We start from the raw sequence: 41,196 nt of genomic DNA, 5'->3' as shown, positions 1-41,196 counted from the left end.
CGGATCAGCATCCAGAAGGGCGACATCCACATCACCGAAGCCCTGCACGGCACCGTCGACCTGCGCACCGAGGCCGGTCGCATCACGGTCGGCGCCGCCCGCGGCGTCTCCGCCTCCCTGGACGCCGGCACCAGCCACGGCCGGATCCACAACGCCCTCAAGAACACCGACGGCGCCGACTCCGCCCTGACCATCCACGCCACCACCGCCTACGGCGACATCACCGCCCGCAGCCTCTAAAAGGAGCCCCTCATGACCAACCTGGCCATCGCGGCAACCGGGCTGCGCAAGTCCTACGCCGACAAGACCGTCCTCGACGGCATCGACCTGACCGTCCCCGAAGGAACGGTCTTCTCCCTGCTCGGCCCGAACGGCGCCGGCAAGACCACCGCCGTCAAGATCCTCTCCACCCTCATCACCGCCGACGCCGGCGACATCCGCATCGGCGGTCACCACCTGGCCACCGACCCGCAGGCGGTCCGCGCCGCGATCGGCGTCACCGGCCAGTTCTCCGCCGTCGACGGCCTGATCACCGGCGAGGAGAACATGCTCCTCATGGCCGACCTCCACCACCTGTCCAAGCAGGAGGGGCGCCGGGTCGCCGCCGAGCTCCTGGAGCGCTTCGACCTCACCGAGGCTGCGAAGAAGCCCGCCTCCACCTACTCCGGCGGCATGAAGCGCCGCCTCGACATCGCCATGACGCTGGTCGGCAACCCGCGGATCATCTTCCTCGACGAACCGACCACCGGCCTCGACCCGCGCAGCCGCCACAACATGTGGCAGATCATCCGCGAACTGGTCTCCGACGGCGTCACCGTCTTCCTCACCACCCAGTACCTGGAAGAGGCCGACGAACTCGCCGACCGCATCGCCGTGCTGAACGACGGCAAGATCGCCGCCCAGGGCACCGCCGAGGAGCTCAAGCGGCTCATCCCCGGCGGCCACGTCCGCCTCCGCTTCACCGACCCGGCCGCCTACCAGTCCGCTGCCTCAGCTCTCCTCGAGGTCACCCGGGACGACGAGGCACTCGCGCTTCAGATCTCCAGCGGCGGCAGCCAGCGCGAACTGCGTTCCCTCCTCGACCGGCTGGACGCGGCCGGCATCGAGGCCGACGAGCTGACCGTGCACACCCCCGACCTCGACGACGTGTTCTTCGCCCTCACCAGCCCGGCCCACGTCCCCACCCAGCCCAAGGAGACCGTCCGATGAGCACGCCCCTGACTCCCGCCCGCCCGACCCGGATCTCCCTCGCCGTGCGCGACTCGTCCACGATGCTGCGCCGCAACCTCCTGCACGCGCGCCGCTACCCGTCCCTCACCCTGAACCTGCTGCTCACGCCGATCATGCTGCTGCTGCTCTTCGTCTACATCTTCGGCGACGCGATGAGCGCCGGCATCGGGGGCGGCGGGGCGGACCGGTCCGCATACATCGCGTACGTCGTCCCGGGCCTGCTGCTGATGACCATCGGCAGCACCGTGGTCGGCACCGCGGTGTCCGTCTCCAACGACATGACCGAGGGCATCATCGCCCGCTTCCGCACGATGGCGATCCACCGTCCTTCGGTGCTCGTCGGGCACGTCGTCGGCAGCGTGCTGCAGTGCGTGATGAGCGTGGTCCTCGTCGGGGCCGTCGGCGTGGCCATCGGCTTCCGGTCGACGGACGCGACCGCCCTGGAGTGGCTGGCGGCGTTCGGGCTGCTCGTCCTCTTTGCCCTGGCGTTCACCTGGATCGCGGTCGGCATGGGCCTGATCAGCCCGAACGCCGAGGCGGCCAGCAACAACGCGCTGCCGCTGATCCTGCTGCCGCTCCTCTCCAGCGCCTTCACCCCGGTCGACTCCATGCCCGGCTGGTTCCAGCCGATCGCCGAGTACCAGCCCTTCACGCCGGCCATCGAGACCCTGCGCGGGCTCCTCCTCGGCAGCGAGATCGGCCACGACGGGTGGCTCGCCCTCGCCTGGTGCCTGGCCCTCACCGTGCTCGGCTACTTCTGGTCGACCTCGAAGTTCAACGCCGACCCGAAGTAACCGCCATGACAAAGCGGGCCACCTCCCGCAACCCGCCCCCGCCCCAGGGCGGCGTACTCCGACACCCCGTCGGTCTACGCCGCCCCGTCGGCGTCCTCGGACCCCCTCACCTCACATCCCCCAGTGACACAAGCAACGTACGCAACATCGAGTTGAACTGTTCGCAGTCCTCCACCCCCAGCCCCGCCAGCAGCTTGCGCTGGTTGCTCACGTGGCCCTCCACCACCTCGTCGACCCGGGCGGCGCCATCCTCCGTGAGAGCGATGTGGAGGCTGCGGCGGTCGCCGGGTACGGCCTCGCGGGTGACGAGGCCCTGGGCGACGAGGCGGTCGACGCGGTTGGTCAGGGCGGCGGAACCGATCATGACGCCGGCGGCCAGTTCCTTCGCGGTGAGCGGCCTGTTGCTCCGGCGCAGGGTGGCGAGGACGTCGAACTCCCACGTCTCCATGCCCTGTTCGGCGAAGTAGTCCTTGAGGCCGGCGCCGACGAGCCGTGAGAGCCGCATGATGCGCCCGACGGTGCCCATGGCGTCGAGGTCCAGGTCCGTGCGCAGGACGGCCCATTGGTCGAGGAAATCGTCGACGGAGTCGCGCATGACGGTCACCTCCCCTTCATTGATTCGATGTCAAACCGTTTGACTAAGTTCTAGCCTACTGCTTAGCTTCTCGATGTCAGATAGTTCGACGTCGAAAGGCTGAATCGTGAAGACCGCAGAGGCACCGGCAGAGGCAGATCATTCCACCGTGGCGCGGGTCATCCGCACGCGCCGCAGTGTCCGCCACTACCGGCCCGACCCGGTCCCCGCCCCGCTGCTGCGGGAGCTGACCGACCTGGCCCTGGAAGCGCCGTCCAGCTTCAACCTCCAGGCCCGCTCGATCGTGGTCGTGGCCGGCGAGGAGGGGCGTCAGGCCCTCACCCGGGCCACCGGAGGCCAGCCGCATCCCCAGGAAGCGCCGGTCATGCTGGTGTTCGTCGCCGAGTCCGCCGCCTGGCGCGAGGACCGCGGGGACATCTGGGAGACGGCGCTGGAGGGCGGCGCCTGGTCGGGCCGCTTCGCCGCCGCCTCGCCCGACGACGCCCGGGCCTTCTACGAGGACCCGAGCCGACGCGGCCTCGAGCGCGAGTACGCCGTCAAGGACGCCATGATCGCCGCCTCGTTCCTGATGATCGCCGCGCAGGCGGCCGGTCTCGCCACCAGTCCGATGAACGGCTGGGACGAGGAGGAGGTCAAGAAGGCCATCGGCGTCGACGGACGCGACGACGTGCACATCGCCCTGCTCATGCCGCTGGGCTACCCGGCCGAGACCCGGCTCCACCCGGGCCGCCGGGACCGCGCACTGACCTGCTTCGACGAGTCGTACGGCCGCTGAGGCGCTCCGCGAGAACACGTGCTGCGGCGTTTGATCCGCCGGACGGGCCCTAGCGGCCGGCGGAGGCCGCGGAGTCCGTGAGCTGCGTGGCGTGCCGCGCGGGGGGCTCCGCCGCCCTCGCCGGGCCCGCGTTCGCCGCCAGTACCAGGGCGACGACCGCGACGACGGCGGCGACGATGCCCCTGGTGTAACGCTCGGTGGCGCTGGTGCGATCAAGCACGACAACCTCGCAGCGGCGACAGGACGACAACAACAACCGCAACAACCGCAACAACCACAACGAAAACAAACAGAAGCAGCGGCGTATTAAGCATGGTTAATACGCCGTTTAACCTAGGGGCTGTCGGAGTCGAACGGCAAGAGGCACTAGGGGAGTTGGGCATGTCGGAGCGCGACGACCCGGTGACCATCGGGCGCAGGGTGCAGCAGCTGCGGATCGACCGCGGGCTGACCCAGAGACAGGTGGCCGAACCGGCCTACACGCCCGCCTACATCTCCACCCTGGAGGCCGGCCGCGTCCGCCCCTCCGACGACGCCCTCAGGCATCTCGCCGAGCGGCTCGGCGTCGGCTTCGAGGAGCTGGCCACCGGCCGCCCGGCCCACCTGGTCACCGAACTGCGGTTGCAACTGACCGGCGCCCAGCGCACCTTGGCGACCGGCGCGGCCGAGGCCGCCGCCGAGGGGTTCGCGTCGGTGCTCGCGCAGGCGGAGGCACACGGTCTGGTCGGTGAGCAGGCCGACGCCCTGCTCGGGCTCGGCGAGTCCGGCATCGACACCGGCGACCTGGCCGCCGCCCGGCTCTACTTCGAGCGGGCAGAGGAGGCGCTCGCCCGCGTGGCCGCGCCGCTGCCCGCCCGCGTCCCGGCGATCCGGGGCCGGGCCGTCTCCCACTACCTGGGCGGTGAACTCCGGTATGCCGTCTATCTGTTGGAGTCCACCCTCGACGAGCTGAACCGCGGCGGCCTGCACGACCCCGACGCGCTGCTCCTCCTCTACGCGAGCGTCATCGGCCCCTACATGGACATGGGCGCCCACGCCCGCGCCGCCCAGGCCGCCGAGCTCGCCCTCGCCCTGGCATCCCAGGTCGGCGACCCGGCCCTGGTGGCCCGGATGCACCGCTCGGTCGCCCGCACCCTGCTCGCCGAGGGCCGTATCGCCGAGGCCGACGCCTCGCTCGGCAAGGCGGCCGAGCTGTACCGGCAGCTCCAGCTCCGCACCGAACTCGCCAACTGCCACTGGATGCGCGGGTACGTCTACGCGCAGAACGGCGAACTCAAGCGCGCCGAGGCCGAGTTGCGGGAGGCCCTCGCGATGCTCTCCGCCAAGCGGGCCGCCCTCTACTCCAGCCAGGTCGCCGTCGAGCTGGCCGACGTACTGCACCGGCGCGGCAAGTCCGACGAGGCGGCCGAGCTGCTGCACGAGGTGCTCAGCGACTTCAGCGCCGAACGCGGCGCCCTGCACTCCGCCGCCGCCCACCGCCTCCTCGGCATCATCGCCGAGGACGCCCGGGACCCCGAGGCCGCCGAGGAACACTATGTACGCGCCCTGAGCCTGCTGGAGCGGACGGGCGCGGCCGGCGACCTGGCTGACCTGTGCCGGCTGCTGGGGGACCTGCTGCGCCGCACGGGGCGCGTGGAGGCCGCGCTGGACGCCTACCGGACGGGGCTCGGACACCGTACGGCCCCGGGAACCACCACCCTCGGGCCCGCGCCCGCACAGCCTCCTCTGTGAGGAAACCGGGACGGCGCACAGCGGTCCCGGCTACCGTGCGCGGAGGCAGAGACAGCGAAGACAGAGACAGCGAAGACAGAGACAGCGCAGACAGAGACAGCGAAGACAGAGACTGCGCAGACACACGCACTACCGGGACAGGCACGTGGAGAACCAACGAACGGCGGGCGACAACCTGCGGCTCGCCGTACGCGCGCTCTTCTACGCCGTCTTCGGCGGGGCGGCGCTGCTCGCCATCGCGACGGTCCTCTCCGTCCTCGGGCCGATGCTCGCGCTCGACCTGTACACCCCGGCCGTCGCCGCCTGGTGGACCGTCTTCACCTCGATCGCCGTCCAGGGCGTGCCGTTCCTGCTGCTCGGTACGGTCGTCTCGGCGGCCATCGGAGCCTTCGTGCCGGAGAAGGTGTTCAAGCGGCTCCTCCCGCGCAACCAGGCCCTCGCCGTGCCCGTCGCGGGAGCCGCCGGAGTCGTCCTCCCCGGCTGCGAGTGCGCGTCCGTGCCGGTGGCCGGAAGCCTCATGAGCCGGGGAGTGGCCCCCGCGGCCGCCCTCGCCTTCCTCCTCTCCGCGCCCGCGATCAATCCGGTGGTGCTGGTGGCGACCTCCATCGCCTTCCCCCGGCAGCCCGAGATGGTGCTCGGCCGGCTGGTCGCCTCGCTCGGGACGGCCGTGGTGATGGGCTGGCTGTGGGCCCGGTTCGGGCGGGACGAGTGGATACGGCTGCCCAAGCGACGCGCCCAGGCCGGCCCGGGCGGCCTGCGGGCCTTCGGCGCCGGGCTCCAGCACGACTTCCTGCACGCGGGCGGCTTCCTCGTCGTCGGCGCGGCGGCCGCGGCGACCTTCAACATCGCTGTCCCGCGGTCCGTGCTCGACGTCTTCACCGGCTCGGCCTGGCTCGCGGTGCTGCTGCTGGCCGTCCTGGCGGTCGTCCTGTGCGTGTGCAGCGAGGCCGACGCCTTCGTCGCCGCCTCGCTCAGCGGCTTCTCGCCCACCGCCCGGCTGGCGTTCATGGTCGTCGGCCCGATGGTCGACCTGAAGCTGATCGCCCTCCAGTCGGGAACCTTCGGGCGCCCCTTCGCCGTACGGTTCTCGGCCGCGACCTGGGTGGTGGCCGTGGCGAGCAGCGTGCTGGTCGGGTGGTGGCTGCTGTGAGCCTGCGACGGTACGGCTCCCCCCTCCTCCTCGCCCTCATGGGCGCGGCCGTCCTGCGGATATCCCTGTTCAGCGAGCTGTACCTGCGGTATGTGCAGGCGCCGCTGCGGCCGTACCTGGTCGTGTCGGGCGTGGTGCTGGTGCTGCTGGGGGTCGTGATGGCGGCGGTACGGCGGTTCGCACCCGACGATCAGGAAGAGGACGCTCACGAAGAGGGCGGTCACGAAGAGGGCGGTCATCACCACCACGGCCCCCGCGTCGCCTGGCTCCTCACCCTCCCCGCCCTCGCCCTGCTCCTCTTCCCGCCGCCCGCGCTCGGCTCGTACAGCGCCGGGCGCGAGGCCGCTCAGCGGGCGGCGCAGGGGGTCGGGACCTTCCCGGCGCTCGCCTTGGGGGACCCGGTGGAGCTGACGCTCGCCGAGTTCAACTCCAGGGCGATCTACGACAGCGGACGGTCGCTGCAGGGCCGTACGGTCCGGATGACCGGCTTCGTCACCCACGGCGAGGACGGCACCTGGTACGTCACCCGGCTGTACGTCACCTGCTGCGCCGCCGACGCGACGGCCGGCAAGGTCGAGGTGCGCGGCGACGACGCGCCGCCGGTCGACACCTGGGTCACCGTGACCGGCACCTGGCATCCCAAGGGCCGCCTGGGCAGCGACGCGGCCTGGCCGGCGGTGCTCGACGTCACGTCGGTCGAGCGGGTGAAGCAGCCGGCGGATCCGTACGAGCAGCGCTAGCCGGAGAGAACGCCAGGCGGGTTTCGCCCTCCGGGCGAGGGGTAGTCGGGCGTCGCCCCTGAGCGGGGCCTGTACGACGGTGGGCGCGCTCTGATCTGAGGAGGCGGTGGCCGTGCGTCCCAGGGACGGTCCGAACGGAGCCCACGGCGGCGAGCCCGGCCGGTACGGAGCGGAAGGCGGCGACTCCCGTCTCCCTCGCTATTCTCCGCAACCCGGATACCCCGAGCCTCCCCGGACGTCGGACGGCGACACCGAACGCGAACTCGCACAGGACCGCATACGCGACGTCGACCTGATCGCGGAGGGCGTGCGGGACGCCGAGCCCAAGGAGCTCCCCGCGCGGCTGTGCGGGGTGGCGGTCGAGCTGCTGCCGGTGGCCGGCGCGAGCGTGGCGCTGCACAGCGACGGCATGCCCGTACGGCTGGGCGCGAGCAGCGAGCAGGCCGCCCGCATGGCGGAGATCCAGGCCACCCTCGGCGACGGACCCTGTCTGTCCGCCGCCCGGGTCTGCGCCCCCGTGCTCGCCTGCGACCTCACCGCCGGCCGGGACGTCCGGCGCTGGCCGGTCTTCGCCCAGCAGGCCACGGCCGTCGGCGTACGGGCCGTGTACTCGCTCCCGCTGGGCAACGAATCGGTCTGCGTGGGCACCCTCGACCTCTACCGCGACACCCCCGGCGAGCTCACACCCCGCGAACTGCGCACCGCGCTGCTGGTGGCGAGCGTGATGACGGTCGCCCTGATGGCGCTGCCCCGGGGGGACGAGAACGGGGGCCGGGAGACGGAACCCTGGCTGAGCGGCCTGGCCCAGGACCAGGACGAGGTCTACCAGGCCGTCGGCGTGATCATGGCCCAGCTCGGCATCGACGCCGACGAGGCCCTGGCCCGCCTGCGCGCCCACGCCTTCGCGGAGAGCCGTACAGCGCTGGAAATGGCGCGTGACGTGGTCGGACACCGGACGAGGTTCGACCGGGACGACGGCGACGGGGACTGAACGGGGACGGGGACGGACGGGGACGGACGGGGACGGACGGGGACGGACGGGGACGGACGGTACGGAACCGCCGTACCGTCCCGGAGACTCAGACCTCCACCCGCCCCCGCTTGCGGACCTCCGTCAGCCGCTGCGCACCCAGCTGTACGACCGCCTGCGCGACCTCGGGCGCCACCTCGCCGAAGCCGCCGTGGGTGAGGCCGATCGCGTCGTCGCCGACGCGCACGACCGCCACGTCCAGGGTGAACGCGGCGGGCTCGCCGTCGGCCGTCTCGCCCCACACGACGATCCGCAGCCCCTGCCGGGCGTCCCCGACCTGCGGCAGCGCGGCCTCGGAGACCTCGACGTCGTGCACGTCGCCCCGCGTGGCCTTGACCGTGAACTCCGCGCACTTCTTCGGCAGCGACTTCAGCCAGGCCAGCGTGCGGTCCACGTCCGCCGCCGGGTGGGCGACGACCTGCTGGCGCAGCTGGGTCTCGTTCCAGCCGTCGTCGAGCCCGACCACCGCGCGGGGGCGGGCGTCCGCGCCGAACAGCTCCTCGGCGTAGAGGGTGTCGAGCAGGCGCCGGCAGTCCGGGCGGTTCGTCTTCGCCTTGAGCACGGTGTCGTGCCAGGTCGCCGTGGACTGCGTGGGCGTCCACGGCTCCCCCAGATCGACGTCCGTGAGCAGCGTGGCCTGCGCCTGAGCGTCGGTGAGGGCGGGGGTGGCGGCCGGGCTCTTCGCGGAGAGGTCGGGTTTCTCGGCGGTGGGCGGGGTGGTGAGGGCGGAGCAGGCGGTGGCGGTCAGGAGGGCGCACAGGGTGAGCGCGGCGGTGGCGAGAGTGCGGGCCGGGGGTCGGGTCATCGGGGTCTCTCCTGAGGGCTGCCAAGATCGAGTGCGCCCTCTTACGGCACCACCGGGACGGACGGGCCACCAGCGAGCCGGGCCGTACGGGTGAGGGGCGTCGGTGCCGGCGGGGTGGGTCGCGCGGCCCGGCGCTTGCGGTGTGCCGCCCGCGCCCACCCGTGCCGCCCCAGGCGGCACGACTGCCCGCGGACTGACGGCATCGGGCCGCCCGGCGGAAAACCCGTCGCACTGCTCCCCGCCCCCTTGTTACCGTCCCCCCATGCAGCGCGCCCACGTAGTACTCGTGTCTCTCACGACGACGCCGGAGAGTGTCCCGGCGCGCTGACAGCTGACCCAGTCGAAAGCCCCGGGGCGAGTGCCCCGGGGCTTCGGCGTGCGGGGGCTCGTCGCCGGTCACCGTGAGGAGAGACCGCCATGACCGCTGTGGACGCCCTGACCGGCCCGCACGACCACCGCCGACTCGGCCGTGAGCTCGGCCTGTTCGACACCGACCCGCTGATGGGCGCGGGCCTGCCCTACTGGCTGCCCGACGGGGCAGTGGTGCGGCACACCTTGGAGGAGTACGTCCGGGAGGCCGAGCGCGCCGCCGGCTACCGGCACGTGTACTCGCCGGTCCTCGGCAAACGGGAGCTCTACGAGATCTCGGGGCACTGGTCCCACTACAGCGAGGACATGTTCCCGCCGATGGAGCTGGGCGCGGAGGAGGTCGTCCTGCGGCCCAGCCTGTGCCCGCATCACGCGCTGATCTACCGCTCCCGCTCCCACAGCTACCGTGAACTGCCGCTGAGAATGGCCGAGTTGGGCGGCATGTACCGCGCCGAGCTGTCCGGGGTGCTGGGCGGTCTGACCCGGGTCCGGGCCATCCAGCTCAACGACGCGCACATCTTCTGCACCCTGGAGCAGGCCGTGGACGAGGCCCGCGGCGCCCTGGAGCTCATCGGCCGCGCGTACGCCGATCTCGGCATCCGCCCGGCCCGGTACCGGCTCTCCCTGCCCGGCGAGGGCGGCAAGTACGTCGCCGACCCGGAGCTGTGGCGGCGGGCCACCGCGCTGCTGCGGGAGGTGCTCGACGACTCGGGGATCCCCTACGAGGCGGCCGAGGGCGAGGCCGCCTTCTACGGCCCCAAGATCGACGTCCAGATCGCCGATCCGGCCGGCCGCGAGGCCACCCTCTCCACCGTCCAGATCGACTTCCACCAGCCCGAGCGCTTCGACCTGCACTACATCGGCGCCGACGGGGCGAAGCACCGGCCGGTCATGGTGCACCGCAGCGTCATCGGCAGCGTGGAACGGGCGGTCGCGCACCTCGTCGAGCAGCACGGCGGCGCGTTCCCGGCCTGGCTCGCCCCCGTGCAGCTGGTGGTGCTGCCGGTGGCGGACGCGCAGGAGGAACGGGCCCACGAGGTCGTACGGCAGGCCCTGGCACGGGGACTCCGGGCGGACGTGCGCGGCCCCGGCGACGGCACCCTCGGCGCCCGGGTCCGGGCGGCGCGGCTCGTGCCGTACCAGGCGGTGATCGGGGAGCGGGAGGCCGTCGGCGACCTGGTGGCCGTACGACTGCGGGACGGGAGCCGTCCGGGGGCGGTGCCGGCCGGCGAGCTGCTGGAGCGGATCGCCGCCCGGGTCGCAGGCCGCGGGACCGAACTGTGGGGGCCTGCGTAAGGTCACTGACGTAGGGACCGTAGAGAGACCTCAGAGACACCTCACAGACACCTTCATGAAGCGAGGAGCGCCGCTGTGACCGGTCAGCCCATCCCGGTGATCATCGACTGCGACACGGGTGTCGACGACGCCCTGGCCCTGCTGTTCGCCGTACGGCACCCCGCGCTCGACGTGCGGGCGGTGACCTGCGTGGCCGGGAACACCGACGTGGACGGCGTCGTACGCAACACCCTGACCGTGCTGGAGCAGGCCGGGGCCGGTGACATCCCGGTCGCGCGGGGTGCCGAGCGCCCGTTGATCGAGCCCGTGCGGACGGCACGGCACGTGCACGGCGACGACGGGATGGGCGACCTGGGGCTGCCCGCGCCCACCCGCCGGCCGGTCGACGTGGACGCGGTGACGCTGCTGCGGCGGGAGATCCTCGCCTCGCCGACGCCGGTCACCCTCATCCCCATGGCGCCCCTGACGAACATCGCGCTGCTGCTGCGTACGCACCCGGAGGTCGTGCGCAACATCGAGCGGATCGTGTTCATGGGCGGCGCGGTGGCGACCGGGAACGCCACGCCGGTCGCGGAGTTCAACGTCTGGCACGACCCGGAGGCGGCCGCGATCCTGCTCACCGCCGGGGTGCCGATCACCATGTACGGCCTGGACGTCTTCAAGCAGGTCCTTGTCCCGGCCGGAGACGTGCAGCGGCTGCGCGCGAGCGCGGAGCCCCGCCTCCGGCTGGCCGGCGAACTCCTCGCCCACCGCGACCCGGCCACCTCCGGCGACCCCACCCCCACCGGCGGCCTGGGCGACGCGGGCGCGGTCTGCGCGGTCGTCGACCCGGGAGGGATCACCACCGAACGTCTCCCGGTCGAGGTGAGCCTCGCCCCGGGTGCCGGCCGGGGCCAGACGATCGTCGACCGGCGCCCCCGCCCCGGCGAGTCCGAGATCCACGAGGGCACCCGTGAACAGCGGCTGGTGGACGTGGCGTTGGGCGTGGACGTGGAGCGGTACGTGAAGCTGTGGCTGACGACGGTGGAGGGCGCCTAGCGGACGCCTAGCGGGTGTCCGCCGCCGGCCGTACCGCCCACCGCTGTTCCACCTTCGCGAGCCGCCAGTAGCCGATGGCCGCCGCCCACACCACCACGAACAGGCCGACGATGACGTAGCCGACGCTGTCGAGGTTGATGTCGGCGATCCAGGTGGTGACCGTGTCGCTCAGGTCGAGCTTCTCGTGCAGGACGCCGACGAGTTCGATGGTGCCGATGAAGAAGGCGACGGCGATGGACAGGCCGGTGATCGTGAGGTTGTAGAAGACCTTGCGGACCGGGTTGGAGAACGCCCACTGGTAGGCGAAGTTCATGAAGGTGCCGTCGAGGGTGTCGAACAGGCTCATGCCGGCGGCGAAGAGGAGGGGCAGGGAGAGGATCGCGTACCAGGGCAGTCCGGCCGCCGCGCCCGAACCCGCCATCACCATCAGCGTCACCTCGGTCGCCGTGTCGAAGCCGAGGCCGAAGAGGAAACCGAGCGGGTACATCTGGCCCGGGCGGGTGATGGACTTGGTGAGGCGGCCGAGGATGCGGTTCATGAACCCGCGGGAGTCCAGGTGCTGTTCGAGTTCCTTCTCGTCGTAGGCGCCCGCCCGCATCGCCTTGAACACCTTCAGGATGCCCAGCAGGGCGGCCAGGTTGAGGGCGGCGATGAGGTAGAGGAACGTGCCGGAGATCGTCGTACCGAGGACGCCGAGCACCTGGTGGGTGCCGGAATCCTCGTTCATGACCTTTCCGGCGAGCTGGGTGCCGCCCGCGATCAGCAGGGCGAGCAGCACCACCACGCTGGAGTGGCCGAGCGCGAACCAGAAGCCCACCGACACCGGGCGCTTGCCGTCGGCCATCAGCTTGCGGGTGGTGTTGTCGATCGCGGCGATGTGGTCGGCGTCGAACGCGTGCCGCATGCCGAGGGTGTAGGCGGTGATGCCGAGGCCGATACCGAAGGCCTTGTCGCCGACCTCGTAGTGCCCGGGGACGACGAGGAGGAACAGGATTCCGAAGGCGACGACGTGCAGTGCGGCGACGACCGACATGAGTCCGGCGGTCTTGAGGGTGTCCTCGCGGCGCCACTTGAAGGACGTCGGGGCGGGCACGGACGTCTGGGCAGGCTTGGGCAGGGTCATTCGGTCACGCTCCAGCACCTCGTGGATCAACTCGTGAGATGCCGTGGCCGGTCTCCTGGCTTACGGGTCGTGCGTGTCCGTTCCTGCCTTCCCGGTCGTGCGACCAGTGGCCCGGCTGGCGCCGGACGGGACGGAAACTCCCCGATCACAGTGGCGAGGGCCGCTCCGGCATGGACCCTTGAGGGGTCGTCACCGGCTTCCCGAGCACCACGGCCAGCCCACCGTAGGGTGGCAAGCGGTCTCCTGCATAGCTGCGTACCTGCGCAGGTATGGAAGATCACATGGGGGTGCCTGCGAGGATGGCGGCATGCATCTCGTTCCGGCCGACCGAGCGGATCGCCGAACCATCGACGGGCACCGGGTGTGCGACGCCATCGCCGCGATCGGCGAACCGGGCCATGTCCGCGCCTGGGCCGACCGCTTCTCGCTGCTCGCCGATCCCAAGCGGCTGGCCCTGCTGCTCGCCCTGCACCGCACCGGTCCCCTGGCCGTCTCCGACCTGGCGATCGCCACCGGCATGAACGACCCCGCCGTGTCGCAGGCGCTCAGGCTGCTGCGGGCGGCGGGGGTCGTGGAGGGGGAGAAGGAGGGGCGGATCGTGCGCTACCGGGTGGTGGACGCCGACATCGCCTCGCTGCTCGCGCACTGCGCGACCTCCAGCCCGCTGGGGGCACCCCCTTTGGGGGAGTTTGAGGACGAGTTGGGGGAGTTTGAGGACGAGGCCCGAACGCCGGCCGGGCTGAAACCGCCCGACCGGCGCTGACGCCGACTGCACCAACTGCGCCTGATTACGAGCGAGCCGCCTTGCGACGCCGCGTCGCCAGCACGATGCCCGCGCCGCCCGCGAGCAGCACGGCCGCGCCGATCGCGATCGGGCCGGTCGCGCTGCTGCCGCCGGTCTCCGCGAGGTCGCCACCGCCGCCGTTCGGGGTGGCGGCGGGAGCGGTGGTGGACTCGGAGGCCGACGGGCTCGGGGCCTCGGTGGAGGGCGAGGGGGACTCGGAGGGAGTCTCCGTCGCCGGCGGCGTCGTCTCCTCGCCCGGTGTCGAGGGTTCCGTGGACTCCGGGGTCGACGGGGTCGGCGTGGGGGTGGCCGGGGGCTCGGACGGGGCGGTCGTGCAGTCCTTCGTGCCGCCGTTCCAGGCCGCGATCAGCTTGTCCTTGATGACCGGACGGTCCGGGCCCATGGGCAGGTCGCCGTGGACGAAGCCGTCGTTCGCGTCGAGCTCGCCGTCGAACTTGACGGCGCCCCGGTAGAGGTCGATCTGCGCGAAGCAGCCCGCGTCCGGCACCGCGATGTCGAGGGAGTCGGTCTGGCCGGGCTTGACGGTCACCGTGTCGAAGTCGACGAAGACCTGCTCGCCGGAGGTGGCGAAGGTGGCGCCGTGGGCGAGGTAGGAGGCCAGGGAGGCCGTGCAGGTGGTCGCGTCGCCGGCCGTGCGGACCTTGATGTGGACCTTGCCGTCGTCGGTCGGCTTCAGGTTCTGGTCGTCGACCTTGACCGAGTCGTAGAAGCTCGTGCCGTCCAGCGAGAACTGGCAGCGGTCGGTCTCGGTCTCCGTGCCGGCACCGGTGCCGGGCTGGTAGGTGCCGCCGGACTTCCAGCCGTCGCCACCGGGGGTGCCGGTGGCCCAGGAGGTGGGGGCGGAGACGGCACAGAGGACGAGCGCCGCGGCGCCCGTCCCCAGCAGGCGGCGCGCGGTGACACGTCTGGCTATGGACATGCGGGATCCCATCGGGGTGCGGGGGGTGGCGGGTGTTCCGAGAACACCGGTTCTGAGAAACACTGGGCTCATTGGTCATATGCGCCACAGTGCTCGCACATCGTGGATCTCCCCACGGAACGCTGTCAACCTGCGGTGATGCTGGGCGAGTTCAAGAGCTCATCACGATTCCGTCACACAGGGAATGGACCGCTCCGGACAGCGTTCGAGTTCGCTTTCCCGACAATGTGGACAGGTACCTGCATGCTGATGCCCATCGTCCCGAACGCCACGAAGGAGACCGCGTGATCGACCCCATTCCCGACCTCTCCTCCAAGGACCCCAACTGGTGGCGCCAGGCCGTCGTCTACCAGGTCTACCCCCGCAGCTTCGCCGACGCCGACGGCGACGGGCTCGGCGACCTGAAGGGCATCACCCGGCGCCTGAACCACCTCGCCGCACTCGGCGTCGACGCCCTGTGGCTCAGCCCCTTCTACCCCTCCGAACTCGCCGACGGCGGCTACGACGTCGCCGACCACCGTGACGTCGACCCGCGCCTGGGCACCCTCGACGACTTCGGCGCGCTCGCCGCCGAGGCCCACCGCCTCGGCCTCAAGGTGATCGTCGACCTGGTCCCCAACCACACCTCCCACCAGCACGTCTGGTTCCAGGAGGCCCTCGCCGCCGGGCCCGGCTCGCCCGCCCGCGACCGCTACGTCTTCCGTGACGGCCGCGGCCCGCACGGCGAACTCCCGCCCACCGACTGGCAGTCCGTCTTCGGCGGCAGCGCCTGGCAGCGGGTGCCGGACGGACAGTGGTACCTGCACCTGTTCGCCCCCGAGCAGCCCGACCTCAACTGGGCGAACGAGGAGGTCCGCGCCGACTTCCGCACCACCCTGCGCTTCTGGTCCGACCGCGGGGTCGACGGCTTCCGCGTCGACGTCGCCCACGCCCTCGCCAAGGACCTGGAGGAACCGCTGCGCGATCTCGGCGCCCCCGAACTCAGCAGCGAGGAGGCGCTGTCCGAGCTCCCGCCCGGCAGCCACCCCTTCTACGACCGTGACGACGTCCACGAGATCTACCGCGACTGGCGCAAGATCTTCGACGCCTACCGCCCGCCCCGCATGGCGGTCGCCGAGGCCTGGGTGCCGGGCGCCCGACGCGTGCTGTACGCCCGCCCGGACGAACTCGGCCAGGCCTTCAACTTCGAGTACCTGAAGGCCGGCTGGGACGCGGAGGAACTCCGCCAGGTCATCACCGACTCCCTCGCCTCCGCCCGCGAGGCCGGCGCCTCCGCCACCTGGGTGCTGTCCAACCACGACGTCGTACGGCACACCTCCCGCCTGCTGCTCCCGCCCGGCACCGACGAGAACGCCTGGCTGCTGTCCGGCGGCCACGCCCCCGCGATCGACCCGGAACAGGGCCTGCGGCGGGCCCGCGCCGCCACGCTCCTGATGCTGGCGCTGCCCGGATCCTCGTACGTCTACCAGGGCGAGGAACTCGGTCTGCCCGAGGTCGCCGACCTGCCCTTCGAGGTCCTCCAGGACCCGATCTGGGAACAGACGGGACGCGTCCGCAAGGGCCGCGACGGGTGCCGGGTGCCGCTGCCGTGGACGACGACGGGACCCTCGTACGGCTTCGGCGCGGGTGGCGCCTGGCTGCCGCAGCCGGAGCGCTTCGCGGCGTACGCCGTCGAGGCACAGGACGGGGCCGAGGGCTCGACCCTGGAGCTCTACCGCAGGGCACTCAGGCTGCGCCGCAAGCTGCTGGAGGGCGAGTCGCTGACCTGGGCGGCCGACAGCCCGGCCGGGGTGCTGGACTTCGCCCGGCACGAGGGCTGGCGGTGCGTGGCCAACCTGTCGGGGACGGCCGTACCGCTGCCGGCGGGCGAAGTGCTGCTGGCGAGCCGCCCGTTGGACGACGGGCGGCTCGGCCCGGACACCACCGTCTGGCTGGCTCCCTAGGGCTGCTTCTCAGGGCGTGATGGTCGGCGTCGCGGTCGCGGTCGGCGGTGGGGTGAGGACGACCATCGGCTCGCCGGGCTGCGGCGGCGGCGGAGTCATGTCGTTCTTGGGCAGCTTCGGCGGGGTGGTCTGCTGGAAGAGGGCCTGGTCGTAGTTGACCAGGCCGGTGTCCTCCATGACCGTGATGTGGTCCAGGACGGTGTTGTTGGCCTGGTCGGCCAGCTGGCGCACCAGGCTGTTCTTGGTGGTCGAGCGGATCTTCGCGACCGTGTTGAAGATCGAACCGTGGGTGGTCCGCAGGATGTTGGCGAAGTTCGAGTCGAACGCCTTGCCGGTCTGCGAGTCGATCTGGTTCACGAAGGACAGCTGCTGCGGGCTCGCCACGTTCGGCAGGGTGATGTTCAGCATCGGGGCGATCTTGCGGCAGCTGGCGTCCAGCGCCGCGTGTCCGTCCACGAGGTGCTCGGACGCCCTCTTGACCTCCGGGGTCGTCCCCTTCCTCAGGCCGATCTGCCCGAGCGGGTACTCCCACAGCCCGGCCGCGCGCACAGCGACCACGAAGTGACGGTCCTGCTCGGTCAACGGCCCCCACTGCGTCTGGGCGATCACTCTGTCCTGCGCGTTGGAGACGGTGTCGAGGCCGAGCATCGACGGATAAGCCAGCGCAGCCAAGGTCAGCGTGAGGGCACCGCCGACGAAAACCGTTCCCGTCGTGTTCCGCGAAAATCGCACCGTGTCTCCTGCCCGGTCGGGGGCCCGCCGTGTGCGGGTCGGACGTACAGAAGTACGGATGGGGATGCGCGAGAAACCTTTTGATTTGGTAAAGAATCCGGGCCGGTTCCTCCGGCGTACGGCCGCGCCTTCCTCGCCCAAAGCTCGCCCCGACGCTCGCACCCCCGCTCGCCCATACGGCCGCACAGCACACGCCGCCTGCGGAAACGGGCCGCGAGAATCGCACGCATCGGGGGCTACGACGTCCGGTGAGGAGCGGTGCCGACGATGATCAGGCCGAGGAAGGCAGCAGGGGCCGCGCTGGCGGCCGTCGCGGTGGTGGGCACGCTGGCCGTGTCCGGTCCGCCGCCGGAGACCGCCGCGGCGGCGGCGCGTGGGCTGTGGGCAGCTGTGACCATCGCCCCCGGGCGGGAGGGGATCGTCGAGGCCTCCGGATACGAGGGGGCGGCGCTGGGGGCCGGGTCGGTGCTGACCCTGACGGCTCCCGAGGGCAGCGAGGTCACGGGCGTGCCGTTCGCCGGGAGCGGTTATCGGGGGGTGGTCGTGTCCGGCGGGGGTGGTGGGACGTACACGTTCACGGGAGACGCGGGAGACGCGGGAGACGCGGGAGACACCGAGGGCGCGGAGGGCGCGGGGTCCGCGGAGGTCACGGCGTCCGCGGCGGCGGTGCAGGGATGGCGGGGGAGGACCTTCCCCTTCGTCCTGGTGGTGGCCCCGGACGCGGTACCGGGCACACGGCTCCGCGGATGCGTGCTGCGGCTCACGGACGCGGGGGGCACGGTGAGGGACCAGGGCACCTGCGAGGTGACCGTCGGCCTGCCCGGGCCCACGCTGACGCGTCCCGAGTCCGGGGTGCCGTTGCCGGCCCGGCCGGAGATCGCCGGTACGGCGTACCCGGGCGCCCAGGTCACCGTGCGCGACGCCCTCGAGAGCGAGGTCTGCGCGACGACGGCCACGGCGGCCGGCAGCTGGTCCTGCGTCCCGGACCCCGCCCTCCCGTCCGGCCCGGGCCGCCTTCAAGCGACGGCCACGCTGAACGGAGTGAGCGGGACGAGCGAGCAGATCGCGATCACCGTGGCGGGGGCGGGGGCAGGTACGGCGGGCTGATTCTGCCGTCGGTCACGTCACCACGGCCATCTCGTGCGGCGTGCCGTTCAGCCGCCGCCCGCCCGTCTCCGTGCACGTCACGATGTCCTCGATACGGACCCCGAAGCGGTCGGGCAGATAGATGCCGGGCTCGATGGAGAAGCACATCCCGGGCACGAGCGGCCGCTGCTCACCCTGCACGAGGTACGGCGGCTCGTGCGTGGTGACGCCGATGCCGTGGCCGGTGCGGTGGATGAAGTACTCGCCGTAGCCGGCGTACTCGATCACCGTGCGGGCCACCCGGTCGATCTCCTCGCACGGCACACCGGGCCGCACGGCCTCGAAAGCGGCCTGCTGCGCCTGGCGCACGATGTCGTGCACCGCTCGCTCCTCGTCGGTGGGCTCGCCGACGTGCACGGTCCGGGTGGTGTCCGAGCCGTACCCGTCCTTCAGACCGCCGAAGTCCAGGACCACCATGTCGCCGTCCTCGATCATGCGCTCGCCGGCCTCGTGGTGCGGGTTCGCGCCGTTGGGCCCGGAGCCGACGACGGTGAAGTCGACCTGGCTGTGCCCGTGCCGGCGCAGGAGGTGTGCCAGGTCGGCGGCCACGTCGGTCTCCCGGCGCCCGGCGAACCGTACGGACAGGATCTCCTCGTACGTCGCATCCGCCGCCGCCCCCGCCGCCGCGAGCCGGGCCACCTCGTGGTCGTCCTTGACCGCCCGCAGCATCGGCAGCGCGGTGCTCAGCGCACGGTACGTGGTGAGCGGCAGGGCCTCCTGGAGGCCGAGGAGGTGCAGGGACCAGGTGGCGTCCGAGACGCCGTAGTGGCCGTTGGGGCGCAGCAGTCCGGCCGCCGCCGCGTACGGGTCCTGGCCGTCCCGCCACTCCGACAGCCGCAGGGCGCCCGCGCCGGGGGCCGCCTCCGCCTCCGGACGTTCCAGCGCGGGGACCAGCAGCCGGGGCTCCGACTCGGGGACCAGTACCAGCAGGGTGAGGCGTTCGGTGAGCGCGGTCGGCCGGTAGCCGCACAGCCAGACCAGGTCGGGACCCGGGGTGACGAGCAGCCCGGAGAGCCCGGCGTCGGCCGCGTCCCGGGCGGCCCGGGCCATACGCTCCGCGTGGTCCTGCTCGGTGAAGGCCACCGGTGTCCTGCTCATCGGTGTCTCGCTCATCGTCCTGCCCTTGTCGTCGCGGTGCCGTGCTGACCTGTCCACGTGCGCTGACCTGTTCATTGGACGGGGGAGGCGGCCGGGGCACGCCGGTGGACGGGGCCGTTCGGGTGACGAGAGACGCGCCCGGGCCCTGGTCAGTACCGCACCGCCCGCCCCACCTTCGCCCCCACCTCGCCGCCCAGCTCCCGTGTGCTGCGGGCCGTGGCCTTCCCGGACTCGCCGGACGGGACGTCGGAGACGGTGACGACGGCCACGTCGGTCAGGTCGCCGCCCCGCTCGGTGAAGTCGACCTGGACGAGGAAGGACCTCGTCGAGCCGGCGGTGTTGTCCACGCTGACCTCGACCGTCGTACGTCCGTCGCCGTCTGTGCCCGGGGTGCCCAGCTTCACCTCGTCCTTGGCGTCGACGCCGCCCTTGACCTCGTCGAACCTCCGGCCCGCCTCCGCCGTCGCGGACGCGAACGCGGCCGTCGCCTCGGCACCCACCGAGCGCGCCGCCGACTCCGCCCTGCTGACCACGTCGGAGGGGCTGTCCTCGTCGGAGCAGCCGGCCAGTGTGACCAGTGCGGTCAGCGCGACGGCCGCCAGGCGTACTCGGTAACGGGCCATGTCGTCTCCAGGACTGGGGGGTGGCGGATTCCGGTTCCAGTGAAGGCCCGTGGACGTGCACCCGCATGCCGGACCTCACCCGAATGGCCCACCCCCATGGCGGGGGTCTTTGTGCCGCCCGATCGTCGAAGGGGTCGTACGACTCGAACCACCTGAACCACTCGGACCACTTACAGACTCGGAAGAAACGGGGCTCACCCATGACCCAGCAACCGCACGCGACGCAGCCGCCGACCGGCGGAGGACAGCAGCCGACGGGCGAGCAGCAGCAGCCGACCTGGGACGACACCCGCCAGGGCATGCCGCCCGGCCGGGCCGACTACGGCTACACCCCGACGCCGGCCGAGACCGGCTGGGCCACGGGCGGGGCCGTCTTCGCCGGCGTCCTGCTGCTGATGAACGGCGTCCTGGCGATCTTCCAGGGCATCTCCGCGCTCGCCGAGGACGACGTGTGGGCCAACATCGGCGACTACGTCTACAAGATCAACCTCACCGGCTGGGGCGTGATCCTGCTCGTCCTCGGCGCGGTCGCCGTGCTCACCGGCGCGGGCATCCTCAAGGGCGCCACCTGGGCCCGTATGACCGGCATCTTCCTGGCGTCCCTGAACATGATCGCCCAGTTCCTGTTCCTGCCGTACGCGCCGGTCTGGTCGCTCATCATGGTCGGCGTCAACTTCTTCGTGATCTGGTCGCTGGCGGTGTACCGGCCGGCGGGATCCCGGACCTGAACCGGCCCGGATGACCCCTCTTCCTCAGCAAGAGCCTTACGGCGCGCGGGGCTGCCCCTGATCGATGGGGCAGCCCTCCACGGCACCCGGCCGACACGGTTATACGTGCCCGATGCCGCTACACGTGCCCGATGCCGCCGCTGCCGAAGGAGCCGCTGGAACCGGGCAGCCAGCGCCTTCGGTGCTGGTCCTTCCCTCGTCTGGTTGCGGCGTGGTGGAGCTGATACGGCATGAGCCGTTCCCGCTTGTCCGCGTGTATCGGGATCTCGTCCGGCTCCCGCACCTCCCGCATCTCGCGGACGGCACCGGTCTCCGGGAGATGCGTCTGCTCCTCGGGGCGGGGCCGGGGCAGTTCCCGGTCCTGGACCCGCATGCCGAACTGCACGGCCCACACCAGTGCACCGGCGATGAACAGGCCACCGGTGAAGGCGGCGATCACGTTGAGTACATCGCTCGACGAGGCCGCCAGTACATACGTTGCGGTACTCATGGTTCCGATTATCGCCCAATTGGCGCTGATGCGTGGTTTGGGTCACATGATTTTGCTCAGCGAGGCGCCGGAGCCGCCCCCGGCCCTGACCCTGGCGCCGGGCCCCTCCCGTCCGACGCCTCGGAAATCCGCTACGCCACCAAGAACGGCACCGCCCAGGTCGCCTTCCGCACCAACCAACTCCCGGACTACTTGCACCGCACGGGCCTCGTCCCCGAAGGCGAGCCCCTGCTCGACAAGCAGTACGGCGACGCGTACGCCCTCGGCCCGGACGAGACGGAACTGCCGAAGGGACTGTGCGGCCCGGCTCTCCGAGGGCCTGCGTGGACCTGCTTCGCGAGGGGTACGGGCCCGGGCGTGGGCGTCCTGACGGAACGCTCGCCCATCAACCCCGACACCTTCCGTGATCCGACTCGGTTGATCGTCACCTTCGATGCCGGCTGAGTAGGCGCCTTTCCCGCAATTGGAGTATCTGGGCCGTTGAACACCGCGGGCAGGATGAAGAGGCTCCCGAAGCCGATCCACGCGCACCCCGCAGTGCGGTAGCCGTGGCTTGGCGGCGGCGGTGAGACCAGCCGATCGGCGGTTCTCATCGTCTCGTTCGCGGCGATCAGACTGCGCCCGGCCCGGCGCTGCCGCCGCCCCATCCACAGGAAAACGACCGCGGCCCCAGCCGTGAAGGCCGCCAGTTGCAGATGCTCATCCGGTGAGTCGGCGGCAGCGAGCGTCACGGCCACGCCTGAACCAGGTTGATCTGCTCGTCGGTCATGCCCTCTTCACCACCCCCGGTCCTGGACCGAAGCCGCCCGGCTGCCTTTGCCGAGTCTTTGTGGCCCCACGCACCGCCGCCGCTTGCCTGCGGCAACCATCTGAAACCATGCTTGCCTTACGCAACGAGCACCGCGGGGAAGCGAAGGGCGCCCATGGCATCGTCGTCGTCCATACCGACCGGAGTGCCGACTCGAGGGAGCCCGGGGCCAGGGCCCGCCGGAGCAGAGGCCGCAGCAGCGGCGGAGGCCGCGGCGGAAGCCCAAGCCGCCGCCGCCCCCATGACCCACCGTCAGATAATGGAAGCCCTCACCGGCCTCCTCCTCGGCATGTTCGTGGCGATCCTCTCCTCGACGATCGTCTCGAACGCCCTCCCCCGCATCATCGCCGACCTCGGCGGCGGCCAGTCCGCGTACACCTGGGTCGTCACGGCGTCGCTGCTCACGATGACCGCGTCGGTCCCCCTCTGGGGCAAGCTGGCGGACCTCTTCTCCAAGAAACTGCTCGTGCAGCTCGCGCTCGGCGTTTTCGTCTGCGCATCCGCAGTCGCCGGGCTCTCCCAGAGCCCCGGCATGCTCATCGCCTGCCGAGCGGTCCAGGGCATCGGCATGGGCGGGCTGACCTCACTCGCGCAGATCATCCTCGCGGCGATGGTCCCGCCCAGGGAGCGCGGCCGGTACAGCGGCTACCTCGGTGCCACCTTCGCGACCGCCATGGTCGCCGGGCCCCTCATCGGCGGCGTCATCACTGACACCAGCTGGCTCGGCTGGCGCTGGATCTTCTACATCGGCGTGCCCTTCGCCGCGATCGCGCTGATCGTGCTGCAGCGCACCCTCCGCCTTCCCCTGACCCGCCGCGAGGTGAAGGTCGACTGGGCCGGTGCCTTCTTCATCACCGCCGGGGTGTGTCTGCTGCTCCTGTGGGTGACCTTCGCCGGGGACAAGTACGACTGGCTGTCCTGGCAGACGTACACGATGGTCGGCGGTACGGCCGTGCTCCTCGGCGCCTTCGTCCTCACGGAGACCAGGGCGAGCCAGCCGATCATCCCCCTCCGCCTCTTCCGCAACCGCACCATCGCCCTCGCCGCCCTGGCCTCGCTCTTCGTCGGCGTCGCGATGTACGTCGGGATCATCTACTTCAGCCAGTACTTCCAGCTGGCCCGCGGCGAGTCGCCCACGATGTCCGGGGTGATGACCATCCCGATGATCGTCGGGCTCGCCGGCGCGTCCACGGTCTCCGGCCGGATCATCACCCGCACCGGCCGGTGGAAGGGCTGGCTGCTGGCCGGTGGGCTGTTCGTGACGGCCGGGCTCGGGCTTCTCGGCACCATCCGCTACGACACCACGTACTGGCACATCGCGATCTTCATGGCGCTGCTCGGCCTCGGCATCGGCATGATGATGCAGAACCTGGTCCTGGCCACACAGAACCAGGTCGGGACCGCCGACCTCGGCGCCGCCAGCTCCACGGTGAACTTCTTCCGCTCCCTCGGCGGCACCCTCGGCACCTCCGCCCTCGGCGCGATCCTCGCCCACCGCATCACGCACTACCTCACCGACGGGATGACCGGCCTCGACCCCAAGTACCGGGCCGCGCTCGCCTCGTCGGACTCCTCCGACAGCATCCCGGACGTCGCCACCCTCCCCGGGCCCCTCCGCCGGGTCGTCGAGAGCGCCTACGGCCATGGAATCGCCGACATCTTCCTGTACGCCGCCCCCTTCGCCCTCGTCGCCTTCCTCTTCTGCCTGTTCATCAAGGAGTCCCCGCTGAGGACGACAAAGGGCGCGGCACCCGCGACCACCCCTCAGTCCACGGCCGTACCGACACCGACACCGGAGTCCTCCGGCATTCCGGTCCGCGGCTCCGTCCACGGCGCCGAACCCGCCCCCGTCCCCCACGCCGCCGTGACCCTCATCTCCCTCACCGGACGGCAGCTGGCCCGCACCCTCGCGCAGACCGACGGCTCCTACACCCTCCACGCCCCCGGTCCCGGCTCCTACGTCCTCATCGCCTCCGCCGACGGCTTCGAACCGCAGGCCTCCACCATCGCGATACACGACGACGCCCCCGTCTCGTACGACATCCTCCTGGCCGGCACCAGCGGCCTGACCGGCGTGGTCCGCGCCGTGCGGACGGGCACGCCCGTGAAGGACGCGGTGGTCGTTGTCACGGACGTGCGCGGTGATCTGCTGGCCACCAGAACCACCGGGGAGCAGGGCGAGTTCGCCTTCACCGAGCTCACCCCCGGCCCGGTCACCCTCGCCGTCAACGCGGACGGCCACCGCCCCCGCGCGCTGGCCGTCGAGATCGGCGGCACCGGCGTCACCCGCGTCGAGGTCGACCTCGATACCGGCGCCCGCCTCCAGGGCGTCGTACGAGCCCCGAACGGCCCCCTCGCCGACGCCCGCGTCACCCTGGTCGACGCGGCCGGCAACGTCGTCGGCACCGCCACGACCGGGACCGACGGGGCGTACGCCTTCACCGACCTGGCCGTCGGCGAGTACACCGTCATCGCCACCGGATATCCGCCCGCGGCGACCGCACTGACCGTCAAGGGCCGCGGAGTCGACGATCACGACATCGAACTCGGCCACTCGGACGCCTAGTTCACGTCACTTCGCGCCACCCGAGTTCCTTTCGCCCTCAACAGGCAACCCCGGCACGGCTCCCACAACTCTCACAGGGTGCTCACAACTTGATCAAGCACATCAAGCACATCAAGCACATCAAGCACATCAAGCACATCAAGCACATCAAGCACATCAAGCACGTCAAGCACGTCAAGCACATCGAGCACACCTGGGAGACGAGAACCGATGACTCACTTAAGACGCTCCGCACTCGCCGCCGGAGCCGCGCTCACCGTCGTCGTCACCGCGGCCGCGGCAGCCCCCGGCGCCGGAGCCGAGACGGCCGCGGCGACCCCCGGCAAGCCGAAGCTGAAGCTGATCGCCGCGTCGAACTCCGTCACGCTCGACCGTTACGAGTGGAACTCCGGCGTCTATCTCGACCTCGGCACGTACGTCACCGTCGACGACGCGCCGCTGGAGTTCAAGGTGACCCGGAAGTCGTACAAGGACCCGGTCGTCGCCCGCCAGATCCTCCGGGACGGGACGAGCACGCGGACCAAGACCCTGCCCGCCGGGCTGGTGAAGGACTTCTCCGGGCTGCGGGGCTTCCTGAACGTGTCGGTCACCGACGCGGACGGCAAGGAGGTGGCGACGAGCGAGGGGACCTTCTGCCCGAACAACGCCTCCGGGCGGCTGCGTCCGGACGCCCCCGCGACCTCGCACTATCCGGAGAGCTGCCCCACCAACCCGTTCACGCTCGGCTCGGTGTGGGGAGTCGAGAAGGGCTGGGCGTCCAACTCCAGCACGGTCGACTACGACAAGCCGGTGGACCTGCCGGCGGGCGAGTACACGGCCAAGGTGTCGGTGGCGAAGAAGTACCGCGACCTGTTCGACATCCCCGACGACCAGCCGACCATCAAGGTGACCGTGCGGGAGGAGAGCGAGGGCGGAGAAGGGCTCAGTACCGCCGCCCAGCACGGTGACAGCCACGGCGCCCACGCCTCCCAGGGCAACAACCACCACTACGGCCCCCGCGGCGCCGACGCACCCACACCTCCCGCCCTCTCCCACGCCCTCGAAGACCGCGGTACGGCACACCACCTGGGCGACGGCACCGGCCACACCGACGGCTCCCGCATCGCGCCCGCGCTGACGCCGAACGCCAAGCGGCCCACCGGCCGGGCCGGCGTCGCGGCGAGCGTGCCCAAGCCGGACCTGCGGTCGCTGCCGGCGTGGGACATCGCCATCACCGACGGCGAGGACGGGGACGTACCGGGCAAGGACTACCTCGCGTTCAGCGCGAACGTGTGGAACGCCGGTCCCGCGCCGCTCGTCGTGGACGGGTTCCGCAGCCCCGGCAAGGACCTGATGGACGCGTACCAGTACTTCTACGACGCCGACGGCAAGCAGGTCGGGTACACGCCCACCGGCACCATGGAGTGGGACCCGCGCATCGGCCACGAGCACTGGCACTTCACGGACTTCGCCAGCTACCGGCTGCTGAGCGAGGACCAGACGAAGGAGGTGCGCTCCGGCAAGGAGGCGTTCTGTCTGGCGAACACCGACGCCGTCGACTACACGGTGAAGAACGCCAACTGGAAGCCGTACAACACCGATCTGTCCACCGCCTGCGGTGAGCAGAACTCCATCTCCGTGCGCGAGGTCCTCGACGTCGGCTCCGGAGACACGTACACCCAGTACCGTCCCGGCCAGTCCTTCGACGTCACCGACCTGCCGAACGGCACGTACTACATCCAGGTGATCGCCAACCCGGAGAACCGCCTCCAGGAGACGAACACCGCCAACAACGTCGCCCTGCGCAAGGTCGTCCTGGCGGGTGAGCCGGGCGCCCGCACGGTGACCGTGCCGCCGCACGACCTGATCGACGCGCCGTAAGCGACACGGAAACGTCGTCCTCCGCTGTCAGGTGCGGTGGCGGAGGACGACGTACCCCTGCGTGGCGCCGACGATCTCGTAGAAGGCGCGCGGGTGCAGCCCGCGGACGTATTCCTCGACGTCGTCGATCGAGCGGTCGGTGTTCTCCAGGGCGATGTAGTCCGGCGTGATGTTCCCCGTGCCGCCGGTCCAGAAGACGCGGCAGCGCGAGGTCAGCCGGCTGATCGGGCCGATGTTGGCCTCGACGGTGGCGCCGTCCGGGATGCGGTCCAGCATGCGCTCGACGGCGGTGACGCGGGCGGGGGTGCGGTAGGCCTCGGCCTCGGCAAGAGCCGACAGGGGGAGGGCGGTCGTGAGCGCGAGGGCGGCGGCCGCGGTGGCGGCGGGGAGCTGGTTCACGTACGAGCGCAGCCAGGGGCGCGGGCTGCAGCGGGCGGCGGTGAGCGCGTCGGCGAGGGCGAGGGCGACGACCGGCATCAGCACCGCGCTGTAGTGCCACGCGGTGCCCCAGTAGTGCTCGTCGCCGGAGAGGAAGCGCCAGCCGAGCGTGGGCAGGGCGACCACCGACAGCGGGGAACGCAGGGCCAGCAGGCCGCTGGTGGGGATCAGCAGCCAGGCGAGCGTACGGAGCTTGGTGCCGGTGCCGTCGAAGAGGGCGAAGCCGCTGTCGACCTTGCTCCAGTAGTCGTAGCCACCGGTCGTGTTGAAGGCCGGGATGACGACGGTCAGCGTGACCACGGTCGCGGCCACACCCGCGGCGGCCACGGCGAGCGCCCACCGGGCCGCGCGCGGGGAGACCCGGCGGGCGCGCAGGGCCACGACCAGGGCGATCGCCGCCACCGTCAGACCCAGGTCCTCCTTCACCAGCACCAGCGGCAGCGCCCACCACAGGGCCCGCCGCCATCGCCGGTCCAGCAGCGCCTCCAGGCTGAACGCGATCAGCGGTACGGCGAAACACACCTCGTGGAAGTCGAAGTCGACGGCACGCTGGATGCCCCAGGACAGGCCGTACGCGATCCCCAGGGCGAGTCCTCGGCGGCGGCCGACGAGACGTACGGCCGCGCGGGTGACCGGTACGGCGGACAGGGCGAAGAGCGCCGCCTGGGCGACGAGGAGGGTGACGGGGGAGGGGAAGAGGCGGTACACGGGGGCGAGGAGCGCCGTGATCGGGCTGAAGTGGTCGCCCAGGACGTTGAATCCCGGTCCCTTGAGATCGACGACCGGCGCCCGCATATGGGCGTACGCGCGGACCGCCTGCTCGAAGATGCCGAGGTCCCAGGAACGGCTCGCCAGGTGCCGGAAGCGGGCGACGGACAGGGCGGCGTACGCGGCGAAGAGGACGGCCGCGAGGAGATACGGGTCGCGGTGGCCAGGTGGACGGGGGCGCCGGTCACGCGGAGGATGCGTGACCGGCGTCGGTATCCGTATGCCCTGGGGCGGGACAGAGAGGGCGCGGGGCGCGTTCGGCAAGGGACGGTCCTTACGAGCCGGAGGGGACGGCTGACACGGATGCGGAGCCCTCCGGGGGTCCGACGGCTTCGGCGGGCGGCTGTCCTGCTGCTGCCCAGGGGTGGCTCGCCCGATGCCTGCTCCTCGGGCATGGGGGACATCCTTCAGCTACTCCTGCTACTCCTGCTGCTCCTGCGATTTGTCCCGCCCGGGAGAGCGACGGCGACGCCTGTTCGCCCGTCCATCGTCGGTCAGCCCGGCTCGTCCGTATGGGCGCGGCGGCCCTGGGAGCGGCTGCTGATCAGCCAGGTGGAGGGGTCGGGCGCCGCGTCGGCGACGCGGCTGGTGTCGACCGTCAGATGGAGGAGGGTGCCGTGTCCGTCGGGGCCCGTGGGGTAACTGCGGGGCTCGTCGGCGTGGAACACCTGGCGCAGGAGCAGCGCGACCCGCTGGGCGACGTCGGGGTCCGCCGCGATGATGCGGACCTCGGCGAGCTCGTCGCCGTCGGGCGGGTGGTCGGCCGTCGAACCCATGTCGGTCACCGTTCCTCTTTCGCCGCAGGTCTGCCGGATGCGCCCCCCGGTCGTGACCACCGTACTCCGGAGGGGTCATGGCCCGGCCAGGAGTTCCCGTACGGGTACGGGGGAAACCGGCCGGGGCTCGTCCGGGTCGGCGGGCGTCGCACATCTGTGTCCGCCGCAGCAGGGATTCCACCCGGGCGACTAGAGTTCTCGTACGGGGAAACTGCCCCATAAGGCGGGCCGCGCCCTGGCGGCCCGCGGGAAGGCGTACATGCCCTCGGAAGACCAGTCGCAGGCCGCCGACCGGCTCGACGACGACCACTACCCGGCGTACACCATGGGCCGGGCCGCCGAGCTGATCGGTGCCACGCCCGGGTTCCTCCGCGCCCTCGGCGAGGCGAACCTGGTCGCCCCGAAGCGGTCGGACGGCGGCCACCGCCGCTACTCCCGCCACCAGCTGCGCCTGGCCGCCCGGGCCCGTGAGCTGGTCGGCCAGGGAACCCCCATCGATGCCGCCATCCGCATCATCGCCCTGGAGGACCAGCTGGAGGAGGCCCTGCGCCACAACGAGGAGCTGCGCCAACCGGAGGAGAGGGCCGACACCGGCAGCGAAACCGGCACCGGGTCCGGGATCGGGACCGAGTCCGAACCCCGCGAGGACGCCGAGTGAATATCTGATGCGGCCATAGGAGAAACCTGACGCGGCCGTGGAAGAAATTCGAGCAGTACCGGGAAAAGGATTCTTGGACGGCTCGGAGACTCTCTCCCGGGTGCATTTCCAGGAGGTCGGCCCGCCGAAGTCATGCCCTGGCGCCGAATTCTTTCCGTGCTAAGCTCAACATCAGTTGCAGTTGTGGTTGCCATTTTGCTGCCGGTTTTCCGGGCAGGTGATCATCACGGCGATGAGGAGATTCGCGAGGTGCGGGTCCCCAGCACTGCCTCAGGAGATATGACATGGCCACCGGTACCGTGAAGTGGTTCAACGCTGAAAAGGGCTTCGGCTTCATCGAGCAGGACGGCGGCGGCGCTGACGTCTTCGCTCACTACTCGAACATCGCCACCCAGGGCTTCCGCGAGCTTCAGGAAGGCCAGAAGGTGACGTTCGATGTCACTCAGGGCCAGAAGGGCCCGCAGGCGGAGAACATCGTTCCTGCCTAGCTAGCGCTACGACAGGGCCCGCACCTTGGGTGCGGGCCCTGTTCGTTTTTCCCGGACCGGCCACGCGCCGTCCCCGCGCTTCCCCGCGTAGCCCGCGTTTCCGCCATGCTCCGCCCGACCCTTGGTGAGGCACCCATGCGCTGTGTGATCGCCCGTTTCCCCTTCGACCTCGTCAAGTCCGAGGTGGAGTCAAAGATGGACGGCATCCGACCGGAGGAAGTCACCGGGGCCTGCGTGGTCATCGGGCGCAAGGTGTTCCCGGTCAAGCAGGTCGGCGAGGTGATCACCCGCCAGGACCGCCGCGACTTCACCGCCGACGAAGTGACCCGTGCACTGGTCCGCCTCGGCTTCACCTGTCACGCGACGCCCCCTCAGGCGCAGTCACCGTCACCGGCGCAATCGGAATCACAGCCGCAGCCCCAGTCACCGCCCGCCTCCGGCTCGACGCCGGACCCCTTCGGCGGAATCGGCGGCTGACACCGGCCGGTTCCCGCTGTCGCGTTTCTTCAATACGCGTCGCCGTCGCCCTGCCAGCATGGCGGACATGGAACTGGCACCTGTGATGGCACCTCTGATGCCCCGGGCCTCCGCAGCCGCCGTGGACGTCGTACGGGGGATCGGACCCGACGACTTGGAACGGCCCACCCCGTGCGCGGAATGGACTGTGCGCACCCTGGTGAACCACCTGATCTTCTGGACCGCCGTACGTGGACACACCGCCGGACTGAAGCAGCCGCCGTCGGACGAGGTCGCGGAGGGGCACGACTTCACCGCGGAGCCGGACTGGGCCGAGGCGTACGCCGTCCGTTCGGCTCGGACCGCCGCCGTCTGGAGCGATCCGCGGGCCTGGGACGGTGAGACGGGCCTGACTGGCGGCGGCCGGATGCCGGCCCCCTTCGTCGGCGGCATCCTGCTGTGCGACTGGCTGCTGCACGGCTGGGACCTGGCCGTGGCCACCGGCCGGAAACCGAGCGTGGACGACGAACTCGCCGCGGCGCTGTACGAGGACGTCTCCGGCAGGGCCGAGATGGCCAGACGGTACGGCGCCTTCGGTCCCGAGGTTCCCGTGCCCGCGACCGCCCCGCTGTTCGACCGCGCCCTGGGCCTGGCGGGCCGCGACCCCGCGTGGCAGCGCGGAGCCTGATCGCGGGCCGGCCGGGGCGGCCACGCCGGTAACGTGGTCTCACCCGCGTTCCGTCGTACGCCCCACTGGAGCCCCAGCGTGAGCAACTCCCTGTTCGTCAAGATCTGTGGTCTGAAGACCGAGAGGGACGTCGACACGGCGGTCGAGGCGGGCGCCGACGCCATCGGGTTCGTGTTCTCGGCCAGTCCGCGCCGGATCGACGCCGCCACGGCCGCACGGCTGTGCCGTCGCGTACCGGAGAGCGTGCTCACGGTCGGCGTCTTCCGCGACGAACCCCTGTATGAGGTGCGGTCCGTGGCCACCGACGCGGGGATCCGGGCCGTACAGCTGCACGGGCCGGAGGACCGCGCCTATTACGACGACCTGGCGACAGGCGGGTGGACGCTGATCCGGGCCGCGGGGTTCGGCGATCATGTGCCGCGCTTCGGGGACATGGGCGAGGACATGCTGCTGCTGGACGCGCCCGTGCCGGGCTCCGGTGTCACGTGGGACTGGTCCACCAGGCCGCCGGCCGGATCCGGGGAGAAGTGGCTGCTCGCCGGTGGCCTCAGCCCGGACAACGTGCGGGACGCCATCGACGCCGCGCAGCCGTGGGGCGTCGACGTGTCCAGCGGTGTGGAGCAGAGCCGCGGGGTCAAGGACCCCGCTCTGATCACGGCTTTCGTCAAGGCAGCGCGCGCACGATCCTGACGCCGCTCAGCCGGAGCCGGAAGCGGAACCGGAGCTGCCGGACGCCTCGCTCGCGGCCCGGCGGTACTCGGAGTTGATGCGCTGGGCCTCCTCGAGCTGGTCCTCGAGGATGACGATGCGGCAGGCGGCCTCGATCGGGGTGCCCCGGTCGACGAGCTCGCGGGCGCGGGCGGCGATCCGCAGCTGGTAGCGGGAGTACCTGCGGTGTCCGCCCTCCGAGCGGAGCGGAGTGATCAGCCGGGCCTCACCGATGGCCCGCAGGAAGCCCGGCGTGGTGCCGAGCATCGCGGCGGCCCGGCCCATCGTGTACGCGGGGAAGTCGTCGTCGTCCAGACGATCGCTGAGCGGAGTATCTGCTGTCATGTCACCTCGTTGACCAACGCGTCGAGGGGCCCCGGTGCCGTACGGCACCAGGGCCCCGAAGGAAATTGAACACCATCTGTCGGCTCTACTGCTCTGCCGACCTGCTTCTTCCGTCACCCGGCCCGGTGAAGGGGCGGGGGTGCGGGGATCGCGGCTGCGTGACCGGGGACCACCTTCCAATCCGGGGTCTTGCGGTACCCGGGCCGAACGTGCTCGGTCCGGGCGATCCTGATGGCGTCTGCTCCTCCGTTCGTTCCGTCCTTGGATCTCGTCTACGACAGAAACGTTACCCACCGAGGAGGTCAATGTCTACCGTGGCAAGGGTAGATTTCACTCGCCTGGAGGGCCAGGAATTTTGCCCTCCGCACATCCCCGGCCGTCCGCCGCATAGACTCGGCTCTCATGCCGAACCCTGACGAGCTGCTCATGTCCATCTCCGCCATGGTGGAGTCCGAGCAGAGCAATCAGATGTCGCTGACCGTGGTCGTCGGAGGTGCCGTCATCACCGGCCGACTGGCTCCCGAAGCCGTGTGGCGGGAGCGGGTGTCGGAGGTCCTGAAGGACTCCCACCACCTCGGCCCGTTCTCCGACGTCTTCACCGCCGGCCGGGCGGAGGACAAGCCCGAACCCGGCGCAGCGCCCACGCATCTGCACTTCCATCTGGCCCGGATCCTGCAGGGAACCGTCGGGATCCCCGAAACGGGCGGGATGTACCGCGTCGCGATCAAGGACGTCAGCGCCTGGACCGTGGGCGACTTCAGCTACTCCGACCACTGATCCGACCACTGAGCACAGCAGTGAGGGCCCTGCCGACGCGCGTCGGCAGGGCCCTCACTGGGGCTGCGATGAGGCGGCTTTCGCCCGTCCTCAGACTTCCTGGGGCTCGGGGCTGCCGAGCAGCGCCGAAGCGGTCTGGAGCGGGCTGAGGACCGGCGCGGGCGCCGGCACGGCCTCGGGGTGCTCGTGGCAGGTGAAGCCGAGGCGGGTCATCGCGCGGGTGACCTCACCGGCGGTGAAGTCGCGGCGGTCCTGTCGGGTGAGGACCTCCCCCACCTGCTTGACGGGGTAGCGGCGGCGGCCGATGGTCACGGACTCACCCGTGACGAGTTCGGGCTTGATGCCCTTCATCGAGTCCAGCACCCCGTTCTTGGTGAGGTCGAACGGGTAGCGGGCGATGACACAGCGCATGATGCCTCACAAAGAGAAGGGGAACGGCCTGACCGAGTGTCCGCCGAGGATGTCCCGCAGTCGCATTCGGTCCGTGTACGCGGAGCTGTCCCGGAGGCCGGCGAGCTGGGCTCGGGTGATCGAGCCGGTGCTCTCGTCGTCCCCGTCGCACACGAGCAGATACTGGACACGGGCGCCTGCCATGACCGACAGGGCCACCTCGACCGTCATGTCGTCACAGACCCGAGGCCCGGACGCATCCACGTCCACCACAGTAGCCGGGACCGGAACCGCCGGGTGCCGCTGCATCTGAACCGATGTCAAAGAGTGCCTCCTGCGAGATGGCGGACATGGCGGGAGTGGCGCGTATGGCGGTCACGACAGAGAGAACGACAGAGAGAAAGGGAGGGGGAGCCGGTTGGGCTCCCCCTCCCCGAAAGCGTTACGCAGCCGAGCCGAAGGAAGACCTCCGGCGCGCCGGCGCGCGGCGCCCGGCCTCGCTCGTGCTCCGGGCCTGTCCGCTCTGACCGCCACGGCTCTGGCCGCTCTGACCACTACGGCCCTGACCGGCCTGGCCACCCTGACCGCCCTGTCCGGCCTGGCCGCCACGGCCGCGGCGACCGCGGGACGAGGAGGACGCGGCGCGGCGGGGACGCTCGACGACCGGCGCGGTGATGACCACCGGGACGCCGGACGGGGCCTGAGCGCCCGTGATGCGGGTCAGCTCCTCCTCGCCGGAACGCACCGGGGTCACCGTCGCGGTGATGCCGGCCGAGATCATCAGCCGGGTCATGTCGCGGCGCTGGTCGGGCGTCACCAGGGTGACGACGCTGCCGGACTCGCCGGCCCGGGCGGTACGGCCGCCGCGGTGCAGGTAGTCCTTGGGGTCGGTGGGCGGGTCCACGTTCACGACCAGGTCGAGGTTGTCGACGTGGATGCCGCGGGCCGCGACGTTGGTCGCCACCAGCACCGTCACATGCCCGTCCTTGAACTGGGTGAGGGTCCGGGTGCGCTGCGGCTGGGACTTGCCGCCGTGCAGGGCCCCGGCGCGGACGCCGCTGTTCAGGAGGTGCTTGGTCAGGCGGTCCACCGCGTGCTTGGTGTCCAGGAACATGATCACCCGGCCGTCGCGCGCCGCGATCTCGGTGGTCGTCTGCTGCTTGTCCGTGCCGTGCACGTGGAGCACGTGGTGCTCCATCGTGGTGACGGCGCCCTGGGACGGGTCGACGGAGTGCACCACCGGGTCGGTCAGGTAGCGGCGGACCAGCAGGTCCACGTTGCGGTCCAGGGTGGCCGAGAACAGCATCCGCTGGCCGTCGGGACGCACCTGGTCGAGCAGCGCGGTGACCTGGGGCATGAAGCCCATGTCCGTCATCTGGTCGGCCTCGTCGAGGACGGTGATGTCGACGCGGTCGAGCCGGCAGTCGCCCCGGTCGATGAGGTCCTTGAGCCGACCCGGCGTCGCGACGACGACCTCGGCCCCGGCGCGCAGCGCACCGGCCTGCCGGCCGATCGACATGCCGCCGACGACGGTGGTCAGCCGCAGCTTCACGGAGCGGGCGTACGGGGTGAGCGCGTCGGTGACCTGCTGGGCGAGCTCGCGGGTGGGCACGAGCACCAGGGCCAGCGGCTGCCGGGGCTCGGCGACGCGACCCGCGGTACGGGCCAGCAGGGCCAGGCCGAAGGCGAGGGTCTTGCCGGAACCGGTGCGACCGCGGCCGAGTACGTCACGGCCTGCGAGCGAGTTCGGCAGGGTCGCCGCCTGGATCGGGAACGGAACGGTCACGCCCTCGTGGCCCAGTGCGGCCAACATCCGCTCCGGCATGTCGAGTTCGGCGAACGCCTCGACGGCGGGCAGAGCGGGTGTGATGGTCTTCGGCAGGGCGAACTCGCCCTGCGGTGCGGTCTGTCGGCCGCCGCGGCCGGGGTTGCCGCGCTTCTTGGAGTAGCTCGAGCCCGAGGCCGAGCCAGAGGCAGCGCCTCCGGTGCGGGTACGGGAGAAGCGGTCGTTGGTGCGAGTGCGCGGGTAGGCGCGGTTCATACGGAACCTTCCTTGATGCGGCACGTACCAAGGAATTCCCGCAGCAGATGAGCAGCGCAGAGAATTGCAAGAACGGGCCGAATGTGAATTCCAACCGGTATGGTCGAGCATTGGATATCGGGAATTCGATATCCGGTTTCGGGCGCGGGATTTCTGTGGTGCGCCCTGGAACGCAGCGAGCTGGGGCCCGCACCCCAAGGTGCGGGCCCCAGCTGCGAAGTCAGCGTCTGATTCAGCGTCAGGCGGGGACGATGTTCTCGGCCGTCGGGCCCTTCTGGCCCTGCGCGATGTCGAAGGACACCTTCTGACCCTCCTGCAGCTCGCGGAAGCCCTGGGCGGCGATGTTCGAGTAGTGGGCGAAGACGTCGGGGCCGCCGCCGTCCTGCTCGATGAAGCCGAAGCCCTTTTCCGCGTTGAACCACTTCACGGTGCCGGTAGCCATATTATTCTCCTTTGGGACGGTGTTCGGAGTTCGCCGTGTGCGCACTCCGGTCGCCGTGATGATCAGCCCGTCGGAAAAAACCTTCTGGCAACCACACCTGCAACTGAGATCGACAGTAGCATGGCGCGATCGGCCGTGCGCGGTCCATGATTTCGCTCAGTCTGTCGGCCGGGGAATACTCATCGCGCCTCGCGCCGATTTCTCACTTCACGGTCACAGATATTGCTCCGTTTTCACCGTATGGGCCGCCGACGGAGGCGCCGGGCGCCTCGTACGGTGATGAAGGCCACATCGGCCAGGAACAGCACGATGCCGATGGCCAGCAGGTAGCCCAGACCGTCCGCCGCCGCGCCGATGATGCCCAGCGTGACGGCCACCAGGAGGAGCAGCAGGAAGGCCACCATCAACTCGAACACCTCCTGGTGCCGCGGGTGGGGGTCACCGGCGCGCGAGTTGGCGTTCGCCGTTGGCACCCGGCCGGTACGTCATGCCGTAGTGCTGGAAGATCTCTTCCTCCCGCTCGGCGGGCAGGACGTCGTCCGTGCCGATGGAAGGGGCCTTCCGTACCTCCCCGCGCGGGTGGGAGACCTTGACGTAGTCGGGCCCGAGGACGGCCTCGTCGAGCGGTACGAAGACCAGTCGCCGGCGGGAGGGCAGACCGGTGCGGACGGTGGCCACGGCCGGTTCGTCCGTGGTCGTGTCGACGTAGATCGCCTCGAGCATGCCGATCCTGTGGCCCTTCGGATCGACCACGTCGTGGTTGCGCCACTCGCGGATGTCGGCTGGACGAATCATGCCTGCTCCCTGTGATCTGGCTCACTTGTCATCGTATGACCGGAAGTACCCTCCGGCACCAGGGCGTACCCGGCCGTTGTGGTCGTGGTTCCGGGCAGCGGACAGCCCCCGGGCTCGTGGCCCGGGGGCTGTCTGTCGTGCCGGCTCCTTTACTTCTGCGGGGACGGGGATGCCGTAGTGGCGTCCGAGGGTTCGGCGGGCAGGGGCTCGAAGGCCAGGGCGTCCCAGGCGATCGAGTCGTCGCCGGTGCCGTCGGCCGTGTCCGAGCTCAGGGAGACGGTCGGGGTGCCGTGGAACTCGTACGAGTCCAGGGAGACCCAGGTGTTCTTGCCTCCGGTGTCCTGGGAGATCGTCTTCTCGACGACGGTTCCGTCACCCAGATCGATGCGGTACGTCGCCTGGCCGGTGTTGGCCTCGTGGTCGGGCAGGTGGACCAGGACCCGCGCCCAGCCGTCGATCGACCGGTCGGGCGTCCAGGTGCCGGTGACGACCGAGTCGGTGTAGGTCGGCACGCGGGTGTGGGTGAACCAGAAGTGGCCGCCGAAGCCCGAACCGAGCTGATGGAAGTCGATCTTCGATGGGTAGACGGTCGCGCCGTTCTGCTGGGCGGAGCCGAAGGTGAACGACAGGGTGCCCCGGCTGGTCCAGTTCTTCTCGCCGGCGCAGGGGTTGGTACTGCCCACCCGGAACTTCACCGTGTTCGGCACGTCGTCGACGATCAGCGCGTTCGCGGGGAGGGTGGAGGCGCAGGACGCCGGGCGGGGTGACGTGGCCTTCGGCTCGGGGTCGGTCGCCTCGTAGGCCAGCACCTCGGTGCCGCACGTGGCGGTGCAGTCCGTCCACGTCGACGCCTCGTGCCACCAGCACTTGAAGTCGTCCCGCTGGCAGGGGCCCTCGGGCTGGCTGGAACCCTCGACCTTGCGGGGCTTGGAGGTGTCGCACTCGTTGGCGGCCGGATCGCAGAAGGCGTCGTGCGGCGGCTGGGCGTCCGACGCCTTGCCGGTCGGCCAGGTGCCGACGGTGAAGGCCGGGCCGGTCGTGCCGGTCGTCGGGTCGGTCTTCTGTTGGGAGTACGCGGCCCAGCCCAGGACCCGCTCCGGGTAGGTCCACAGGTTGGGGGTGCGGGCGTCGTCGTAGCCGGACGACAGGAACATCTTCCGGTCCGGCGGGTAGAGGCCGTTGGCCGGGTTGTTGAACCAGCCGAGGCCCCAGGGGGCGGCCGCGTCAGATGCGTCGGGCTGGTTGAAGCCGCTGTTGTACGCCCACAGCGCGAACCACCAGTTCTCCAGGTACCGGGGGTCGCCACCGTTGGCGAGAATGCCCTGCTTGTACAGCTGGTTCCACTTGTCCTGGAGGATCTGCACACTGGCGGCGATGTTGGCCGCGTAGTCGACGGTGATCGCCTTCTGCTGCTCGGCGGTGTAGGTGGTGTCCGAGCGGGCCATGCCGCTGGTCACCTGGCCGATGCCGTAACCGCAGTCGGCGGCCGACCAGTCGACGGTGTGGACGCTGCCGCCGTTGCCGTAGTAGCCGCCCTGGATGAAGTTGCCGCTCTCGCCCGCGGCCGCCCGGGAGGTGGCCTGCACGAGGTTGGACTCCTGGGTGAGCACGCCGAGCATGATCTGCGCGGGCACCCGGCCGCCGCCTTCGAGCGCGACCGGCGGGAACATCCCCTGCGGGGTGTACGACGAGAGGTCGGTGCCGTTCCAGCCGGACCGGCGGCGGACGTCGAGCTTGCCCTGTACGGCGAGGTCGGTCGCCCACTCGACCATGGCGGGGGACGGCTGGAGCGCCTGGAGCTCCGGGTCGTTGCGGGTGACGGCGCAGGCGCGGTCGGGATCGGTGGTGGTGTGCTCGGGGCTGTCGTCGTCGGCGCTGTCCAGCCGCATGGCGGCCGACGGGCTCTCGACGCTGTTCGTGTGCAGACCGGCCGACGGGTCCTCCGCGACGCTGTTCGTGGTGATGCCGGTCGACTGGTCGTCCGCGCTCCGGCCCAGGGCCGGGGACTGCTCGGCGCCCTGGCTCTGCCGCGGAGCCTCGGGCTTCACCCGGAAGTCGAAGGTCGCGCCGGTGTCGGGTGCCAGGGCGTTGATGCCGACCGGCTGGGCGGCGCCGTCGGCCGCGACCACGGTGACGGTGTCGCCGCCGGCCGCCTCGCCGCCGTTGCTGACACGGGTCAGGGCGAGATCACCGGTGGTGGAGACCTCGGACGCGGCCGGGACGTCCAGGACCCGCCAGTCCTGCGGCCAGCTCTTCGGCAGTACGGAGCCCGGGGTGTCCTCCTGTGCGCCCTTCCCGGTCACGAAGACGTGGCCGCCGGTGCCGTGCACCGCAAGGGCCCCGAGTGCGCCGGAGCCGAGCAGCCGGTCCGAGCCGGCGTCCGTGACCCGGCGGACCTCCACCTTCTTCCCGGCGGCCGGGACCTGGTAGGCGAGGCCGCTGTGCGCGTCCGGCACCAGCCGGAACGGCGTCCCCTCTGTACGGGCCAGGGTGTGGACGTCGCCCTGCCGGTCCACCGACACGACCGAGTCGCCGGTGGCCGCCGCGATGCCGGTCCCGAAGGGCACGGCCGAGGTGAGCTGACCGGGCACGGTCTGCTCACGCGTCACGCTCGCCCGCCGCGCGTCGACGGTCAGCAGTTGCGTGCCCTCGCCCTGCGGCCGGGACAGCACGGCCTGTTCGCCGTCGCCGCAGCCGGGGTTGAAGTAGGCGAGCGAGACCAGCTGCGGCAGCTTGGTCACCGTGCCGTCCACCAGGTCGACCACGGCCGCGAACGCGCCCTGCTGGAAGCCCAGTTGGTCGTTGATCACCTGCCGGGGCGCGTAGACCACCACGGCACGGTCGCCCGACGCCGTCACACAGCTCTGCCCGATCCACTGGTCGGTGTCGATGCCCGGCTCGGACAGGGTGGCCGCGGTGCGCCACTTGTAGGCCTTGGCGGCATCGGCGACCAGTACGTGCAGTCCGGTGCCGTCTCCGTCGTAGGTGACGACGCGGTCCTCGGACTGCCGCCAGCCCGAGGGCAGTTGGGAGGTGTCGGTCACCCGGTCCGGCAGCGGCGTGGCACCGGGCCGGGACGAGCCGGTCAGGGCCGCCGACGCCAGCGGTGCGACGAGCGCCATCGCCAGTACGGCTGTCCCGCCGGCCGCGAGTATGCGACCGCGTCGACTCTTCGGCACCCGCCAGCGGTGCCTTCCTCCGGGTTTTTCACGAGAAGCGCGCAAGGCATTCCGTCCGGGTTCTTTTATCAAGGTCTGGTACCGGCTTGATGGTTCCCCCTGGCCGGTGAGCGGAAGTTATCAGTCCGCTACGGCGGCAGTTGGCGCCCGAGGAGCGCTACCGGAGGGTATCCACGAAATATCCACGAGAGAGTGAGAGCAATTCATCTCTCGCTCCGTAGCGTCGAGTTGCTGTCACATTTCGTGAACTCCCGCCTCGGCCATATGGCTGATCCGCCGGGCGTCGCCCGCGGGTTACGCTGCCCTCCAATTCACCTGTGCGAACCGAAGGATCAGCACGTGTCGTCGAAGAACAGTCGCCTCAGAATTGCTTTCCTGGCTGTCGTCGTGGGCCTGGCCGGCCTCGCCACGGCGGGACCCGCCGCGGCGGCCACCCCACAGCACACCGCCGCGGCGGTGTCGTCCGTCCCCGCCGACTCCGTACCCGTCGACTTCGTGGACCTGCCCACGGCCCCCCTCGCGGCCGCAGGCGAGCAGCACGAGGTCACGGTCACCTACCGCAACGAATCGTCGGCGGACCAGACCGTCGCCCCGCAGCTCCTGGTGGAGTCGCCGGACGCGGGACCGTTCCTCGAGCCCTCGGACATCACCGTCGAGCGGCGCACCCCGGGCGGCTGCTGGAAGGCAGTCCCGCTCGGAAGCCAGACCGGCACGCTGTACACGGACCTCGCGACCGCACAGCGCACGCTGCACGCGGGCGACACCCTCACCGCCGTCTATCGCGTCACGGTCACCGACCCGGAGGCCGAGGGCACGGTGCACCCGAGGGTGGCGCTGTACGGCTGAGGCCGACGCCCGGCATCCGATCACCCTGCACAGCAAGAAGGCCCGGGTCCGATACCCGGGCCTTCTTGTGGTGTTCAGGACGTGCTTGGGGCGTCACGCCGCCGACAGGACCATCGGCCGCGCCGGCCGCAGGGTCTTCATCCGCACCGGCACCGGCGCTTGCACCGGCGCCTGCCCCGAGACCGGCACCGTCTCCGTGCTCCGGTTGCCGCCGGTGGCGAAGACGAACAGGCGCAGGACCACGAAGCGGCCGATGCCGGCGAGGCCGGAGGCGCCGAGGTAGACGATCTGCTCGGTGAGCATCCCGGGCGACGACTGCACCAGGTGCAGGATGAATATCGCGGCGCAGGTCACCGCGTAGGCGGCGGTGGCCGAACCGGCCGACTGCCAGTGCTGACGCCATCCGGCGCGGCGCCCCGACCCGAAGGTGAAGCGGGCGTGCAGCTCCGTGCACAGCAGCGTGGAGGCGACGGTGATCAGCGCGTTCGCCACCGCCCAGGGCATCGACGCGGCCAGCATCGGTACGGCGAGGCCGGAGAGGAGGCCGACGCCGCCGCCGAACAACACGAACCGGGCGAAGGAGGCGAGCGGGCCGGGTGTGGCCTGGGTGCGGGGCGCGTTGTCCATGGCGGTCTCCATCCGGCCGTACGCTGCGCCTCTTGGCCGCGTATGGTTGCTTGACTTACTCAATCATAATTGGATTGCTTGAGTTACGCAAGTACATCTGGGGTCGAGTCCCGTCCGGTCCCGCGGCTGGTCCCGTACACGTCGGACGGCCGCCTCCCATGGGGGGACGGCCGTCCTGGAAATTGCGGGTGCGGTCACGCCTTGGCTGCGGCGGCCTCTGCGGTCTCGGCGGGGCCGTCCGTGGCTGGTGCGGGCTGCGGGGCGCGGTGCTTAGGGATGAAGGTGGCGAAGAGCAGGGCGAGTAGGGCGGCTCCGGCGCCGATGGCCATGACGACCTTGAAGCCGTTCTCCGAGGGCAGGGGGAAGCCGCCGTAGTCGGT

At 71.0% G+C, this 41,196-nt stretch carries 43 protein-coding genes, 2 pseudogenes and 1 riboswitch; of the genes and pseudogenes, 24 read left to right on the top strand and 21 right to left on the bottom strand.

Translation table 11 applies throughout. The features are described from left to right. The 3 genes and pseudogenes from AC5P09_RS41170 to AC5P09_RS41160 form a co-directional block, all read left to right on the top strand. Nucleotides 1–240, top strand: a pseudogene (locus AC5P09_RS41170) (DUF4097 family beta strand repeat-containing protein); the annotation flags it as partial. A gap of 12 nt (nucleotides 241–252) precedes the next feature. Next, nucleotides 253–1,209, top strand: coding sequence for an ATP-binding cassette domain-containing protein (locus tag AC5P09_RS41165; RefSeq protein ID WP_493878816.1), 957 nt, complete (start codon nucleotides 253–255; stop codon nucleotides 1,207–1,209). After that, nucleotides 1,206–2,024: an ABC transporter permease gene (locus AC5P09_RS41160; RefSeq protein ID WP_493878815.1), complete on the top strand. Its 819-nt coding sequence runs from the start codon at nucleotides 1,206–1,208 to the stop codon at nucleotides 2,022–2,024. Before AC5P09_RS41165 ends, AC5P09_RS41160 begins: the two co-directional genes overlap by 4 nt. Before the next feature lie 106 nt (nucleotides 2,025–2,130). On the opposite strand, the gene AC5P09_RS41155 is transcribed toward AC5P09_RS41160, so the two are convergent. Further along, a complete protein-coding gene (locus AC5P09_RS41155; RefSeq protein ID WP_493878814.1) occupies nucleotides 2,131–2,619 on the bottom strand; it encodes a MarR family winged helix-turn-helix transcriptional regulator in 489 nt (162 codons plus the stop codon). A gap of 148 nt (nucleotides 2,620–2,767) precedes the next feature. On the opposite strand from AC5P09_RS41155, the gene AC5P09_RS41150 reads away from it, so the two are divergent. Then, nucleotides 2,768–3,394 (top strand): nitroreductase family protein, encoded by a 627-nt coding sequence (locus tag AC5P09_RS41150; RefSeq protein ID WP_493878813.1) that lies wholly within the window; start codon nucleotides 2,768–2,770, stop codon nucleotides 3,392–3,394. Nucleotides 3,395–3,443: 49 nt separating this feature from the next. Here the strand turns inward: AC5P09_RS41150 and AC5P09_RS41145 are convergent, their stop codons facing one another. After that, entirely contained in the window at nucleotides 3,444–3,614 is a 171-nt protein-coding gene (locus AC5P09_RS41145; RefSeq protein ID WP_493878812.1) for a hypothetical protein, read from the bottom strand. Nucleotides 3,615–3,775: 161 nt separating this feature from the next. Between AC5P09_RS41145 and AC5P09_RS41140 the strand changes: the two genes are divergently transcribed. The 4 genes from AC5P09_RS41140 to AC5P09_RS41125 all read left to right on the top strand — a co-directional run bounded on the left by AC5P09_RS41140 (nucleotide 3,776) and on the right by AC5P09_RS41125 (nucleotide 8,006). After that, the gene (locus AC5P09_RS41140) at nucleotides 3,776–5,125 is read left to right on the top strand and encodes a helix-turn-helix domain-containing protein (RefSeq protein WP_493878811.1); all 1,350 of its coding nucleotides are present in this window, start codon (nucleotides 3,776–3,778) and stop codon (nucleotides 5,123–5,125) included. A gap of 145 nt (nucleotides 5,126–5,270) precedes the next feature. Then, complete coding sequence (locus tag AC5P09_RS41135) at nucleotides 5,271–6,275, top strand: permease (RefSeq protein WP_493878810.1); 1,005 nt, start codon at nucleotides 5,271–5,273, stop codon at nucleotides 6,273–6,275. Between the two features lie 2 nt (nucleotides 6,276–6,277). Next, entirely contained in the window at nucleotides 6,278–7,015 is a 738-nt protein-coding gene (locus AC5P09_RS41130; RefSeq protein WP_493878818.1) for a TIGR03943 family putative permease subunit, read from the top strand. Between the two features lie 277 nt (nucleotides 7,016–7,292). Further along, nucleotides 7,293–8,006 carry a GAF and ANTAR domain-containing protein gene (locus tag AC5P09_RS41125; RefSeq protein WP_493878817.1) on the top strand — a complete coding sequence of 238 codons (714 nt, stop codon included), beginning with the start codon at nucleotides 7,293–7,295 and terminating at the stop codon, nucleotides 8,004–8,006. Between the two features lie 88 nt (nucleotides 8,007–8,094). On the opposite strand, the gene AC5P09_RS41120 is transcribed toward AC5P09_RS41125, so the two are convergent. After that, on the bottom strand, nucleotides 8,095–8,850 hold the full coding sequence (locus tag AC5P09_RS41120; protein ID WP_493878809.1) for a hypothetical protein: 756 nt from the start codon (nucleotides 8,848–8,850) through the stop codon (nucleotides 8,095–8,097). Between the two features lie 417 nt (nucleotides 8,851–9,267). Between AC5P09_RS41120 and thrS the strand changes: the two genes are divergently transcribed. Continuing rightward, on the top strand, nucleotides 9,268–10,515 hold the full coding sequence (thrS, locus tag AC5P09_RS41115) for a threonine--tRNA ligase (RefSeq protein ID WP_493878808.1): 1,248 nt from the start codon (nucleotides 9,268–9,270) through the stop codon (nucleotides 10,513–10,515). A 75-nt stretch (nucleotides 10,516–10,590) separates the two neighbouring features. After that, complete coding sequence (locus AC5P09_RS41110; protein ID WP_493878807.1) at nucleotides 10,591–11,553, top strand: nucleoside hydrolase; 963 nt, start codon at nucleotides 10,591–10,593, stop codon at nucleotides 11,551–11,553. Nucleotides 11,554–11,560: 7 nt separating this feature from the next. On the opposite strand, the gene nicT is transcribed toward AC5P09_RS41110, so the two are convergent. Continuing rightward, nucleotides 11,561–12,676 (bottom strand): Nickel transporter NicT, encoded by a 1,116-nt coding sequence (gene nicT / locus AC5P09_RS41105; protein ID WP_493878806.1) that lies wholly within the window; start codon nucleotides 12,674–12,676, stop codon nucleotides 11,561–11,563. 28 nt (nucleotides 12,677–12,704) lie between these two features. Next, nucleotides 12,705–12,903: riboswitch (cobalamin riboswitch) on the bottom strand. Nucleotides 12,904–12,983: 80 nt separating this feature from the next. Here nicT and AC5P09_RS41100 point away from each other — a divergent pair. Next, nucleotides 12,984–13,439, top strand: coding sequence for an ArsR/SmtB family transcription factor (locus AC5P09_RS41100; RefSeq protein WP_493878805.1), 456 nt, complete (start codon nucleotides 12,984–12,986; stop codon nucleotides 13,437–13,439). Nucleotides 13,440–13,464: 25 nt separating this feature from the next. On the opposite strand, the gene AC5P09_RS41095 is transcribed toward AC5P09_RS41100, so the two are convergent. Continuing rightward, nucleotides 13,465–14,400 carry an LAETG motif-containing sortase-dependent surface protein gene (locus tag AC5P09_RS41095; protein WP_493878804.1) on the bottom strand — a complete coding sequence of 312 codons (936 nt, stop codon included), beginning with the start codon at nucleotides 14,398–14,400 and terminating at the stop codon, nucleotides 13,465–13,467. A gap of 284 nt (nucleotides 14,401–14,684) precedes the next feature. Here AC5P09_RS41095 and AC5P09_RS41090 point away from each other — a divergent pair, with 284 nt between their 5' ends. Beyond that, nucleotides 14,685–16,343, top strand: coding sequence for a glycoside hydrolase family 13 protein (locus tag AC5P09_RS41090; protein ID WP_493878803.1), 1,659 nt, complete (start codon nucleotides 14,685–14,687; stop codon nucleotides 16,341–16,343). A 9-nt stretch (nucleotides 16,344–16,352) separates the two neighbouring features. On the opposite strand, the gene AC5P09_RS41085 is transcribed toward AC5P09_RS41090, so the two are convergent. Next, complete coding sequence (locus AC5P09_RS41085; protein ID WP_493878802.1) at nucleotides 16,353–17,075, bottom strand: DUF4142 domain-containing protein; 723 nt, start codon at nucleotides 17,073–17,075, stop codon at nucleotides 16,353–16,355. Between the two features lie 267 nt (nucleotides 17,076–17,342). On the opposite strand from AC5P09_RS41085, the gene AC5P09_RS41080 reads away from it, so the two are divergent. Further along, the gene (locus AC5P09_RS41080) at nucleotides 17,343–18,182 is read left to right on the top strand and encodes an Ig-like domain-containing protein (RefSeq protein ID WP_493878801.1); all 840 of its coding nucleotides are present in this window, start codon (nucleotides 17,343–17,345) and stop codon (nucleotides 18,180–18,182) included. Between the two features lie 12 nt (nucleotides 18,183–18,194). On the opposite strand, the gene AC5P09_RS41075 is transcribed toward AC5P09_RS41080, so the two are convergent. Both AC5P09_RS41075 and AC5P09_RS41070 read right to left on the bottom strand, forming a co-directional pair. Beyond that, on the bottom strand, nucleotides 18,195–19,334 hold the full coding sequence (locus AC5P09_RS41075) for a M24 family metallopeptidase (RefSeq protein WP_493878800.1): 1,140 nt from the start codon (nucleotides 19,332–19,334) through the stop codon (nucleotides 18,195–18,197). 134 nt (nucleotides 19,335–19,468) lie between these two features. Then, on the bottom strand, nucleotides 19,469–19,942 hold the full coding sequence (locus AC5P09_RS41070) for a hypothetical protein (protein WP_493878799.1): 474 nt from the start codon (nucleotides 19,940–19,942) through the stop codon (nucleotides 19,469–19,471). 200 nt (nucleotides 19,943–20,142) lie between these two features. Here AC5P09_RS41070 and AC5P09_RS41065 point away from each other — a divergent pair, with 200 nt between their 5' ends. Then, the gene (locus tag AC5P09_RS41065; protein WP_493878798.1) at nucleotides 20,143–20,670 is read left to right on the top strand and encodes a DUF7144 family membrane protein; all 528 of its coding nucleotides are present in this window, start codon (nucleotides 20,143–20,145) and stop codon (nucleotides 20,668–20,670) included. Nucleotides 20,671–20,788: 118 nt separating this feature from the next. Here AC5P09_RS41065 and AC5P09_RS41060 read toward each other — a convergent pair whose 3' ends face one another. Continuing rightward, a complete protein-coding gene (locus AC5P09_RS41060; protein ID WP_493878797.1) occupies nucleotides 20,789–21,160 on the bottom strand; it encodes a DUF6479 family protein in 372 nt (123 codons plus the stop codon). Nucleotides 21,161–21,352: 192 nt separating this feature from the next. Here AC5P09_RS41060 and AC5P09_RS41055 point away from each other — a divergent pair, with 192 nt between their 5' ends. The 3 genes from AC5P09_RS41055 to AC5P09_RS41045 all read left to right on the top strand — a co-directional run bounded on the left by AC5P09_RS41055 (nucleotide 21,353) and on the right by AC5P09_RS41045 (nucleotide 26,394). Next, complete coding sequence (locus AC5P09_RS41055) at nucleotides 21,353–21,604, top strand: hypothetical protein (protein WP_493878796.1); 252 nt, start codon at nucleotides 21,353–21,355, stop codon at nucleotides 21,602–21,604. Nucleotides 21,605–22,209: 605 nt separating this feature from the next. Next, a complete protein-coding gene (locus AC5P09_RS41050) occupies nucleotides 22,210–24,534 on the top strand; it encodes an MFS transporter (protein ID WP_493878795.1) in 2,325 nt (774 codons plus the stop codon). A gap of 210 nt (nucleotides 24,535–24,744) precedes the next feature. Beyond that, nucleotides 24,745–26,394, top strand: coding sequence for a lysyl oxidase family protein (locus AC5P09_RS41045; RefSeq protein ID WP_493878794.1), 1,650 nt, complete (start codon nucleotides 24,745–24,747; stop codon nucleotides 26,392–26,394). Nucleotides 26,395–26,421: 27 nt separating this feature from the next. Here AC5P09_RS41045 and AC5P09_RS41040 read toward each other — a convergent pair whose 3' ends face one another. Both AC5P09_RS41040 and AC5P09_RS41035 read right to left on the bottom strand, forming a co-directional pair. After that, on the bottom strand, nucleotides 26,422–27,864 hold the full coding sequence (locus tag AC5P09_RS41040) for a DUF2079 domain-containing protein (protein WP_493878793.1): 1,443 nt from the start codon (nucleotides 27,862–27,864) through the stop codon (nucleotides 26,422–26,424). A gap of 230 nt (nucleotides 27,865–28,094) precedes the next feature. Next, entirely contained in the window at nucleotides 28,095–28,376 is a 282-nt protein-coding gene (locus tag AC5P09_RS41035) for a hypothetical protein (protein WP_266448273.1), read from the bottom strand. A 259-nt stretch (nucleotides 28,377–28,635) separates the two neighbouring features. On the opposite strand from AC5P09_RS41035, the gene AC5P09_RS41030 reads away from it, so the two are divergent. The 5 genes from AC5P09_RS41030 to AC5P09_RS41010 all read left to right on the top strand — a co-directional run bounded on the left by AC5P09_RS41030 (nucleotide 28,636) and on the right by AC5P09_RS41010 (nucleotide 31,356). Next, the gene (locus tag AC5P09_RS41030; protein WP_493878792.1) at nucleotides 28,636–29,034 is read left to right on the top strand and encodes a MerR family transcriptional regulator; all 399 of its coding nucleotides are present in this window, start codon (nucleotides 28,636–28,638) and stop codon (nucleotides 29,032–29,034) included. 284 nt (nucleotides 29,035–29,318) lie between these two features. Further along, on the top strand, nucleotides 29,319–29,522 hold the full coding sequence (locus AC5P09_RS41025; protein WP_010986199.1) for a cold-shock protein: 204 nt from the start codon (nucleotides 29,319–29,321) through the stop codon (nucleotides 29,520–29,522). 135 nt (nucleotides 29,523–29,657) lie between these two features. Next, on the top strand, nucleotides 29,658–29,999 hold the full coding sequence (locus AC5P09_RS41020; protein WP_493878791.1) for an SCO5918 family protein: 342 nt from the start codon (nucleotides 29,658–29,660) through the stop codon (nucleotides 29,997–29,999). A gap of 67 nt (nucleotides 30,000–30,066) precedes the next feature. Further along, nucleotides 30,067–30,666 carry a TIGR03086 family metal-binding protein gene (locus AC5P09_RS41015; RefSeq protein WP_493878790.1) on the top strand — a complete coding sequence of 200 codons (600 nt, stop codon included), beginning with the start codon at nucleotides 30,067–30,069 and terminating at the stop codon, nucleotides 30,664–30,666. Between the two features lie 78 nt (nucleotides 30,667–30,744). Next, a complete protein-coding gene (locus tag AC5P09_RS41010; RefSeq protein ID WP_493878789.1) occupies nucleotides 30,745–31,356 on the top strand; it encodes a phosphoribosylanthranilate isomerase in 612 nt (203 codons plus the stop codon). Between the two features lie 6 nt (nucleotides 31,357–31,362). Here the strand turns inward: AC5P09_RS41010 and AC5P09_RS41005 are convergent, their stop codons facing one another. Next, a complete protein-coding gene (locus tag AC5P09_RS41005; RefSeq protein WP_493878788.1) occupies nucleotides 31,363–31,719 on the bottom strand; it encodes a MerR family transcriptional regulator in 357 nt (118 codons plus the stop codon). Nucleotides 31,720–32,121: 402 nt separating this feature from the next. On the opposite strand from AC5P09_RS41005, the gene AC5P09_RS41000 reads away from it, so the two are divergent. Then, nucleotides 32,122–32,496 carry a GvpU-like protein gene (locus AC5P09_RS41000; RefSeq protein ID WP_493878787.1) on the top strand — a complete coding sequence of 125 codons (375 nt, stop codon included), beginning with the start codon at nucleotides 32,122–32,124 and terminating at the stop codon, nucleotides 32,494–32,496. Between the two features lie 90 nt (nucleotides 32,497–32,586). On the opposite strand, the gene AC5P09_RS40995 is transcribed toward AC5P09_RS41000, so the two are convergent. The 7 genes from AC5P09_RS40995 to AC5P09_RS40965 form a co-directional block, all read right to left on the bottom strand. Beyond that, nucleotides 32,587–32,907 (bottom strand): SCO5918 family protein, encoded by a 321-nt coding sequence (locus AC5P09_RS40995; RefSeq protein ID WP_493878786.1) that lies wholly within the window; start codon nucleotides 32,905–32,907, stop codon nucleotides 32,587–32,589. A 6-nt stretch (nucleotides 32,908–32,913) separates the two neighbouring features. Beyond that, entirely contained in the window at nucleotides 32,914–33,117 is a 204-nt protein-coding gene (locus tag AC5P09_RS40990) for a CBS domain-containing protein (RefSeq protein ID WP_493878785.1), read from the bottom strand. A 211-nt stretch (nucleotides 33,118–33,328) separates the two neighbouring features. Then, nucleotides 33,329–34,927, bottom strand: coding sequence for a DEAD/DEAH box helicase (locus AC5P09_RS40985; protein ID WP_493878784.1), 1,599 nt, complete (start codon nucleotides 34,925–34,927; stop codon nucleotides 33,329–33,331). Nucleotides 34,928–35,165: 238 nt separating this feature from the next. After that, nucleotides 35,166–35,369 carry a cold-shock protein gene (locus AC5P09_RS40980; protein WP_030939356.1) on the bottom strand — a complete coding sequence of 68 codons (204 nt, stop codon included), beginning with the start codon at nucleotides 35,367–35,369 and terminating at the stop codon, nucleotides 35,166–35,168. Nucleotides 35,370–35,602: 233 nt separating this feature from the next. Then, nucleotides 35,603–35,785 (bottom strand): hypothetical protein, encoded by a 183-nt coding sequence (locus AC5P09_RS40975; protein WP_307680391.1) that lies wholly within the window; start codon nucleotides 35,783–35,785, stop codon nucleotides 35,603–35,605. A gap of 22 nt (nucleotides 35,786–35,807) precedes the next feature. Then, a complete protein-coding gene (locus AC5P09_RS40970; protein ID WP_411152290.1) occupies nucleotides 35,808–36,164 on the bottom strand; it encodes a PRC-barrel domain-containing protein in 357 nt (118 codons plus the stop codon). A gap of 149 nt (nucleotides 36,165–36,313) precedes the next feature. Next, nucleotides 36,314–39,343 carry a golvesin C-terminal-like domain-containing protein gene (locus tag AC5P09_RS40965; protein WP_493878783.1) on the bottom strand — a complete coding sequence of 1,010 codons (3,030 nt, stop codon included), beginning with the start codon at nucleotides 39,341–39,343 and terminating at the stop codon, nucleotides 36,314–36,316. A gap of 339 nt (nucleotides 39,344–39,682) precedes the next feature. Between AC5P09_RS40965 and AC5P09_RS40960 the strand changes: the two genes are divergently transcribed. Then, a complete protein-coding gene (locus AC5P09_RS40960) occupies nucleotides 39,683–40,189 on the top strand; it encodes a signal peptide protein (RefSeq protein WP_493878782.1) in 507 nt (168 codons plus the stop codon). Nucleotides 40,190–40,282: 93 nt separating this feature from the next. On the opposite strand, the gene AC5P09_RS40955 is transcribed toward AC5P09_RS40960, so the two are convergent. Together AC5P09_RS40955 and AC5P09_RS40950 are read right to left on the bottom strand one after the other, a co-directional pair. Then, entirely contained in the window at nucleotides 40,283–40,816 is a 534-nt protein-coding gene (locus tag AC5P09_RS40955) for a GtrA family protein (RefSeq protein WP_493878781.1), read from the bottom strand. A gap of 194 nt (nucleotides 40,817–41,010) precedes the next feature. Then, nucleotides 41,011–41,196: pseudogene (locus AC5P09_RS40950) on the bottom strand (MFS transporter); the annotation flags it as partial.

The organism is Streptomyces sp. a15 (assembly GCF_059026085.1).
Note: the sequence above shows the minus strand (reverse complement) of the source record. Positions and strands in the feature narration are given on the sequence as shown.

Bases quoted from the DNA above. Each gene is read 5' to 3' on its own strand.
- AC5P09_RS41165 (WP_493878816.1), top strand. From the start codon at position 253: ATGACCAACCTGGCCATCGCGGCAACCGGGCTGCGCAAGTCCTACGCC.
- AC5P09_RS41160 (WP_493878815.1), top strand. From the start codon at position 1,206: ATGAGCACGCCCCTGACTCCCGCCCGCCCGACCCGGATCTCCCTCGCC.
- AC5P09_RS41155 (WP_493878814.1), bottom strand. From the start codon at position 2,619: ATGCGCGACTCCGTCGACGATTTCCTCGACCAATGGGCCGTCCTGCGC.
- AC5P09_RS41140 (WP_493878811.1), top strand. From the start codon at position 3,776: ATGTCGGAGCGCGACGACCCGGTGACCATCGGGCGCAGGGTGCAGCAG.
- AC5P09_RS41120 (WP_493878809.1), bottom strand. From the start codon at position 8,850: ATGACCCGACCCCCGGCCCGCACTCTCGCCACCGCCGCGCTCACCCTG.
- thrS (WP_493878808.1), top strand. From the start codon at position 9,268: ATGACCGCTGTGGACGCCCTGACCGGCCCGCACGACCACCGCCGACTC.
- nicT (WP_493878806.1), bottom strand. From the start codon at position 12,676: ATGACCCTGCCCAAGCCTGCCCAGACGTCCGTGCCCGCCCCGACGTCC.
- AC5P09_RS41100 (WP_493878805.1), top strand. From the start codon at position 12,984: ATGCATCTCGTTCCGGCCGACCGAGCGGATCGCCGAACCATCGACGGG.
- AC5P09_RS41095 (WP_493878804.1), bottom strand. From the start codon at position 14,400: ATGTCCATAGCCAGACGTGTCACCGCGCGCCGCCTGCTGGGGACGGGC.
- AC5P09_RS41080 (WP_493878801.1), top strand. From the start codon at position 17,343: ATGATCAGGCCGAGGAAGGCAGCAGGGGCCGCGCTGGCGGCCGTCGCG.
- AC5P09_RS41075 (WP_493878800.1), bottom strand. From the start codon at position 19,334: ATGAGCGAGACACCGATGAGCAGGACACCGGTGGCCTTCACCGAGCAG.
- AC5P09_RS41070 (WP_493878799.1), bottom strand. From the start codon at position 19,942: ATGGCCCGTTACCGAGTACGCCTGGCGGCCGTCGCGCTGACCGCACTG.
- AC5P09_RS41065 (WP_493878798.1), top strand. From the start codon at position 20,143: ATGACCCAGCAACCGCACGCGACGCAGCCGCCGACCGGCGGAGGACAG.
- AC5P09_RS41060 (WP_493878797.1), bottom strand. From the start codon at position 21,160: ATGAGTACCGCAACGTATGTACTGGCGGCCTCGTCGAGCGATGTACTC.
- AC5P09_RS41050 (WP_493878795.1), top strand. From the start codon at position 22,210: ATGACCCACCGTCAGATAATGGAAGCCCTCACCGGCCTCCTCCTCGGC.
- AC5P09_RS41045 (WP_493878794.1), top strand. From the start codon at position 24,745: ATGACTCACTTAAGACGCTCCGCACTCGCCGCCGGAGCCGCGCTCACC.
- AC5P09_RS41035 (WP_266448273.1), bottom strand. From the start codon at position 28,376: ATGGGTTCGACGGCCGACCACCCGCCCGACGGCGACGAGCTCGCCGAG.
- AC5P09_RS41030 (WP_493878792.1), top strand. From the start codon at position 28,636: ATGCCCTCGGAAGACCAGTCGCAGGCCGCCGACCGGCTCGACGACGAC.
- AC5P09_RS41025 (WP_010986199.1), top strand. From the start codon at position 29,319: ATGGCCACCGGTACCGTGAAGTGGTTCAACGCTGAAAAGGGCTTCGGC.
- AC5P09_RS41020 (WP_493878791.1), top strand. From the start codon at position 29,658: ATGCGCTGTGTGATCGCCCGTTTCCCCTTCGACCTCGTCAAGTCCGAG.
- AC5P09_RS41015 (WP_493878790.1), top strand. From the start codon at position 30,067: ATGGAACTGGCACCTGTGATGGCACCTCTGATGCCCCGGGCCTCCGCA.
- AC5P09_RS41005 (WP_493878788.1), bottom strand. From the start codon at position 31,719: ATGACAGCAGATACTCCGCTCAGCGATCGTCTGGACGACGACGACTTC.
- AC5P09_RS41000 (WP_493878787.1), top strand. From the start codon at position 32,122: ATGCCGAACCCTGACGAGCTGCTCATGTCCATCTCCGCCATGGTGGAG.
- AC5P09_RS40995 (WP_493878786.1), bottom strand. From the start codon at position 32,907: ATGCGCTGTGTCATCGCCCGCTACCCGTTCGACCTCACCAAGAACGGG.
- AC5P09_RS40990 (WP_493878785.1), bottom strand. From the start codon at position 33,117: ATGACGGTCGAGGTGGCCCTGTCGGTCATGGCAGGCGCCCGTGTCCAG.
- AC5P09_RS40985 (WP_493878784.1), bottom strand. From the start codon at position 34,927: ATGAACCGCGCCTACCCGCGCACTCGCACCAACGACCGCTTCTCCCGT.
- AC5P09_RS40980 (WP_030939356.1), bottom strand. From the start codon at position 35,369: ATGGCTACCGGCACCGTGAAGTGGTTCAACGCGGAAAAGGGCTTCGGC.
- AC5P09_RS40970 (WP_411152290.1), bottom strand. From the start codon at position 36,164: ATGATTCGTCCAGCCGACATCCGCGAGTGGCGCAACCACGACGTGGTC.
- AC5P09_RS40955 (WP_493878781.1), bottom strand. From the start codon at position 40,816: ATGGACAACGCGCCCCGCACCCAGGCCACACCCGGCCCGCTCGCCTCC.